This window comes from Aeromonas sp. R2-3, from assembly GCF_040908375.1.
GTDB classification, from domain to species: domain Bacteria; phylum Pseudomonadota; class Gammaproteobacteria; order Enterobacterales; family Aeromonadaceae; genus Aeromonas; species Aeromonas veronii.
This window is the reverse complement of the sequence record NZ_JBFODP010000004.1, coordinates 115,100-164,329: the sequence shown is the minus strand read 5'-3', so window position 1 is coordinate 164,329 and position 49,230 is coordinate 115,100. Positions and strand designations below refer to the sequence as shown.

Below are 49,230 nucleotides of genomic sequence, written 5' to 3'. Positions count from 1 at the left end.
GCAGTTGAGGCAGTTGAGGCAGTTGAGGCAGTTGAGGCAGTTGAGGCAGTTGAGGCAGTTGAGGCAGTTGAGGCAGTTGAGGCAGTTGAGGCAGTATCAGAATGGATTAAAAGAAAAGCCGGGACAAGCCCGGCTTTTTCTTTATCACTCAGCAGCTGCTTCAGCAGCGGCCGGGCGGTCTACCAGCTCAATATAAGCCATAGGGGCGTTGTCACCTGCACGGAAACCGCATTTCAGAATGCGAGTATAACCGCCGGCGCGCTCCAGGTAGCGCGGGCCCAGTTCATTGAACAGCTTAGCCACGATCGCGTTATCGCGAGTACGGGCAAATGCCAGGCGACGATTAGCAACGCTATCAGTCTTGGCAAGGGTGATCAGCGGTTCAACTACACGACGCAGCTCTTTTGCCTTAGGCAGAGTCGTCTTGATGATCTCATGACGAACCAGGGAGCTGGCCATGTTGCGGAACATTGCCTGACGATGGCTGCTGTTCCGGTTCAGTTGACGACCACTCAAACGATGGCGCATGACCTTATCCTTCTAACTAAATCTGTGAAACCCGTAATCTGGATTACTCGTCAGCGATGCTGGCGGGCGGCCAGTTCTCAAGGCGCATGCCAAGAGACAGACCACGGGAGGCCAACACGTCCTTGATCTCAGTCAGGGACTTCTTACCGAGGTTAGGAGTCTTAAGCAACTCAACTTCGGTACGCTGTACCAGATCACCAATATAGTGGATAGCTTCTGCCTTCAGACAGTTCGCAGAACGAACTGTCAGCTCCAAATCATCGACAGGACGTAGCAGAATCGGATCAAACTCGGGTTTCTCTTCTTTCTTCTCGGGCACGCTGACATCGCGCAGATCCACGAAGGCTTCCAGTTGCTCGGCCAGAATAGTGGCAGAACGACGGATGGCTTCTTCAGGATCCAGGGTACCATTGGTCTCCATGTCGATGACCAGCTTGTCCAAGTCGGTACGCTGTTCCACACGTGCTGCCTCAACATTGTAGGCAATACGAACGATGGGGCTGAACGCAGAGTCCAGCAGCAGGCGACCAATCGGGCGCTCTTCGTCATCGTTGTGAACACGAGCAGAAGCAGGCACATAACCACGACCGCGCTGAACTTTCAGGCGCATGCTGATTTCAGCATTGGCACCAGTCAGGTGGCAGATTACGTGCTCCGGGTTTACGATCTCGACTTCATCACCGTGAGTGATATCACCAGCGGTAACGGGGCCTGTTCCAGACTTGGTCAGGGACAGAGTTACCTCGTCCTTGCCTTCCAGCTTCACAGCGATACCTTTCAGGTTGAGCAGGATTTCAAGAATGTCTTCCTGTACACCTTCTTTGCTGCTGTACTCATGCAGTACCCCGTCAATTTCGACTTCAGTAACTGCACAACCGGGCATAGATGACAGCAAAATACGACGCAGGGCGTTGCCCAGCGTGTGACCAAAGCCACGCTCGAGTGGCTCAAGAGTCACTTTCGCATGAGTCGGGCTAACTTGCTCGATGTCAACTAGCCGCGGTTTAAGAAAATCTGTTACAGAACCCAGCATTGTGTCCTCTCTTTAGAAGCTAGCTTTACTTGGAGTAAAGCTCGACGATCAGCTGTTCGTTAATGTCGGCAGACAGGTCGGAACGCTCTGGCAGACGCTTGAAAGCACCTTCCATTTTAGCGGCGTCAACCTCTACCCAAGTCGGCTTCTCACGCTGACCAGCAACTTCCAGGGAAGCTTTGATACGCGCTTGCTTCTTAGCCTTCTCACGAACGCAGATCACGTCCTCAGGGGAAACCTGGAAAGAAGGAATGTTCACAACGCGACCGTTTACCATGATGGCCTTGTGGCTCACCAGCTGACGAGATTCAGCACGGGTAGCGCCGAAGCCCATACGGTAAACAACGTTGTCCAAACGACCTTCCAGCAGCTGCAACAGGTTTTCACCGGTGTTACCCTTTTGACGGGCAGCGTCGCGGTAGTAGTTGCGGAACTGTTTTTCCAATACGCCGTAGATACGACGAACTTTTTGTTTCTCGCGCAGCTGAACACCGTAGTCGGACAGACGCGCTTTACGCGCACCGTGCTGACCAGGGGCGGTGTCAATCTTGCACTTAGAATCAATCGCACGAACACCTGACTTCAGGAAGAGGTCGGTGCCCTCACGACGGCTAAGCTTAAGCTTAGGACCGATATATCTTGCCATCTTCTTTCTCCAACAATCCTAGACCAAGTAGCTACAGCGTTATACGCGGCGCTTCTTGGGAGGACGACAACCGTTGTGCGGGATCGGAGTCACATCAGTAATGTTAGTGATGCGGAAACCAGCCGCGTTCAGGGCGCGGATGGAAGACTCACGACCGGGACCCGGACCTTTGACCATGACTTCCAGGTTCTTGACGCCATATTCTTTGGCCATCTCACCAGCGCGCTCGGCAGCTACCTGAGCAGCGAACGGGGTGGACTTACGAGAACCACGGAAACCGGAACCACCAGAAGTAGCCCAAGACAGAGCATTGCCCTGACGGTCAGTAATGGTCACGATTGTGTTGTTGAAAGATGCATGAACGTGCGCAATACCGTCGCTCACTTGCTTTTTAACGCGCTTGCGAGCACGAGTCGGAGTTTTAGCCATTTTCTACCTTCCCGTTACTTCTTGATAGCCTTGCGCGGACCCTTACGGGTACGAGCGTTGGTCTTGGTACGTTGACCACGAACAGGCAGGCTACGACGGTGACGCAAACCACGGTAGCAACCCAGATCCATCAATCGCTTGATGTTCATGGAAATCTGACGACGCAGGTCACCTTCAACGGTGAATTTACCTACTTGTTCACGCAGACTCTCGATCTGAGCTTCGTCCAGGTCTTTAATTTTCACATTCTCAGCGATACCGGCTGCGGCACAGATGGCCTTGGAGCGGGTACGACCGACGCCATAAATCGCAGTCAAAGCGATGACTGCATGCTTATGGTCAGGAATGTTAATGCCAGCGATACGGGCCACTATTCACTCCTACATATAGTAGATTACGACCACCACAAAGCCCGTGAGCGGATACGTGGCGGTCAACCAATACACAACAAAAGTTGGCTGGCTATATTAGCCAGCACAACTATTTGTTGCAAGTACTAACCGTAAAAAATTAGCCTTGGCGCTGTTTATGCTTTGGCTCGCTGCAAATCACACGCACCACACCGTGACGCTTGATGATTTTGCAGTTACGGCAGATTGCCTTAACGGAAGCACGAACTTTCATTGCTTAACTCCGTAACTACGCCGACCTTTAGCGGCCGTAGCCCTTCAGGTTGGCCTTCCTCAGGACGTCACCATATTGATGAGACATCATATGGGTTTGTACCTGAGCCATGAAGTCCATGATAACTACCACGATAATCAGCAGCGAAGTGCCACCGAAGTAGAACTGTACGTTCCAAGCAGTCATCAAGAACTGGGGTACCAGACAGATAAAGGTTATATAGAGCGCACCTGCCAATGTCAGGCGAGTCATAACCTTATCGATGTAACGTGCTGTCTGCTCGCCCGGGCGAATCCCCGGGATAAAGGCTCCACTCTTCTTCAGATTATCTGCTGTCTCGCGGGGGTTGAACACCAGCGCGGTATAGAAGAAGCAGAAGAAGATAATGGCTGCTGCATACAGCATCTCGTAAAGCGGTTGACCCGGCTGCAGGACCATAGAGACCTGTTGCAGGATATCAGCTACTTTACCCTCACCCTGACCAAACCAGGAGGTAATGGTCCCCGGGAAGAGGATGATACTGGATGCGAAAATCGCAGGAATCACACCAGCCATATTCACTTTCAACGGCAGATGTGTGCTTTGCGCGGCAAATACCTGGCGGCCTTGTTGACGCTTGGCATAGTTAACGACGATACGACGCTGACCACGCTCCACGAACACCACAAAGTAAGTCACTGCGAAAACAATCAAGCCCAGCAACAACAACAGCAGGATGTGCAATTCCCCTTGACGTGCCTGTTCGGCCGTAGCGCCAATGGCATGCGGCAGACCAGCAACGATACCTGTGAAAATAATCAACGAGATACCATTACCAATCCCACGCTCGGTAATCTGCTCACCCAACCACATCAAAAACATGGTACCGGTGACCAGACTCACAACCGCTGTGAAATAGAAGCCTAGACCCGGATTAGTCACGAGTCCATGCATCATATTCGGCAGACCGGTTGCAATACCAATGGCCTGGAAAGTTCCCAAAACCAGCGTGCCCCAACGGGTATATTGGCTAATCTTGCGACGGCCGGATTCACCTTCTTTCTTGAGTTCAGCAAGAGCGGGGTGAACCACTGTCAGCAGCTGGATAATGATCGACGCCGAAATGTACGGCATGATCCCCAACGCAAGAATAGAAGCACGCGAGAGTGCACCACCACTGAACATGTTGAACATCTCAATGATGGTGCCCTTCTGTTGCTGGAACAACTCGGCCAGTACGGCGGCGTCAATACCAGGAATCGGCACATAAGAGCCTGCACGGAAAACGATAATCGCCCCGAGAACGAAGAGCAGACGGCTCTTCAGTTCACTCAGACCACCCTGTGCTTTAACATCCAATCCTGGTTTCTTAGCCATTGTACTGATTATTCCTCGATTTTACCGCCAGCGGCCTCGATGGCTGCGCGTGCACCTTTGGTGACGGACAGACCACGAACGGTCACAGCACGGTCAATGTTGCCTGACAGAACAACTTTAGCGAACACGATGTTCTTAGTAACAACACCGGCTTGCTTCAGAGTGCTCAGGTCGACCACATCACCTTCTACCAGGGCGATTTCGTTCAGACGCACTTCGGCAGAAACCAAAGATTTGCGAGAGAAGAAACCGAACTTCGGCAGACGGATTTTCAAAGGCATCTGGCCGCCTTCGAAACCGTTGCGGACTTTACCGCCACCGGAACGAGATGTCTGGCCTTTAACACCACGACCACCAGTCTTGCCCAGGCCGGAGCCGATACCACGACCACGACGTTGTTTTTCAGGCTTGGAACCAGCGGCCGGAGACAGAGTGTTCAGACGCATGCTTAGCCCTCCACCTTAACCATGTAATAAACCTGGTTGATCATGCCGCGTACGCAAGGAGTATCTTCCAGCTCAACGGTGTGACCAATGCGACGCAGACCCAGACCACGCAGAGTCGCCTTGTGCTTTGGCAGACGGCCGATAGAGCTGCGAGTTTGAGTTACTTTTACAGTGTTAGCCATGTCGCATTACCCCAGAATTTCTTCAACGCGCAGACCACGCTTGGCAGCGATCTGTTCCGGTGATTGACCGTGAACCAGAGCGTCTACAGTAGCGCGAACAACGTTGATTGGGTTGGTGGAACCGTAGGTCTTGGCCAGCACGTTGTGGATACCGGCAACTTCCAGAACAGCACGCATAGCGCCGCCTGCAATGATACCAGTACCTTGGGAGGCCGGCTTCATGAACACGGTGGAGCCAGAGTGAACACCACGCACCGGGTGGTGCAGAGTGCCGTTGTTCAGCTCAACCTTGTTCAGGTTACGCTTAGCCTGTTCCATTGCTTTTTGAATAGCAGCCGGAACTTCACGGGCTTTACCGTAACCGTAACCTACACGGCCGTTACCATCACCCACCACGGTCAACGCGGTGAAGGACATGATACGACCACCTTTAACAGTTTTCGAAACACGGTTTACTGCAATGAGCTTTTCTTGCAGTTCGCCGGCTTGAGATTCGACTTTAGCCATCTTCGACTCCTAGCTTAGAACTGAAGACCAGCGTCACGTGCGGCAGCTGCCAGGGCAGCGATGCGACCGTGATACTTGAAACCGGAACGATCGAAAGATACGTTCTGAACGCCTTTGGCAATAGCACGCTCAGCGATAGCCTTACCTACAGCGGTAGCAGCATCTGCGTTACCGGTGTATTTCAGAGCTTCACTGATGGCTTTCTCTACTGTGGAAGCAGAGGCCAGAACTTCGGAACCGTTGGCTGCAATAACCTGCGCATAGATATGACGCGGGGTACGGTGAACAACCAGACGGGTAGCTCCCAGTTCCTGCATCTTTTTCCGAGCACGAGTAGCACGACGGAGACGAGCTGCTTTCTTGTCCATAGTGTTACCTTACTTCTTCTTAGCTTCTTTAGTACGCACTTGCTCGTTGGCATAGCGTACACCCTTGCCCTTGTAGGGCTCCGGAGCGCGGTAAGCACGGATATCGGCGGCGACTTGGCCAACCAGCTGCTTGTCGACGCCACGCAGAACGATTTCTGTAGCAGTCGGGCACTCAGCGGTCACACCAGCCGGCAGTGCATGCTCTACCGGGTGAGAGAAGCCCAGAGCCAGCGCAACAGCATTGCCCTTGATGGAGGCTTTATAACCTACACCAACCAGCTGCAGCTTGCGCTCGAAGCCTTGGGTAACACCGATTACCATGTTGTTGACCAATGCACGGGCAGTACCGGCCTGAGCGTCAGCACCAGCGATGCTGCCGCGCGGGGCGAACTTCAGTACATTGTCTTCTTTGGTCACTTCTACACCGGCGTGAATAGAGCGAACCAGAGAACCTTTACCACCTTTGATGGTCAGTTCCTGGCCGTTCAGAGTCACCTCTACGCCAGCAGGAATAGTGACGGGTGCCTTAGCAACACGAGACATTTCCTACCTCCTATTAAGCGACGTAGCAGATGATCTCACCGCCCATGCTTGCTTTGCGAGCAGCACGGTCAGTCATCACACCTTTAGACGTGGACACGATAGCAACACCGAGACCGCCCATAACTTTCGGCAGATCAGTAGTGCGCTTGTAAATACGCAGGCCTGGACGGCTTACGCGTTGGATCAGTTCTACAACTGGCTTGCCCTGGAAATATTTCAGTTCAATTTCCAGTTCCGGCTTCACGTCACCAGCTACGGAGTAGCCAGCGATGTAACCTTCTTCTTTCAGCACTTTGGCGATAGCCACTTTCAGCTTGGAAGAAGGCATGGAAACCGCAACTTTGCTCGCCGCCTGACCGTTACGGATGCGGGTCAGCATATCCGCGATCGGATCTTGCATGCTCATAAGTCTAACTCCCGAGATTCGTTACCAAGAAGCCTTCTTCAGGCCCGGAATTTCGCCCTTCATGGCATGCTCACGCACCTTGATGCGAGACAGGCCAAACTTGCGCAGGAAACCGTGCGGACGACCAGTAATATTGCAACGGTTACGCTGGCGGGACGGACTGGAATCACGGGGCAGCTGTTGCAGTTGCAGTACAGCATCCCAACGCGCTTCTTCAGAAGCGTTCATGTCAACGATGATAGCTTTCAGCTCGGCACGCTTGGTCGCGTACTTGGCTACCAGCTTGGCACGCTTTGCTTCGCGCGCTTTCATGGATGTTTTAGCCATAACCCTAACCTTACTTGCGGAATGGGAAGTTAAAGGCAGCCAGCAGAGCACGGCCTTCTTCATCGGTATTCGCGGAAGTGGTGATGGTGATATCCAGACCACGGACGCGATCGACTTTGTCATAGTCGATTTCCGGGAAGATGATCTGCTCACGCACGCCCATGGAGTAGTTACCACGACCGTCGAACGCTTTAGCGTTCAGGCCACGGAAGTCACGGATACGCGGTACGGAGATGCAGATCAGCCGTTCCAGGAACTCCCACATACGCTCGCCACGCAGGGTTACTTTACAACCTATCGGGTAGCCTTCACGAATCTTGAAGCCCGCAACAGATTTGCGAGCTTTGGTGATCAGCGGCTTCTGACCGGAAATGGCAGCCATATCGGCAGCAGCATTTTCCAGCAATTTCTTGTCAGAGATCGCTTCACCAACACCCATGTTCAGGGTGATTTTCTCGATCCGAGGGACTTGCATGATAGTCTTGTAACCGAACTGCTTGGACAGTTCATTTACTACATCGGATTTGTAGTAATCATGCAGTTTCGCCATCGTTAAACTCCAATTACTTCACAAGTTCGCCGGTGGATTTGAAGAAACGGACTTTTTTGCCGTCTTCAATCCGGAAACCAACGCGGTCAGCTTTGCCAGTGGCAGAGTTGAACAGCGCTACGTTTGATACATCGATGGGGGCTTCTTTGGTGACGATACCGCCAGCCTGACCCAGTGCGGGTACCGGCTTCTGGTGTTTCTTCACCTGGTTGATGCCTTCCACGATTACCTTACCTTTTGCAATCAGGACTTGAGTGACTTTGCCACGCTTGCCCTTGTCTTTGCCGGTAAGAACAATCACTTCGTCTTCGCGACGGATTTTAGCTGCCATCGTTCGACTCCTTACAGTACTTCGGGTGCCAGGGACACAATCTTCATGAACTTCTCATTACGCAGTTCACGGGTCACCGGGCCAAAAATACGAGTACCGATTGGCTGTTGGTTGTTGTTAAGCAACACAGCCGCATTGTTGTCGAAACGGATGACAGAGCCGTCCGGACGACGAACGCCTTTACGGGTGCGTACGACCACCGCGTTATACACATCACCTTTCTTCACTTTACCGCGAGGAATGGCTTCCTTGATGGAAACCTTGATGATGTCGCCGATGCCGGCGTAACGGCGGTGCGAGCCACCCAGAACCTTAATACACATTACACTGCGAGCGCCGGAGTTGTCGGCAACACCCAGCATACTTTGCATCTGGATCATCTTAGTGCTCCGCTTTGTTTACTTCTTATCCCTAATGGGATCTGGCTGCCTTCAAAAGGCGCGAAACTATAACACAGGATTTTCAGAAAAGGTAGCCTAAAAAACAAACGGCCCCTGAAAGGGGCCGCTTGGACTACAAAGTACCGATTAGGCCTTTTCTACAACGGCAACCAGGGTCCAGGACTTGGTCTTGGACAGCGGGCGGCATTCGCGGATTTCCACGAGGTCACCAGCTTTGCACTCGTTGTTTTCGTCATGCACGTGCAGCTTGGTAGTGCGCTTGATGATCTTACCGTAGATCGGGTGCTTTACCTTGCGCTCGATAGCAACAGTGATGGACTTGTCCATCTTGTCGCTGATTACACGACCTTGCAGAGTACGGATCTTGTCAGTCATTACGCACCTGCCTTCTCAGTCAGTACAGTCTTGATACGTGCGACGTCACGACGCACTTGTTTCAGAGTGTGAGTCTGAGCCAGCTGGCCGGTGGACGCTTGCATGCGCATGTTGAATTGCTCACGCAGCAGGCCCAGCAGCTCCTGGTTCAGTTCTTCGACGCTCTTTTGACGCAGATCTTGGGCTTTCATCACATCACCGTCTTAATTACGAAAGTGGTCTGAACAGACAGCTTAGCTGCGGCCAGGGCAAACGCTTCACGCGCCAGAGCCTCAGGTACACCGTCCATCTCGTACAGAACCTTGCCAGGCTGGATCGGGCAAACCCAGTATTCCACGTTACCCTTACCTTTACCCATACGAACTTCGAGGGGCTTTTCGGTGATGGGCTTGTCCGGGAACACACGGATCCAGATCTTACCTTGACGCTTAACGTGACGGGTCATGGCACGACGGGCTGCTTCGATTTGACGAGCAGTCAGCTGACCACGGGATGTCGCCTTCAGGCCAAAGGTACCGAAGGATACTTCGTTACCAGAGGTGGCCAGACCGCGGTTACGACCCTTGTGGGTCTTGCGGAATTTAGTACGCTTAGGTTGCAACATTTACCGAATCTCCTTACTTAGCAGCGCGGCGCTTGTTGTCACGCTTGGGCTTTGCAGGAGCTTGCTCTTGAGCAGCGGCAGCGTTAACAGCAGCCAGACCGCCCAGAACTTCGCCCTTGAAGATCCAAACTTTAACGCCGATCACACCGTAAGTGGTGTGGGCTTCAGAAGTTGCGTAGTCGATGTCGGCACGCAGGGTGTGCAACGGCACACGACCTTCACGGTACCATTCGGTACGCGCGATTTCAGCGCCGCCCAGACGACCGGAAACTTCCACTTTGATGCCCTTGGCACCCAGGCGCATTGCGTTCTGTACGGCGCGCTTCATAGCACGACGGAACATTACACGACGCTCCAGCTGGGAAGTGATGCTGTCGGCAACGAGTTTGCCATCCAGCTCCGGCTTGCGGACTTCGGAAATGTTGATCTGAGCAGGCACGCCAGCAATAGTGGCTACAGCTTTGCGCAGCTTCTCAACGTCTTCGCCTTTCTTACCGATTACAACACCCGGACGAGCGGTGTGAATGGTCACACGGATGCTCTTGGCCGGACGCTCAATGGTGATCTTGGACAAGGACGCGTTTTTCAGTTCCTTGGTCAGGAACTGGCGTACTTGAAAATCGCTGTACAGGTTGTCAGCGAAGTCTTTGGTGTTCGCGAACCAGGTAGAATTCCAAGGCTTGGTAATACCCAGGCGAATGCCATTAGGATGTACTTTCTGACCCATTGCTTATCTCCCAGCCTTAGCGTCGGATACCACTACAGTGATGTGAGCGGTACGCTTGAGGATACGATCCGCACGACCTTTGGCACGCGGACGGATGCGCTTCATGGAGGGACCTTCGTCGACCATGATAGTAGCAACACGCAGCGCGTCGATATCGGCGCCTTCGTTGTGCTCAGCGTTTGCAATGGCAGATTCCAGCACTTTCTTAACCAGCACTGCAGCCTTTTTCGGGCTGAAGGTCAGGATATTCAGAGCCTTGTCTACGGACAGACCACGTACTTGATCGGCTACCAGACGAGCTTTCTGGGCAGAAGTACGGGCATAACGGTGTTTAGCGATAGCTTCCATCATTTATCCCTTAGCGCTTCTTAGCCTTCTTATCAGCAGCATGGCCGCGATAAGTACGAGTCGGTGCGAATTCACCCAGTTTGTGACCGATCATTTCTTCGGTAACGAAAACCGGAACGTGCTGACGACCATTATGGACAGCGATGGTCAAACCGATCATGTTCGGGATGATCATTGAACGACGGGACCAGGTTTTAACCGGCTTTTTATCCCCGCTTTCCACCGCTTTCTCTACCTTCTTCAGCAAGTGCAGGTCAATAAATGGACCCTTCTTGAGAGAACGTGGCATGGTGATTCCTCTATGTTAACAATTACTTGTTACGACGACGTACGATGTACTTGTCGGTACGCTTGTTCTTACGGGTCTTGAAGCCTTTAGCCTTCTGGCCCCATGGGGACACAGGCTGCATGCCCTTGTTACGACCCTCACCACCACCGTGCGGGTGGTCAACCGGGTTCATCGCCATACCGCGAACGGTCGGACGAATACCACGCCAGCGGTTTGCACCGGCTTTACCCAGTTGACGCAACATGTGCTCGGAGTTACCGACTTCACCGATGGTAGCGCGGCACTCGGCCAGAACTTTACGTACTTCGCCGGAACGCAGACGCAGAGTTACATAGTTACCTTCACGAGCCAGGATCTGGATGAAAGTACCAGCGGAACGAGCCAGCTGGGCACCTTTACCAGGCTTCATCTCTACAGCGTGAACGGTAGAACCAACCGGGATGTTGCGCATCGGCAGGGCGTTACCTACCTTGATGGCTGCATCAGCACCAGAAGCGATCGCGTCACCAGCTTTCAGGCCTTTCGGAGCCAGGATGTAACGACGCTCACCGTCTGCATACAACACCAGAGCGATGTTAGCGGTACGGTTCGGATCGTATTCCAGGCGCTCTACTTTAGCCGGGATACCGTCTTTGTCGCGCTTGAAGTCGACGATACGGTAGTGCTGCTTGTGACCACCACCGATATGACGGGTAGTGATACGGCCGTTGTTGTTACGACCACCGGACTTGCTTTTGCTGTCCAGCAGAGCGGCGAAGGGCTTGCCCTTGTACAGCTCTTGATTGACGATCTTGACGACGTGGCGGCGGCCCGGAGAAGTAGGCTTGCACTTAACGATTGCCATTTTTGAGAACTCCTCTTACTCGGCTGCGCCCATGAAGTCGATGTCCTGACCAGCTTTCAGGGTCACATAAGCCTTTTTCCAATCGGAACGACGGCCTACGCGTGCACCTGCGCGCTTGGTCTTACCCTTCATGTTCAGGGTACGGACGGTCTCAACTTCGACCTCGAACAGTTTCGCAACTGCAGCTTTGACTTCCGCCTTGGTAGCATCAACAGCAACTTTGAACACGATAGTGTTCTGCTTTTCTGCAACCATGGTGCTCTTTTCAGAGATGTGCGGAGCCTTCAGAACTTTCAGCAGACGCTCTTCACGGATCATGCCAGCATCTCCTCGATTTGCTTAACTGCGTCAGCAGTCATCAGAACCTTGTCGAAAGCGATCAGGCTGACCGGGTCGATACCGGCAACGTCACGCACGTCAACTTTGTACAGGTTGCGAGCAGCCAGGAACAGGTTCTCATCGACTTCAGCAGTCACGATCAGAACGTCAGTCAGTTCCATTTCTTTCAGCTTGGCGATCAGTTCTTTGGTCTTCGGAGCTTCGATGCCGAACTTCTCAACAACGATCAGGCGCTCTTGACGTACCAGCTCGGACAGAATGCTACGGATAGCGCCGCGGTACATCTTCTTGTTTACTTTCTGGCTGTGATCTTGCGGCTTAGCAGCAAAAGTCACACCACCGGAACGCCAGATGGGCGAACGGATGGAGCCAGCACGGGCACGACCAGTACCCTTCTGACGCCACGGCTTTTTGCCGCCACCAGACACTTCAGAGCGAGTCAGCTGCGCACGAGTACCCTGACGGGCACCAGCGGCATATGCAACGACGACCTGGTGAACCAGAGCTTCGTTGAATTCGCGCCCGAAGGTAGTCTCGGAAACTTCAAGAGCGCTCTTGGCGTCTTTCATTACCAATTCCATTACTATCTCCTCAGACGTTACGCTTTGACGGCAGGTTTGACGATCACGTTGCCGTTGGTTGCACCCGGTACTGCACCTTTGATGAGCAGCAGGTTGCGTTCAGCGTCAACACGAACCAGTTCCAGGTTCTGAGTCGTTACACGCTCAGCACCCATGTGACCAGCCATCTTTTTGCCCTTGAATACACGACCCGGAGTCTGGTTCTGACCGATAGAACCCGGAACGCGGTGAGACAAGGAGTTACCGTGGGTCATATCCTGGGTGCGGAAGTTGTGGCGCTTAACAGTACCAGCAAAGCCCTTACCTTTGGATGTGCCGGTAACGTCTACCAGCTTAACGTCAGCGAGAAGATCTACTTTCAGCTCGCTACCAACAGTGAAAGTTTCACCGTTGTTCAGGCGGAATTCCCACAGACCGCGACCGGCTTCTACACCAGCTTTGGCGAAGTGGCCAGCTTCCGGCTTGGTCACACGGCTGGCTTTCTTGACGCCAGTGGTAACCTGAATAGCGTTGTAGCCGTCGGTTTCTACAGATTTGACCTGAGTTACACGGTTAGCTTCAACTTCGATAACAGTCACCGGGATAGAAACGCCATCTTCAGTGAAGATGCGAGTCATACCCACTTTGCGACCTACAAGACCGATTGTCATTGTTATCAACCTCTTTCCGTAATTAACCCAGGCTGATCTGGACGTCTACACCAGCTGCCAGATCCAGACGCATCAGGGCGTCTACGGTCTTGTCAGTCGGCTCAACGATGTCTACCAGACGCTTGTGAGTGCGGATCTCGTACTGATCACGCGCATCTTTGTTGACGTGCGGGGAGATCAGGACGGTGAAGCGCTCTTTGCGAGTCGGCAGCGGAATAGGACCGCGAACCTGCGCGCCAGTGCGCTTAGCAGTTTCAACGATTTCCGCAGTGGATTGATCAATCAGGCGATGATCAAAAGCCTTCAGGCGGATACGGATTCTTTGGTTCTGCATTGACAGAGCTCCAATAGATAAAAGAACATAAATCAACACCGCCCGACCGAGATTTCTCCCGCCAGAGGTGTGATTTTTCACGTTTCCCCCCATATCGGGAGGACTGTATGGCTGGCTCCTGTAAACAGGAAACTCAGCAGCAGACATATCGTCTGGCTTACCTCATAGGTAAGCGGAGGGAATTATACGGATTTTTCAAATTTGCGCAAGGGAGAGCGAACAGATTATGCGCAGTTTTATGTGACAGATGGATCTCGCCTGCGGCAACACACTCTGCTGCCAACACCCAAGTAACGACAATGTTACAAGCAGACTGGTAGACTGTGCGCTTGCCTCTGTCAGTGGAACGACATCCCATGCTCAAAGATCAAAAGAAAGCCTATCAGTATGGCCTTTGCGCCGTTGCCCTCTGGTCGACGGTCGCCACAGCCTTCAAGATCTCCCTCGCCTATTTCGAACCTGTGCAACTGTTGCTTGTGGCAGCCTTCACCTCGACTCTCACGCTGACAGCCGTCGTCGCCAAACAGGGCAAACTGCCGCTGCTGGGGAGCTACATCAAGGCCCGCCCTTTCTACTATCTGACTCTGGGCGTGCTGAATCCCTTTCTCTATTACCTGTTGCTGTTCAAAGCCTATGATCTGCTGCCTGCCCAGCAGGCACAGACCCTCAACTACACTTGGGCCATTACCCTCAGTCTGCTGGCCGTCCCCTTCCTCGGCCAGAAGCTGCGTCGGCGTGATGGCGTCGCTATCGTGCTGGGGTATTTTGGCGCGCTGGTGATCGCCACCAGAGGGGATGTATTCGGCCTCCAGTTCGACAGCCCCCTCGGCGTGACGCTGGCGCTGGTCTCGACCCTCATCTGGGCCAGCTACTGGATCCTCAACACCCGCAATCAGGGCGATCCCATTGTCAGCCTGTTGCTCGGCTTTATGATCAGCCTGCCTTTTATCGTCGTGGCGACCTGGTTGCTCTCCGATTTTGCCATGACCGCCTGGCAGGGATGGGCTGGTGCCATCTATGTGGGACTGTTCGAAATGGGCTTCGGTTTCGTGCTCTGGCTGATGGCGCTGCGCCATGCCACCAACACGGCCCCCATCAGCAACCTCATCTTTATCTCGCCGTTTGCCTCACTGGTGCTGCTCAACCTGTTGATCGGCGAAGCCATCCATCCAGCCACTCCCATCGGGTTAGCGCTCATCGTTGCCGCCCTGCTGATCCAGCAGCTCAAGTACGGCAAACGCTATCGAGCATCAGTCGAAACAAAGAACTGACCATGCAGAAGGGCGTATCCACGGATACGCCCTTCTCTCAATCCATCCACTCCTGTGGCTGATGTTTCGGCAGCCGCATCTCGACTAGCAGGCCGCCGAGATCCGAGCTTCCCAACCGGATAGTGCCGTGGTGCTGGGCGACTATCTTGGCCACGATGGCCAACCCCAGCCCACTGCCGCCGACGGTCCGCGCCACATTCCCCTGAGTAAACGGCTTGAGCACCCGGGAATAGTCCTGCTCCGGAATGCCGGGGCCATCATCGGAGAGGCGCAAGCGCACCCAGTGCCCATCGTCCTTCAGCTCGGCATGCAAACGGCTCGCCCCATAACGCTGCGAGTTGCTTGAGAGGTTGTTCAACACCCGCCGGATACTGACCGGATTGCAGGCCACCCGCACCGCCTCTTGCGGCAGCGCCAGATCAACTTCCAATCCCTGCTCCGAGTAGATCAGCAAGGTATCGTGCACCAGCTGGGTCAGGTCGATCGGCTCCAGATCCTGGCCTTCATCCGGACGGATGTAATCGATGAACTGATCGATGATGGCATTGGACTCATCGATATCGGCGTTGATGCTCTCCTTGAGGTACTCGTCACCAGAGGACATCATCTCGGTCGCCAGCCGGATGCGGGTCAGCGGAGTGCGCAGATCGTGGGAAACCCCCGCCATCATCAGGTTACGCTCTTCGATCAGGCTCTTGATGGAGTGCGACATGTGGTTGAAGGTGCGGGTCAGTCGCCTTACTTCCCGTGATCCCAGCTCCCCCAGCGCCTCGGGGAAATGGCCTCTGGCCACCGCAACTGCACCAGCCTCGAGATCCTCGAGCGGGCGCACCAGCTGCCGGGCAAAGCGCCAGGCCGCAAACAGGGTGATCACCAGCAGCACGCTCAGATAGATGATGAGGGGTTCGATATCGTCATCTTCAATCTCGGTCAGCGGGATCCGCACCCAGATTTTGCTGGCCTGGGGCGGCTGGATCCAGATGATGTAGTGATCCTGGATCTCGACCCGTACCTTGGCCGGGCCACCCAGCTCGCGACTGATGTTCTCCTCCAGATAGGGGTACGGCTTGGCATCGTTGAAGCCATGCTGCACCGCCTCGCTCTGGGTATAGATGTCGGTACCGGTCGTCACATAGACCAGCGCCTCGGCATCTTCACTCAGCGCCAGTTGTTCAGTGTTGACCGGAAAGATCAGCTTGACCTGATTGGCCAGCAAGTGACTGATCTGCTTGACGGTTGGCGCCAGCAGATAGTTATAGAAGGTGACGTAGGAGACTGCTTGATAGACCACCAGAACGGCGGCCAGAAACCAGAGCATGCGTGAAAACATGCTGCCGACCTTTTTCATGCACCGTCACCATCTGGCACGAACACATACCCCAGACCCCAGACGGTCTGCAGGTAGCGAGGCTGGGCCGGATCCTGTTCCAGCAGGCGGCGCAGGCGAGAGACCTGCACGTCGATGCTGCGCTCGGTGGCGGTGTATTCACGGCCACGGGCCAGATTCATCAGCTTGTCGCGGGAGAGCGGCTCGCGCGGATGGCTGACCAGCACCTTGAGCACCGCAAATTCACCGCTGGTGAGCGCCATCGGCTCGCCATCCCGACTCAGCTCGCGGGTCGCGAGATTGAGTTGAAAAGCTCCGAAGTTGACCACCTTTTCTGCAGCAGAGGGAGCCCCCGGCAGCTCGACGGTATGGCGGCGCAGCACGGCACGGATCCGCGCCAGCAGTTCGCGGGGGTTAAACGGCTTGGGCAGATAGTCATCAGCCCCCATCTCGAGCCCGACGATGCGATCCACTTCATCTCCCTTGGCGGTGAGCATCAGCACCGGGATCTGGTTGCCAGCTTCCCGCAGGCGGCGGCAGATGGAGAGCCCATCCTCCCCCGGCAACATCAGATCGAGCACCATCAGGCTGAAGTTTTCACGAGTCAGCAAGCGATCGGCTTGCTCGCCATTGGCCACGCCGCGCACCACGAATCCCTGCTCGGTGAGATAGCGTTCCAACAGGGAACGTAATTTCAGGTCATCGTCCACGACCAGGACCTTGTATTGCTGCTGACTCATTGCTTTGCCTCTTCATTCTTTAGCTGCCCCCAATACTAGGGGGGGATATAGCGGGAGCAAAGCACAAATATGTTACCGGTTATTACCCATCCCGAGAGCGTGACGGCCATCAAGTCACCGCGCTGGCCATCCACTCCCTGAATGGCGCCAGCCGAGCCATCACGATTTCCCTCGACAGCAAGAGGACAAAAGCTAATATTCCCGAGCAGTTAGCGATGAATACCCCTCTTTGACCAGGTCCGCATCACCATGAAGACAAAGCTGATCACCCGCGAAGGCTACAACAAGCTGAAAGAAGAGCTCGATTTCCTCTGGCGTCAGGAGCGCCCCGAGGTCACCAGGAAGGTGGCATGGGCCGCCAGCCTGGGGGATCGCAGCGAAAATGCCGACTACCAGTACAACAAGAAGCGGCTGCGGGAGATCGATCGGCGGGTGCGTTACCTGCGCAAATGTCTCGAAGAGCTGGGGATCGTCGACTATGCCCCCGCGCAGGAGGGCAAGGTCTTCTTCGGCGCCTGGGTCGAGGTGGAAAACGAAGAGGGCGAGACCAAGCGCTTTCGCATCGTCGGCTATGACGAGATCTTCGAGCGCAAGGATTACATCTCCATCGACTCCCCCATGGCCCGCGCCCTGCTCAAGAAAGAGGTCGGCGATGAAGCCATCGTCCGTACGCCAGTTGGTGACGTCTGCTGGTATATCAACGAGATCAGCTACCCCAAATAGCCGGACTGCTTGCCACAGGCACATCCTGAGTCACAGTGCAATGGCAAGATAAACGCCCTCCCCTGCGACTTTATCAGTCTGACTAGTGCAGACCCCGGCGCAGGGTGGCATCCCGCAACACGACCCCATATAGTGCTCACACTTGGCGCCTGATGGCGCGGACTCGACCACAGAGGCCCTCAACAACATCATGATGCAAACCATAGAGAGACAGATTGCCGGTGAGCTCAATGCTCGCCCCGAGCAGGTGCAGGCCGCAGTGCGCCTGCTGGATGAAGGCTCGACCGTGCCCTTTATCGCCCGTTACCGTAAAGAGGTGACCGGCGGTCTGGACGACAGCCAGCTACGTACTCTGGAGAGCCGCCTCGGCTATCTGCGTGAACTGGAAGATCGCCGTCAGGTGATCATTCGCTCCATCGAAGAGCAGGGCAAACTGACCCCCGAGCTGGCCCGCGAATTGAATGGCGCCGACAGCAAGACCCGGCTGGAAGATCTCTACCTCCCCTACAAGCCCAAGCGCCGCACCAAGGGGCAGATGGCGATCGAAGCCGGGTTGGAGCCGCTGGCCAACCTGCTACTCAGCGACCCGATGCAGGATCCCGAGCAAGCGGCGGCCGCCTTCCTCAATCCCGAACAGGGCATTGCCGACAACAAGGCCGCCCTCGACGGCGCCCGCTATATCCTGATGGAACGCTTTGCCGAGCAGGCCGACTTGCTGGAGAAGCTGCGTGACTACCTGTGGCAAAATGCCACCCTGCGCGCCCGCGTGGTGGCAGGCAAGGAGCAGGAAGGGGCCAAGTTCAAGGATTACTTCGAACACGACGAACCACTGCACAAGGCCCCCTCCCACCGGGTGCTGGCCATGCTGCGCGGCCGCAATGAAGGGATCCTCAATCTGGCGCTGGTCACCGGTGACGATGAGAGTGCCAGCCCCTGCGAAGGGATCATTGCCCACCACCTCAAGCTCAATCTGCAGAACCGCCCGGCCGATAAATGGCTGCAAGGGGTGGTGAGCTGGACCTGGAAGATCAAGCTGTCGCTCCAGATGGAGACCGAACTGATCGGTCGCATCCGCGAGTCGGCAGAGGACGAGGCGATCAAGGTATTTGCCATGAACCTCAAGGATCTGCTGATGGCGGCTCCGGCCGGCATGCGTTGCACCATGGGGCTGGATCCCGGCATCCGTACCGGCGTCAAGGTGGCCGTGGTCGATGCTACCGGCAAGCTGGTCGACACCGCGACCATCTATCCGTTCGAACCCAAACGCCAGATCGACCAGAGCCTCAAGACCCTGAGCGAGCTGTGCCAGAAGCACAAGGTCGAACTCATCAGCATTGGCAACGGCACCGCCTCGCGGGAGACCGACCGCCTGGTGAGCGATCTGTTCGAACGCTATCCGGCCGCCAAGGCGCAGAAAATTGTGGTAAGCGAAGCGGGAGCCTCTGTCTACTCCGCCTCCGAGCTTGCCTCTCAGGAGTTCCCGGATCTCGATGTCTCGATCCGTGGCGCCGTCTCCATCGCCCGCCGCCTGCAAGACCCGCTGGCCGAGTTGGTCAAGATCGACCCCAAGAGTATCGGGGTGGGCCAGTATCAGCACGACGTCGGCCAGAGCCAGCTGGCCCGCCGGCTGGATGCCGTGGTCGAGGATTGCGTGAACGCAGTCGGTGTGGATGTGAATACTGCCTCGGTCGCCCTGCTCAACCGGGTTTCCGGCCTCTCCCAGACGTTGGCCCAGAACATCGTCGCCTATCGGGATGAGCACGGCGCATTCAAGAGCCGTCAGCAGTTGCTGAAAGTAAGCCGACTCGGCCCCAAAGCCTTCGAACAGTGCGCCGGCTTCCTGCGCATTCGCGGCGGCAGCAATCCCCTCGACAGCTCGGCGGTACACCCGGAGTCCTATCCGGTGGTGGAGCGGATACTCGCCAAGCTGGAGCAGACCGTGGAGAGCCTGCTCGGCAACAGCAGCCTGCTGCGCAGCCTGAAACCGGCCGATTACACCGATGAGCAATTTGGCGTACCTACCGTCACCGACATCATCGGCGAGCTGGACAAGCCGGGCCGCGACCCGCGCCCCGAGTTCAAAACCGCGACCTTCAAGGAAGGGGTGGAGCAGATCAGCGACCTAGTGCCAGAGATGGTACTGGAAGGGGTGGTCACCAACGTCACCAACTTCGGCGCCTTCGTCGATATCGGTGTTCATCAGGACGGGCTGGTGCACATATCCTCCCTGACCGACCGTTTCGTCAAGGATCCCCGCGAGGTGGTCAAGGCGGGCGACATTGTGCGGGTCAAGGTGCTGGAAGTGGACGCCCCGCGCAAGCGGATCAGCCTCACCATGCGCCTCGACGAGAAAGCGGGGCAAGCTTCCCGCAAGCCGGCTGAAGCGCGCAATAGCAGTGCCGGCAACACCAAGCCAAGAAATGAGCCGCGGCAAAGCCCCCCTATGGGTGGTGCCATGGGCAACGCCTTTGCGGCAGCGCTCTCCAAAGCGAAAAAGTAACGACACCGTCCGGAACGCCTCTGAATGCAAAAAGCCCCGCAAGGGGCTTTTTTACACGCGAAGCTCAGGATTACTGCGCCAGGGCAGCAAGAATGCTCTCGGGCTCTCCATGCTGGGCCAGCACCTCCCGCAGTCGGTTGAATGCCTTGCAGGCCTCTTGCGGATACTTGCCGTAAGAGACGACGCCGGTGTGGCTCCAGCCTGCCGCCAGCATCACTTTCTTCTTGAAACTGGTTCCTTCAGTTCCCCCTCCTCCGAGCTGCATCAGAAACTGCTCCATCTGCAGGTGGGGGGGCGGTACACGGGAGAAGGTGGTGAAATCTTCCGCTTTGACTTCATCGAAATGCATGACAGCTCCTGTGAAATTGGAATGGGCCTGATCTTCAGGTTAGTTGCAAAACAGGCAAAGCAGCTGAAAGTTTGGTGAGGGGGATTCAGATATGCAGACTGAGGGACTGGGTCGAGGCCGGGCTGACAGCCTGTCGATAGTGGCCCGCGATAACGCTGTTGCGCTTGTCCATATAGGCACTCAACACACCGCCCGATTTCGCGCTCTGCTCGGCCATCAGCTCTTTGCGTGCCTTGGCCTCACTCGCGGCGGCGCTGCGCGCGACGGCCAGATCCTGCGCGGAAGGCTCGGCAGGCGCCAGCGCTGCAGAGCGGATCTGCTGCATCTTGGCGATGGTAGCGGCAGGGTCACCGGGTACGACACTGGTATCGATCTGGACTTCGCCACCCGTCGCATAACGCTTGCCATCCGGCCCTTGCGTAAACTGATAGGTGGGCGAGCTGGCGTACTCTCCACCCGCAGACTGGTGCGCCTGCTCGTGAGTGCGCACCTCCTTGTCACGCTCGACAAGATCCTGAACCTGCTGCTCTTGCCGCTGTTGCTGCTCCTGCTGTTTGGGATCTTGCTGCTTGCGCTGCCCATCCTCACCGGTGGCCTCGACAAAGCGATTATCTGGCAGTGTCGTCGGGGCTAATTGCCCGGTTTCACGGCTGTTCTGGGAGCTCTGATTGCTGGAGGCCTGACCGGCTTTGGATTTCTCTTTCTGGGAGCCGACTTCAGATTCGGCAACGGAGGCTTGGCCCGCACGGGCCTGCGGGATCAGTTCTGCCCGGCGATTATCCGTCCTCGCCGCTTCCACCTGGGGTTGCAGCTGTGTCGGGATAAGGGGGGGCAGACTGACATTGATGTTCATCTCACACCCGGATGTCGATCAGGGTTCCCATCATATCGCTGGCAGTCTGCACTACCTTGGCGGAAGCGCCAGCCTGCTGCTCGGCCACCTTAAGGTTGACAAGCTCATCGGTCACTTGCACCTGATCCCCGCTGGGGGTGTTGAGGCGGGCGATCTGATTGGATGCCTTGTCGGCAATCTGCTCGGCTCGCTGAAATCCCTGTACCCCGCTGTTGAAAGCAGAATCAATACGCATGGTGTTACTCCTCTGGTCACAGCTTAATTATCCGCCAGACCAGAGGATTAATGAAGCTTTCAGGCTGTTTTTTAGCCAACAAAATCTCGAACGATTTCAATGAATTCGTCAGGATGGGAGATAAAAGGTGCGTGTGAGGCCTTATTGAGGGTCACGCTGCGGCTGGCAGGGTAGAGATCGTCCAGCAGGGGAATGGCCGCCTTGGGTACCAATGAATCCAGTCGCCCATAGATCCGCAACCAGGGCAGATCCAGCTCCCGCAGCGGTTCGCGCAGGTCAATGTCGGCCAACAGCGTCAGCCCGGCCTCGAGTGCGGCAAACTGGGGTGTCGGGCGCTCGGCCAGCCAGTGGCGCAACTGACGGATATCGTCCCGGGCATGTTCACTGCCCATTGCCTGGATCGCCAGAAAGCGCTCTATGGTCTGGCGAAAATCCCCTGCCAGCATCTGGTTGAAACCGGTCAGTACTTTGGGGGCGATCCCCGGCCACTCATCGCGGGCCATGAAACAGGGAGAGCTGGCCACGGTGATCAGGGAGTGCAACCGATCGGGATGAGTCAGCGCCAACTGGCTTGCCACCAGACCGCCGAGCGACCAGCCAAGCAGATGACACTTCTGCGGCAAGATGGCGGCCACCTGCTCGGCAAGCCAGGGCAGGCTGTAATCCACCTCGTCTGCCAGCGGGCTGTTGCCAAAACCGGGCAAATCCACCAGATGAACTCGATAGTGAGACGCCAGCTGTTGGGCAATACCATGCCAGACCGCACCATTCATCCCCCAACCGTGCAACAGCACCAGATCGGGCCCCTGGCCAAACTGCTCTACCGATATGCTCATCTAGACTCAAGATCCCTATTCATGCTCTTGGGGTCAGCATGTTAAAGCGACTGCTCGCTAAAGCAAGCCCGCTGCTCGGCAACCACCGCGACTGGCAAGGGAGTTGCCTGCTCTGCCATCAGCCTTGCGACAACGAGCCCCTGCTCTGCAGCTGGTGTCGGCAGGCGCTGCACCAGTCACAGCCGAGATGCCACCTCTGCGCCGCACCGCTGGCTGACTATATAGAAGAGAACATACCGGTCTGTGGTCGCTGCCAGCGCAGACCCCCCCCCTGGGAGCGGTTGCAGGTAATTGGCGACTACCAAACCCCCTACCCCATGCTGATCCCCCGGCTTAAATATTCCGGCCAGATCCTGCTGGCGCCGCTACTGGCACGCCTCTTGGCCGATCATCTGGATAGCCGCGAGCCGCCGGAGGCGATCATTCCGGTTCCCCTGCACTGGTGGCGGCAGTGGCGGCGTGGGTTCAATCAGGCGGAGGAGATCGCACAAGCCCTTGGCGAGTTCACCGACATTCCCTGCGACAACACTCTGTTGCAACGCATCAAGGCGACCCCGCAACAAACAGCCTTGAGCGCCGGGCAGCGGCGGCGCAATCTGCGCGGGGCATTCCGGATCCGCCCCCACCACTATCGCCATGTCGCCCTGCTCGATGACGTCGTGACCACAGGCGCCACCGCTGGTCAGCTCAGCCGTTTGCTCCATGAGAGCGGCATCACAAAGGTGGAGGTGTGGGCGATCTGTCGTACCCTGCGGCACAGCAAGTAGCCATCGGCATGCTACCCAAGCATTAATAACCGCGTTATCATGAATACCCTAGTCGTACACTCAGGTTTATGAGGATAGTGATGATCAGCATTTCCGACGCCGCCCAGGCCCATTTCCGTAAACTGCTGGAAAAACAGCCTGATGGCACCAATATCCGGGTGTTTGTGGTCAATCCGGGAACCCAGAATGCCGAGTGTGGCGTATCGTATTGCCCACCCGATGCCGTGGACCCGGAAGATCAACACCTGCCCTTCAGCGGCTTCGACTGCATGGTCGATCCCCTGAGCGCCCCCTTCCTGGTGGATGCCACCATCGACTTCGTGACCGATCAGATGGGCTCCCAGCTCACCCTGAAAGCACCGAACGCCAAGATGCGTAAAGTGGCCGATGACGCGCCGCTGATCGAGCGCATCGAGTACGTGTTGATGTCCGAAGTGAACCCCATGCTGGCCGGTCACGGTGGCAAAGTCACCCTGGTCGAGCTGACTGAAGACAAACTGGCCATCCTGCAGTTTGGCGGTGGTTGCAACGGTTGCTCCATGGTCGATTACACCCTGAAAGAGGGGATCGAGAAGCAGCTGCTAGAGAAGTTCCCGGGTGAGCTCAACGGTGTGAAAGACGCCACCGAGCACCAGCGCGGCGACCACTCCTACTACTGATTTGTTGCCATTGCGGCGCAAAGAAAAGGCCCCGCCATCCGGCGGGGCCTTTTGCATGGGCAATCGGCAGATTACTCGTCCTTCTTGTCTCGCGACAGCAGGGCGATGGCCGCCTCTTTCGGGTTCTTACCCTCGTAGAGCACCTTGAAGATCTGCTCGCAGATGGGCATCTCGACGCCGCAGCGGGCCGCCAGCAGATGCACCTCTTTGGTGTTGCGATACCCCTCCACCACCTGACCGATCTCGGTCATGGCGGTGTTCACATCCTTGCCAGCCCCGAGGGCCAGCCCGAAGCGACGGTTGCGCGACTGGTTGTCGGTACATGTGAGCACCAGATCCCCGAGCCCCGCCATCCCCATAAAGGTTTTGGCATCGGCACCCAGCGCCGCCCCCAGACGCTGCATCTCCACCAGACCCCGAGTGATGAGCGCGGTTCTGGCATTGGCGCCAAACCCGAGCCCGTCGGAGAGACCGGCACCGATGGCGATGACGTTCTTCACCGCCCCACCCAGCTGCAGACCGACGAAGTCCGGATTGGTATAGACCCGGAACGAGCGGCCACAGTGCAGCAGGTGGGAGAGATCGTCAGCGAACTCGTCGTGGGTCGAAGCGACCGAGATGGCGGTCGGCAGACCGGCAGCCAGCTCCTTGGCGAAGGTGGGACCGGAGATCACCGCCAGCGGTATCTCGTCACCCAGCACTTCACGGGCCACATCCTGCAACAGACGGCCACTGTCCGGCTCCAGACCCTTGGTGGCCCAGGCGATACGGGTATCGGGGCGCAGGAAGGGTTTGATCCGGGTCAGCACATCGCCAAATACATGGCTCGGCACGACCAGCAGCAGCACGGGGGCAGCTTGTACCGCACGTTGCAGATCCGCAGTCAGCTGCAGATCGGCGGGAAAAGGGACATCAGGCAAAAATGCCTTGTTGCAGCGGTCTTGTTCCAGCTCGGCGACATGAGCGGGGTCGTGACCCCACAGCAGGGTCGGATGACCATTGCGCGCCAGAGAAATGGCAAGGGCGGAGCCATAAGACCCCGCCCCCAAGACCGAGATAGCGATCTGGTCAGCCATTATCAGGCTTCCGCAGTCGCCTGCTGGGCCTGTGCTTGCGCCATGTGCTGGGCAAACAGGGCATCGAAGTTGACCGGTGCCAGGTTCAGCTGCGGGAAGGAACCCTTGCTCACCATGTTGGCCACGGCTTCGCGGGCATACGGGAACAGGATGTTCGGGCAGAAGGCAGCCAGGCAGTGAGCCAGTTGCGGCTCCGGCAGGTTACCGATGGTGAAGATACCGGCTTGCTGTACTTCGCACAGGAAGGCAGTTTCGGTTTCCAGTTTGCAGGTTACGGTCAGGGTCAGGACAACCTCATACACGTTCTCAGCCAGGATGTTGGTCTTGGTATCCATATCCAGCTTGACGTCCGGCTGCCACTCTTTCTGGAAGATGTGCGGGGTGTTCGGCGCTTCGAAAGAGACATCCTTGGTGTAAACACGCTGGATGTGAAATTCCGGTTGTACTTCCTGGTTGTTGATCTCGTCAGCCATTTCGTTTGATTCCTTGTTATATGGATAAGTGGGCTCAGGCCCTGCTTAAATCAGCGTTTCTTGGTTACCGGCAGATTTTCTGCACGCCATTGGGCCATGCCACCGCCGAGCACATAAACCTGCTTGAAGCCAGCTTTGCTCAGCTGACGGCCCGCGCCGCCCGCAGTCATTCCCGACTCGCACACCACTATGATGGGGGCATCTTTATGCTTTTCAACCGGGCCCAGATTATTGCTCTGGATCTGGGTCAGCGGCAGGTGCTGGGCACCGGCCAGATGACCCTTGGCGTACTCTTCCTGACTGCGAATATCCACCACGGTGGCATTCTCGCGGTTGATCAGCAGGGTCGCAGTGTGATTGTTGACGGTTTTTACCGGAGACAAACGGGCACGCACAGTGGTGTAAACCAGGGTGCCAGCCAGACCCAACCAGGCTGCGGTCAGCAGCGGGTTACGGGCCGCAAAATCCAAATACTCTTGCATCTTCTACTATCCAGGGACCAAGACAAGGGCCCGAGTATACATGGGGGTATTGATAAGATCAGCCATCTTGGCGGCAAAGCGCGAGCAGGCTCCCATCATCATTGGGCTGCGAGCATGGCAGGAAGAGCGTAGCTTGCGGGGCCACGGGAGCGCCCCTTGGCTATCAGGTGACTATTTCGGCAGATGTAGTAATATTACGCTAGTTTCATTTCCCGCATTTTTTCCAATCCGAGAGGACATAGTCTTATGTCAACAGCTAAGAAACCTTTGGTTCTGGTCATCATGGACGGTTGGGGCTACAGCACCAAGCAAGAGCACAACGCCGTCGCTGCCGCCAAGACTCCCAACCTCGACCGTCTGGCCCGTGACTACACCAGCACCCTGATCTCCGGCTCCGGTCTGGACGTCGGTCTGCCGGATGGCCAGATGGGCAACTCCGAAGTGGGCCACGTCAACATCGGTGCCGGTCGCATCGTCTATCAGGAGCTGACCCGCATCTCCAAAGACATCCAGGACGGCGAATTCTTCCAGAACGTCGAGCTGGCCAAGGCTGTTGACGCTGCCGTGACCAACGGCAAAGCCGTTCACATCATGGGCCTGATGTCTCCGGGTGGCGTACACAGCCACGAAGAGCACATCATGGGCATGATCGAAATGGCTGCCAAGCGTGGCGCAGAGAAGATCTATCTGCACGCCTTCCTAGATGGCCGTGACGTTCCGCCGCGCTCCGCTCAGTCCTCCATCGAGCTGTTCGATGCCCTGTTCGCCAAGCTCGGCAAGGGTCGTTTCGCCTCCATGATCGGTCGTTACTTCGCCATGGACCGTGACAACCGCTGGGATCGCGTGCAGCAAGCCTATGACCTGATGACCCAGGGCAAGGGCGAGTTCACCGCCGAGAGCGCCACCGAAGCACTGGCTGCCGCCTATGCCCGCGACGAGAACGACGAGTTCGTCAAAGCCACCCGCATCGGCGAAGCTGCACCGATGGAAGATGGTGATGCACTGATTTTCATGAACTTCCGTGCCGACCGTGCCCGTGAAATCACCCGCGCCTTCGTTGACACCGACTTCACCGGCTTCGCCCGTGCCGTTGAGCCGAAGCTGAACTTCGTGATGCTGACCGAATACGCGGCCGACATCAAAACTGCCTGTGCCTACCCGCCGACCGCTCTGGTCAACACCCTGGGTGAGTGGCTGGCCAAGCAGGGCAAGACCCAGCTGCGCATCTCCGAAACCGAGAAGTATGCTCACGTCACCTTCTTCTTCAACGGTGGCGAAGAGTCCTGCTTCACTGGCGAAGATCGCGAGATCGTGGCCAGCCCGAAAGTGGCTACCTATGACCTGCAGCCGGAAATGAGCTCCGAAGAGCTGACCGACAAGCTGGTTGCGGCCATCAAGAGCGGCAAGTACGACGTCATCATCTGTAACTACCCGAATGGCGACATGGTTGGTCACACCGGTGTATTCGATGCCGCCGTCAAAGCCTGTGAAGCCGTTGACCACTGCATCGGTCGCGTCACCGACGCCCTGGCCGAAGTGGGTGGCGAGTGCCTGATCACTGCCGACCACGGCAACGCCGAGAAGATGCTGGACGAAGAGACTGGTCAGGCCCACACCGCCCACACCAATCTGCCGGTTCCGCTCATCTATTTCGGTCGCAAAGCCGAGGTAGTTGAGGGTGGCAAACTGTCCGATCTGGCCCCCACCATGCTGACCCTGATGGGTCTGCCGGTGCCGCCGGAAATGACTGGCAAGCCCCTGATGATTCTGAAATAATCCTTCCCCATGCGGGGATGCGAAGTTATTTCACAGAAAACCAGTCGCGTCGGCCTGTTGGCCGGCGCGCTGTTTTTTTGCCTGTCGTTTGGCGCCAGCAAACCGGCTTTGGCCGCCAATCAGCAGCTGGGGACCATGCAGTCCCAGATCAAGGAACAACAGCAGACCATCAAGCTCAGCAAGCAGGAGCTTGCCAAGCTCAATACCCAGCTCAAGGCTGACGAGCAGGCCATCTCGGCCGCCGCCGCCAAACTCAACCAGACCAGGCAGCAGTTGAAGCAGAACCAGCAGACGCTGGCGACCCTGCAAAAAGACAAGCAGGGGCTGGAAGTTCAAGCCAAACATCAAAAACAGTTGCTGGCCAAACAGGCGGAGAGCGCCTTTCAAGCGGGCAACCACGACTACCTCAAACTGCTGCTCAATCAGCAGGATCCGGCCAAACTGAGCCGCTCACTCGACTACTACGACTACCTCAACAAGGCCCGCATCGAGGCCATCGACGCCCTGCGCGCCACCCGCGACAAGCTGGCGAAAAACCAGCAGGCAACCAAAGAGACCGAAACCAGACTGCAGACCCTGCTTGCCGAACAGCAGGAGCATCACCAGACCCTGCAGGCCAGCCAGCAGAGCCGGGCCAAGGTGCGCAACCAGTTGCAGCAGTCGGTACAGGATGACGAGCAGAAGCTCACCAAGCTGGTCAAGGCGGAGAAAGCGCTGAAAGCCCGGCTGGAAGAGCTGCGTCGCAAGCGGGAAGAGCAGGAGCGCCGTGAACGGGCCGAGCGGGAACGGCTGGCCAAGCTGAAAGCGGAGCAGGAGCGTCAGCGCAAGCTGGCCGAACAGCGCCGCGCCGAGCAGCAACGACTCGCCGCCCAGCAGAATAAAACCGTCAAACCGGCAGAACCTGCCGAAGAGGTGGCCAGCAGCAAACCGGAGCGCGGCTCGGGCATCAGCAGTGCTGGCCACTATAGCGGCCTCAAGACCAATGGCAGCCTGCGCTGGCCGGTGCAGGGACCGATCCTCATCTCCTATGGCTCGCCCCGTACCGCCCAGCTCAAGTGGAAAGGCACCCTGATCGGCGCCAGCGAAGGAACCCAGGTCAAGGCGGTCGCACCGGGACAAGTGGTTTACGCCGACTGGCTCGACGGCTTCGGTATGCTGCTGGTGATCGACCACGGTAAAGGCTATATGAGCCTCTACGGTCACAATCAGTCACTGCTGCGTCAGGTTGGCCAGAATGTGGAACAGGGTGAACCGGTGGCACTGGTCGGTGACAGTGGCGGTCAGGACAGACCGGGCCTCTACTTCGAAATTCGCTATCAGGGCGAGGCGATCAACCCGACCAAATGGCTGGCCAAGGGTTGAGTCAACCCGACCGACAAACGCGTCACACGCTCACTAGCAAAAGCCTGCCTCACGCAGGCTTTTGTTGTTTCAGGAGCGCCCTCCCCACTGTCGGCCCCATTTGATGAAAAATTACCTAATTTTTCGCTCGGCTCAGGGAAAGACAACCAGACCGATCTGCTCCAGCAATACCTGCTGCTGATCCTCGTTAATTTGCACCCCTTGCAGATCGACCCGCCGCAGATCCAGCCCCGGCAGGTCGCACTGGCGCAGATCGCAGCCCTGCAGCTTGAAGCTGGTCCAGTCAATCTGGCCAAACTCGGAGCCGCTGAGATCGGAACCCGCCAGCGAGGCACCAAACAGGTTGGCCCCCTGCCAGCGGTTGCCGGTCAGCTCGCACTTCTCCAGCAGGCAGCCCTCGAAGCTGGCGTAGCTGAAGTTGTTGCCGGTCAGATGGGCCTCGCAGAAGTAGCTTTTGGCGGTGATCTGGTTGGCGAAGCTGGCATGGCTGAAGTTGATACCGACCGCCTGACAGTTGCGCATCTCCAGCCCCAGACACTGGCTGCGGCTACAATCGGCCATGGTGAGATCGCAGCGCAGGAAGCTGGCCTCGCGCAGCTCGCAACCCTGCAACAGGCAGCCCCGTTCACTCTCCCGATCGTAGAAGCTGCAGTCAATGAAGCGGCTATCGCTCAAATCCAGCCAGGAGAAGTTGCAGCCGATAAAGCGGCACTCCGAGAACTGCTCCCCCTCCACATCCTGTTGCTCGAACCGGACATCCACGAACTGCTTGCCTCTGATCATCGGAAAACTCCTGCAAAAACGGCTTCATATGCTGACTTTATCCGCCAAAAACGGTAATGTTACATGTAACATCCACGCTGGACACCCCTATGAGCCCCACCCGCAAGCGCCGCCCCACCCTGCAAGATATCGCCGACCAGACCGGCGTGACCAAGATGACTGTCAGCCGCTATCTGCGCGACCCGCAGACCGTGGCGGAGGGGACCCGCGAGCGGATCGCGGCTGTGGTGGAAGAGCTGGGTTATATCCCCAACCGGGCGCCGGACATTCTCTCCAACGCGACCAGCAAGGCGATCGGCATCCTGATCCCCTCCCTCTCCAACCAGGTCTTCTCGGCGGTGATCCACGGCATCGAGTCGGTGACCCGACCGGCCGGTTACCAGACCCTGCTGGCCCACTACGGCTACAGCCCGGAGCGGGAGGAGGAGCAGGTCGCGTCCCTGCTCTCCTATCACGTGGATGGGCTGATCCTCTCCGACAGCCAGCACACCGAGCGCACCCGCAAGATGATCGCCACCGCCGGCATTCCGGTGGTGGAGACCATGGATCTGCCGCAAACCCCCATCGACATGGTGGTCGGCATGGACCATAGAGCCGCCGCCCGGGCCATGGTAACAGAGATGCTGCACCGGGGCCGGCGCAAGGTGGTCTATCTGGGGGCGCGGCTCGACGTGCGTACCCAGCTGCGGATGGAGGGTTACTATCAGGCGATGACCGACTTCGGCCTCACCGGCCAGCATCTGCTGACCGAACAATCTTCCAGCTTCACTCTGGGGGGCGAGCTGCTGGATCAGGCGCTGGTGCGCTATCCCGACCTCGACGGCCTGTTCTGCACCAACGATGACCTGGCGGTGGGCGCCCTGCTGCAGTGTCAGGCCAAGTGGATCCCGGTTCCCCAGCAGATCGCCATCGCCGGTTGCAACGCCCTCGACATCGGCCACGCCATGACCCCCAAACTGGCCAGTATCGCCACCCCGCGGGAAGCGATCGGTCGGGAGGCGGCCACCATGCTGCTGGCGCGTCTCAACGGCCAATCCCAACCCGATACCCGCAAAGATATCGGCTTCTCCCTCTATGTCGGGGAGAGTCTGGGGTAATCCCTTCCCTCACCCACTTAAGTCACGCTGATAGCAAACAGGCCACCCGAGGGTGGCCTGTTTGGTTTTCTGCACAACTGACGCTTAGCGTTTTACCAGCTCAACCGCTTCGCGGGAGAGGCGGGTCACCTCTTCCCAGTTACCGCTCTTGACCGCATCGGCCGGCAGCATCCAGGAGCCGCCGACGGTGGCCACGCACTTGAGCGCCAGATAGTCGGCCACGTTTTTCGGGCCGATACCACCGGTGGGGCAGAACTTCACCTGGGGCAGTGGGGCGGCAATGGCGGAGAGCGCCTTGGTGCCGCCGTTCGCTTCGGCCGGGAAGAACTTCAGGTGATCATAGCCCGCTTCCAGCGCCTGCATCACTTCAGACGGAGTAGCCACACCCGGGATCAGCGGTGCAGTGCTGTTGGCCGCGTGGGCCAGCAGGGCCGGGGTCATCCCCGGGGAGATGACGAAACGGGCACCGGCAGCAACGGCTGCGTCAAACTGCTCGCAGTTGAGCACGGTACCGGCACCGACCATGGCATCCGGCATCGCCTTGGCAATGAGGGCGATGGCATCGAGCGCCACCGGGGTGCGTAGGGTGATTTCGAAAACGGAGATGCCGCCGTCGAGCAGCGCCTTGGCCATCGGCAGGGCCTGATCCAGCTCGTTGATAACCATCACGGGTACCAGCGGGGAGGCGGCAAACACCTCGGCCGGGGTCACTTTCCAGTTCTGCATAGCTCTTCCTTAGTCAAAGATGGTGGCGCCACACTCGGCGCTCGATACCGCGCGACGCATCACGCTGAACAGTTCACGACCCCACCCCTCTTGTTCCAGAGTGAGGTCAATCTCGGCCTGGGTACGGCCACTCAAATCGGTCAGGCAATCGAGGCTGCCGCTTACCGCGTCAACCCGCAGCAGGTCGCCGTCAGCCAGCAGGCCAATGGCCCCGCCGTGCAGCGCTTCCGGAGTGACGTGGATGGCGGCCGGGATCTTGCCGGAGGCGCCGGAGAGACGACCATCAGTGACCAGCGCCACCTTGTAACCCGCCTTCTGCAGGTTGCCGAGCACCGGCATCAGCTTGTGCAGCTCCGGCATACCGTTGGCGGCCGGGCCATTGTGGCGCACCACGATCACGGCATCCTGATTGAGATCGCCCGCCTTGTAGGCCGCTTCCACCGCATGCTGGGAGGAGAAGACCCGCGCCGGTGCTTCAATCACCCGATACTCGGGAGCCACGGCGGAGACCTTGACCACGGCGCGGCCCAGATTGCCCGCCAGCAGCTTGGTGCCGCCGGTGGCCTGGAATACGCTGCCGGAAAGCGACAGCACGCTCGCGTCGCCGCTCTCGCCCACCGGCTGCCATACCAGCTGGCCATCGACCAGTGCCGGACGGCTGAGGTAATCCTGCATCTCGCCAAAGACCGGAGTGGCATCCATGTGGATCAGCCCCTCTTGCGCCAGACGGCGCATCAGGCCGGGCACGCCGCCCGCCTGTTCGAAGGCGTTGACGTCAGCCGGGCCGTTCGGGTACATGCGAACCAGCAGCGGCACCACGTCGGATAGATCGCTGATGTCATCCCAGGTCAGCACCAGACCGGCGGCGCGGGCCAGCGCCACCATGTGGATACTGTGGTTGGTGCTGCCGCCGGAGGCGAGCAGGGCCACCAGACCGTTGACCAGCGAGCGCTCATCCAGCACCTCGCTCAGGGGGCGATAGGCCGGAGATCCCGGGATCATGGCGCTGATACGGCGAGCCGCCTCGGCGGTCAGGGCGCGGCGCAGCTCGCTGTGCGGATGCACAAAGGCGGAGCCCGGCAGCATCAGGCCCATGGCCTCGAACACCAGCTGGTTGGTGTTGGCGGTGCCGTAGAAGGTACAGGTGCCCGCCGCGTGGTAGGCGCCGCACTCCATCTCCAGCAGGGCATCGCGACCCACTTCACCGGCAGCGTACTTCTGACGCACCTTCACCTTCTCGTCATTGCTGATGCCGCTCGCCATGGGGCCAGCAGGAACAAATGCAGTCGGCAGGTGAGCGTGGGAGAGGGCCCCCATGATCTGACCCGGAGCGATCTTGTCGCAGATACCGAGCAGCAGGGTGGCATCAAAGGTGTTGTGAGAGAGCGACAGCGCGGTCGCCTGGGCGATTAGGTCGCGGGAGAAGAGGGACATGTCCATTCCCGGCTGACCCTGGGTCACGCCATCGCACATGGCGGGCACGCCGCCGGCGACCTGGGCGCTGTGGCCCAGCTCGGCCAGTACCGCCTTGATCTGATCCGGATAGCCCTGATAGGGCTGATGGGCGCTCAGCATATCGTTGTAGGCGGTGACAATGCCGACGTTGGCACGGGTCATATCGAGAATGCGACCCTTCTCGTCACTGCTGCAGGCGGCCACGGCGTGGGCCAGGTTGCCGCAGGCCAGCGCGGCGCGGGTCTTGCCCTGCTCTGCCTGACGCTGGATGCGGGCCAAAAATGCCTGACGACGGGCGACACTGCGCTCGCGGATGCGGGCGGTGACGTTGGAAATTACCTGATGAATCATTGGGCTTGCTCCAATGCTGTGACGGCGCGGTCAACCACCTGTTCGAAGGTGCCGTCTATATCAATGTGGAATACACCGGCTTCGCCATCCGGGCGCTCCAGAGTATCGAACTGACTTTGTACCATGCTTTCGCGCATGAAGTGGCCCTTGCGGGCACGCATCCGCTCGAGGATCAGCGGCTGGCTGCCATCGAGGAAGATGAAGCTGACCGACTCGTTGCCTTCGCGGATCTGGTCGCGGTACTTCTTTTTGAGGGCGGAACAGACAATGATGCCGGTCTCGTTCTTCTGCTCGAGACTGTAGGCGGCGTCGCGGATCCGCTCCAGCCAGGGGGCACGATCCTCATCGTTGAGGGGGTTGCCGCCAGCCATCTTCTGGATGTTGGCCTTAGGGTGCAGGTCATCACCATCGATGAACTTGGCGCCCAGCGCTTCGGCCACTTTCAGACCCACGCTGGATTTGCCGCTACCACACACACCCATCACGATAATGCACTTACCCGCCATAATTTGACCTCTGTCCCACTTTTCAAAAAACCAGCTGTTGATGGGTTCTAATCTAACACGTTACCGGTAACATGTTACCGGTAACGATTGAAAATGTGAAGTCTGCCACAGACTGAGCAAACCCATAGTCACCTGGGCATATGATGTTGAGCCCTTGCCATAAATCTAAATAAATCATAAAGATATGGTTTGCCGACGGATCGGCAAGGTGTCACGACTGAACTTGGAAAAAGGAACGCATAACAATGTCTGACCTCTCCCTGATCATGACAGCCGCCGGCTCGATTGTGCTGCTGCTCTTCCTGGTGATGAAGGCCCGGCTCCACGCCGTGGTAGCCCTGATCCTGGTCTCCATGGTGGCGGGTCTCGCCGCTGGCATGAACCCGGCCGACATCGCCAACACCATCCAGAAAGGGATGGGCGGCACCCTCGGTTTCGTCGCGGTAGTGGTGGCGCTGGGCGCCATGTTCGGCAAGGTGATGGAAGTGACCGGTGCCCTCGACCGGGTAGCACACACCCTGCTCGGCAAGTTCGGCGTCAAGCGCGCCAACTGGGCCATGGCCCTGACCGGCTTTGTCTGCGCCCTGCCGCTCTTCTTTGATGTGGCCGTGGTGCTGCTGATCGGCGTCGCCTTCGCCATCGTCCGTCGTGGCGGCGGCAGTGTGGTGAAGATCGGTATTGCCCTGCTGGCCGGTATCGCCACCTGCCAGGCCTTCCTTATTCCGGCGCCGGGCCCGATCCTGGTGGCATCCCAGCTGGGTGCCGACTTCGGCTACATGATCCTGTTCGGCTTGATCGCCGCCGTGCCGGCGCTGATCCTGGCGGGCCCGCTGTTCGGTGACTTCATCAGCAAGATCGTCGATGTGCCGCTGCCTGCCGATGCCCAGAACAGTGTTCACGATGACAGCAAATCCCTGCCCTCTTTCGGGCTGGCCATGGGCCTCATCGGTCTGCCGCTGCTGCTGATCGGCCTCAAGACCATCGTCGGTCGCTTCGTCGAGGCGGGCTCCACCCTGCACAACTGGCTGGAGTTCATCGGCCACCCCTTCACCGCCATCATGGTCGCCTGTCTGGCCGCCTTCTATCTGCTGGGTATTCGCCGTGGCATGTCCCGCGACGAGGTGATGAGCGTCTGCAACAGCGCCATCCAGCCCGCCGGTGTCATCATCCTGGTGACCGGTGCCGGTGGCGTCTTCAAGCAGGTGCTGGTTGATTCCGGCGTAGGCGCCGCGCTGGGCAACATGCTGGCCGACTCCGGTCTGCCTATCGTCGCGCTGGCCTTCATTCTGGCCGCCGCGGTACGGGTGATTCAGGGTTCTGCCACCGTCGCCATGCTGACCGCCTGCGGTCTGGTGCTGCCGATGCTGGAACCCCTCGGCCTGAACGGCGCCCAGCTGGCGGCCGTCACCATCGCCATCGGCGGCGGTGCCATCGTGCTCTCCCACGTCAACGACTCCGGTTTCTGGCTGGCGAACCGCTACCTCGGCCTGACCGAGAAGCAGACTCTGCAGACCTGGACTGTGATGGAGACCATCATCGGCACCACCGGCGGCGTGATGGCGATGATCATCTACAGCTTCCTCTGACAAGGGCGAAATGCTGACAAAAAGGCCTCACTCGTGAGGCCTTTTTCATCTTTCTGATGATTCTTTCTTTGGCTGAGAGGGCGAGATTGCTAGAATCGCCTATTCATCGCTCCGAGTGGAACGCTTAACCCCGTGATTTCAGGTTTATCTATGCATTCATCGGCCCATTATCGACAACTGCTGGCGCGCCTGCCCCAGATCGCCGTCGCAGCGGATCAGTTTGAAGTGCTCTACAGCGCCCAGGATTTCAAACGCCGCATTCTTGCGCTTATCGCCAGTGCCACCCGGCGCATCTATCTGGTCGCGCTCTATCTGCAAGATGACGAAGCAGGCCGGGAGATCCTCGCCGCCCTCTACGCCGCCAAGCAGCGCAATCCGGCCCTCGACATCAAGCTGTTCGTCGACTTCCACCGTGCCCAGCGCGGCCTGATCGGCAAAGGCAAGCAGGGCGGCAACCACCTGATGTATCAGGCCATGGCTGCCGAACACGAGCACCAGATCGAAATCTACGGCGTACCGGTCAAGGGGCGCGAGCTGCTCGGCGTGCTCCACCTCAAGGGCTTCATCTTTGATGATGTGGTGCTCTACTCCGGTGCCAGTCTCAACGACATCTACCTGCACCAGCAGGATCGCTACCGCTTCGATCGCTATCACCAGATCACCAGCCCGGAGCTGGCCCGCAGCATGGTCAACTATGTGGATGACCTGTTCGTGAAGAGCGATGCGGTGCAGCGACTGGATCACAGCGATATCCCCAGCGCCAAACAGCTGAAGGGGCCGATCCGCCGCTTCAAGCAGAACCTGCGCCAGAGCCAGTACCGCTTCAGCACCATGCCGGTCAACACCCAGGAGGTGGCCGTCACCCCCATGGTGGGTCTGGGCAAGCGCAACAACCAGCTCAACCTGATGATCCGCAATCTGGTGCGCGCCACCGAGCGGGAGATCTTCATCTGCACCCCTTACTTCAACCCGCCCAAGGAGTTGAGCAAGGATATCGAGGATCTGCTGCAGCGCGGTTGCAAAGTCACCATCGTAGTGGGCGACAAGACCGCCAACGACTTCTTCATTCCGCCGGAAGAGAAGTTCTCCACTATCGGTGGCCTGCCCTATCTCTACGAGACCAACCTGCGCAAGTTTGCCGAGCGCAACCAGCGCCACATCGACGACGGCCGCCTCAACCTGATGCTCTGGTGTTGCGAGCGCAACTCCTACCATCTCAAGGGGATCTTCGTGGATGACGAGTGGGCCCTGCTCACCGGCAACAACCTCAACCCCCGCGCCTGGGCGCTGGATCTGGAGAATGGCCTGCTGGTACACGATCGTCGCCACCTGCTGCGTCCCCAGTTCAACGCGGAGCGGGAGAACATCCTGACCAACACCAAGCGGATCAGCCACTTCGATCAGGTAGAGCAGATTCAGGACTACCCGGAACAGGTGCGCAAGCTGCTGGGACGGATCCACCGGGTCAAGGCTCACCTGCTGCTCAAACGCATCATCTGACCTTGGGCGCCATGCGCCTGCACCTTGCCTGTTGGCAGCCGCACAAAGGCCTCCCGTTTTCGGCAGGCCTTTGTTATATCCGCCGTATCCCCCGTCTTGGCGGCCCAGCCAGCAGCAACTCGGCTTGCATAGGCACCTCAACAACCCCTATCATCTGGACATATTTACAGTGTTTTCGGGCATCTAATTGATGAAATTGGATAAAATTACTCTCGATAGCCTCAAGGGTGTCGGCAGCAAGATGCTGGAGAAGCTCGAGCGGCTGGGGCTGGCCACGGTACAGGATCTGCTGTTCCACCTCCCCCTGCGCTACGAGGACCGCACCCAGGTGTGGCCCATTGGCGATCTGCCGCCCGGGCTGCACGGCGCCGTCGAGGGCGAAATCCAGGACACTCAGCTGGTGATGGGGCGCCGCCGCATGATGGTCTGTCGCATCAGCGATGGCACCGGCACCCTCACCCTGCGCTTCTTCAACTTCACCGCCGCCCAGAAAAACAGTCTGGCGGCGGGCCGCCTGATCCGCTGTTTTGGCGAGGTTCGCCCCGGTAAATACGGGCTGGAGATGGCCCATCCCGAGTACAAGCTGCTCGGCGAGGAGCAGGCCGGTCAGACCGAAGAGGCGCTCACCCCCGTCTACCCGACTACCGAAGGACTGCGCCAGCTCACCCTGCGCAACCTCACCGATCAGGCGCTGACCCAGCTCGACCTCTACGGCGTGGAGGAGCTGCTGCCCGCCGGACTCTATCCCCATCAGATTGAACTGGCCGCCGCCCTGAAGCTGCTGCATCGCCCGCCTCCCTCGGTGGCGCTGCCGCTGCTGGAAAGCGGCCAGCATCCGGCCCAGCAGCGACTGGTACTGGAGGAGCTGCTGGCGCACAACCTCTCGGTCCTCAAGGTGCGTGCTCAGGCACAAACCCAGCTGGCTCGCGCCCTCAAACCGGCGCCCGAGCTGGTCGAACAGCTGCTCGGCGCCCTACCGTTCAAGCCCACCGGTGCCCAGAGCCGGGTGGTGGCCGAGATAAGTAAGGATCTGCAACAGAGCCACCCCATGATGCGGCTGGTGCAGGGGGATGTGGGCTCCGGCAAGACGCTGGTCGCGGCACTCGCTGCCCTGCAGGCCATCGGCAACGGCTGTCAGGTGGGCTTGATGGCGCCGACCGAGCTGCTGGCGGAACAGCACGCCATCAACTTCGCCAAATGGCTGGAGCCGCTCGGCATCAGAGTCGGCTGGCTGGCTGGCAAACAGAAAGGCAAGGCACGGGAAGAGTCGCTGGCCGCCATCGCCGATGGCAGCGTCAAGATGGTGGTGGGCACCCACGCCATCTTTCAGGAGCAGGTGGTGTTCCAGCGTCTGGCGCTGGTCATCATCGATGAACAGCACAGATTCGGGGTGCATCAGCGCCTCGCCCTGCGCGAGAAAGGGGAGCGGGAAGGGGTACATCCCCATCAGCTCATCATGACCGCCACCCCCATCCCCCGCACCCTGGCGATGACCGCCTATGCCGATCTCGACACCTCGGTCATCGACGAGCTGCCGCCGGGCCGAACCCCCATCACCACAGTCGCGCTGCCCGACAGCCGTCGCGGCGATGTGATCGAGCGGGTCAAGCTCGCCTGCACCGAGGGCAAGCAGGCCTACTGGGTCTGCACCCTGATCGAGGAGTCGGAGGTACTGGAGTGCCAGGCCGCCGAGGATACCGCCGCCGAGCTGCAGAACCTGTTGCCCGGTCTGCATATCGGGCTGGTACACGGCCGGATGCGGCCGGTGGAGAAACAGCGGGTGATGGAGGAGTTCAAGGCAGGCATACTGCAGCTGCTGGTCGCCACCACCGTCATCGAGGTGGGGGTGGATGTGCCCAACGCCAGCCTGATGATCATCGAGAACCCGGAACGGCTCGGGCTGGCGCAGTTGCACCAGCTGCGCGGTCGGGTTGGCCGGGGGGCGGTGGCCTCTCACTGCGTGCTGCTCTATCATGCCCCCTTGTCCAAGACGGCCCAGAGCCGACTCGGGGTGCTGCGGGAGACCAACGACGGCTTCCTCATCGCCCAGCGCGATCTGGAACTGCGCGGCCCGGGGGAACTGCTCGGCACTCGCCAGACCGGTCTGGCCGATCTCAAGATCGCCGATCTGGTGCGGGATCAGCCGCTTATTCCGCAGGTGCAAAAAATGGCGCGCTTCCTCATGGATAGGCACCCAAGCCATGTCGAACCCTTGATTCGCCGTTGGCTCGGCTTACGGGATCACTATTCCAATGCCTGATCGAGGTAGATGCAGAAGATGGGCACATGTCCTTATGGATAGGCATCCGAGTCATGTCGAACCCTTGATACGGCGCTGGCTCGGTCTGCGAGACCACTACTCAAACGCCTGACAACACATCCCAAAACAGGAGGAAAGCAACCATGAATTCCTGGCTACGCGGCCTGCTCTACACCTTCGCCTTCCTGCTGCTGTTTGTCTGGGTTGCCCTCGGCCTGTTCGACGCCGAGCGCGCCAAAGGCCCCATCGCCAGCTGGATCAGCCAGCAGACCGGCGTACCGGTCACCATAGGGCGACTGGTGTTCAACCCGCTCCACCCCTACACCCTGCTGGCAGAGCAGGTACGCTACGGCGATGCGGTCTCCCTCGACAAGATCTATCTGGAGATCGAGAGCATCGACTGGCTGAGCCGCGACGTGCGCATCGCCCATCTCGATCTCATTCGCCCCGCCATCAAGCTGCCGCTGCCCAACCAGCTGCCGAACCTGCCGGTGCACTCCCTCACCATCAGCGACAGCACCATAGACCGGCTCAGTCTGGAGAGCCCCGAGCTGACCCTGCGCGGTCTCAACGCCACCCTGAGCGACTGGGAGCTGATCGATCCGAAACGGCAGCCACAGGCCAACCTGAGCCTCAATATCGGCCAGCTGGAGACTCCGCAGTTCACCTTCGCCCGTCTCAACCTGCAAGGACGGCTGGAAGGAGAAGTGCTGCGCACCGACAAGCTGGTGACCAACCTGTTCGACGGTCTGCTGGAGACCGGCATGGTGCTGGACTGGCCCGCCCGCACCCTGCAACTGCATGACCTCAAGGCGCGCGGCATGCGGGTGGAGCTGGGGGATCTGACACAACAAGGCTTCCCGCAGCGCTTCCCGTTGCAAAGCGTGTCGCTGGATCGCGGCCAGCTGGACGGCGTCAGCCTCAACGACATCAATCAGGAGCTCTCCTTCAACAACTTCAGCGGCCAGCTCACCGCCTTCAACTGGCAGGCGGGCAACCAGCCCACCGGCTATCTGAGCGGCACCCTGGGCGACATGGGCCGTGGCCTGTTCCAGCTGGAGGAGATCAAGGGCAAGCTCGCCTTCTCGCCCCAGCAGATCGACGGCGAACTGCAGGGCAAGGCCTATGAAGGGGAGTTCAATGTCGAGCTCTCCCTCGATAGCCAGCAGCAGAAGCTGACCCTGAAAGACGTGGCGCTGAGCGGCATGGATATCAGCCTGCCACAGGGTTGGTGGCAGGATTGGCAGAGCTGGCGCCCGCAGCAGGTCGATATCCGCAAGCTGGCGTTCGACAAGCTCAAGGTGCTCTCCTTCGACGATACCCTGCCCCTGTCGCTGACCGGCTGGCAGCTCTATCTGAGCGATCTCGCCCTGCGCGATAACCAACCCGGCCCGCTGCTCGGCCGCGCCCGTATCGAGAGCAAGTGGTTCGAGCTGGTGTGGGATGGCCTCAGCGCCCGCAACGGCGAGCTGGATGGGGAACTGACCCCCAGCTCCTGGCAACTGGGAAAACTCACCAGCTCGCTGCCGGATGAGGGCACCTTCAACCTGAGTGGCCAGTGGGGCCGCGAGCCGGGCCAGAGCAGTCGCCTCCAACTGCAGGCGACCAAGCTGGATCTGCAGCAGTGGGGCAAGATATTTCACTCCCCTGTCTCGTTCGCCGGCAAGGCGGACGTGAGTGCCGACCTGCAAGCCGAACACGGCAAAACGGCGGGCGAGTGGCGCCAGACCCTGCAAGGCAGCTTTGCCCTCGATGCCGACGAGCCGTTCTGGGACAAGGTGAAGATAGATCCGCTGCTGGATGAGTGGTTCAAGGGAGCGACCCCGCCCACCCTGACGCCGGAACAGCTGTGGCAGGCGATGCAGGAGGGTGACACCCCCTTCTACCGCATCAAGCTGCAGGGCAAGATCGACAAGGGGCAACTACAAGTCGAGCAGGCTGGCGCCTCCACCATCACCCATCTGCTGGCGCTGCAAGGTGGGATCGATCTGGTCAACGAGCAGTGGCAGCTGGATCTGGGGATCCTCAACGGCAACCGCTGCGCCGAGCTGCTCGGCCAGTGGCGCGGGCCGTTGACGGAACCCACGCTGGCCTGGAGCTTCCCGCAGAAGCAGGACGCCTGCGGCTGGGAAGTGGGAGTACGCTATCCGCCGCAAGGCAACAGCGCCCCGCTCTGGCGACCGGCTCCCGCACCGAAAGCCCAAAACCAGGCCCAAGTGCAGACCCAAGCCGGGCAGACAAGCGAAAGCCAGCAAGGGTAAAAACAGACAAGGCCTCATGATGAGGCCTTGTTGTTTGATGGGGAAACGACGCGGTTACTGGCCCGGACGGCGGGGCGGCTGCACCATGTAGTGGCCGCAGAACTCAGCCGCCAGCTTGCTGCCGCTGAACAGCTGGATCTTGAGGCTGAAGGTGGCAGGCTCCCCCCGTTTGAGCGGCTGCAGCACGGCGGGCATCCCCTCGCGGGCCACTCGCGCCTCGGGCTCCTCATCGACCGGGCCATGATATTTGATGGAGCTCTCGGCCAGCACCGGCTCGCCCACCAGCCCCTCCTCTTTAAGCTGCAACCAGATCAGCCCCCAGCCTGCCAGCACGCACTGGCTGTAGACACTGCCGGCGAACATGCTGCCATGCACGTTGAAATTGGCCGCCAGATTGGCCTTGAGATGGAAGGTCTGGCCGTCGTAGTGGCTGATGTGCATCCCCATCTTCTCGCTGATGGGCACCCCACGTGACCAGCGGGTGGTGAGATCCTGACACCACTCCGGCCGGTACTGGATAGTCTGCAACGGGCTCAGGGATTTGATCATCTGGCGATGGGGAATCCGACCAAATGAGACAGGGCCGCCCCCCACTTCGAGAAAACCGCACTTGCGATAGAACTCCACCGCCTCCTGACGGGCGTTCATCACCAGCCGTTTCACCTTCTCGCTGCGAGCCAGCTGCTCGAGATCCTCCACCATTTTGGCGCCCAGCCCCTGGCCGCGATATTCGGGACGCAGCGCCATGAAGCGGATCTGCGCCTCGTCACCGCCGATAAAGAGGCGCCCCACCGCGATGGGGGTGCCATCGGGTGCCAGCATCAGCCGGTGAATGGCGACCGTGTCGTATTCGTCCCGCTCGGAACCAACCGGCAGATTGAAGGGCTTACGCAGAAGCTCCCAGCGCAACTGGTAGTAGGCATCCAGCTCGGCGACTGTCTGAGGGGTGACTACCCGGTACATAGTTTCATCCTTGAGTTACACTGGTCGGAAACCATCTTGCCGTGCAAATTCATGGACTTCAATCTGCAAGCGTACCAAGCCGATCACTTGTTGCACCTCAGCGTCAAACCCCAGCGCCGCCTCACGGTACAGGAAAATAGCCACCACCGCTGGCTGGAGATAGACGGCGTGGTGCAATCCGCCATGTCGCTCGCCGACCCCGCGACCCTTTGTCTGCCCCATCAACGGGTCATCGCCTGCCTGCTGCCGGAACAGGCCGGGCAGATACTAGAACTCGGGCTGGGTGGCGGCGATCTCACTCGCCATCTCTGCCAACGCTGGCCCGATGCCCGCCACGAGTGCGTCGACCTCGACGAAGAGGTGCTGACCGTTTATCAGCAGTTTTTCCAGCATCAGGAGAGCGATGAACGCGCTGCTCCGGCACTCCATCAGGCCGATGCCCTCGCCTTTTTGGAGCAGAGCGAGCAGCAGTACGACCTCATCCTGCTCGATCTCTTCAGTCAGGATGGCAACCCGCTGCTGCTGTTTCAGGAGCGGCTCTACCGGGCGCTGGCCCCCCGGCTGAACGGCACTCTGGTCATCAACCTGCTGCCACGCACCGCGCTTGAGCTAACCCACGCCCTGACACTGATCGAGCAGTGGATTGGCCCGGCTACCCCCTACCCGGTCGCGGGGCTTATCAACGTGATCGTCCACGTCACACCGCGGGACGAAACATCCTCAGACCTGTAGCCAGAAGGTCGTTGGCCCCTCGTTGACCAGCGCCACCTTCATGTCGGCGGCAAAACGGCCGGTTTCGGTCGGGATGCCGCTGGCTGAAGCCTTGGCCACGAAGTAGTCATAGAGCCGCTCGGCCTCGCTCGGGTGAGCACCGCAGGAGAAGCTGGGACGCATCCCTCGCTTGGTATCCGCCGCCAGCGTGAATTGGGAGACAACCAACAGACTGCCGCCGATCTGGCTGACATTCAGGTTCATCTTGCCCTCTTGATCCGGAAAGATGCGATAACCACTGACCCGATGCAGCAACTTGTCGGCCTTGGCCTCATCATCCCCCAGCTCTACCCCGAGCAGCACCAGCAATCCCTGACCGATGGCGCCGGTCACCTCCCCCTCGACAGTCACGCTGGCCTCGCTGACCCGCTGAATCAATGCAATCACATCCCTCTCCTTTGAAAACAGAACGACCGCCCCCTCGCAGGGGCGGTCGTCGATGCTACCAATAAACCGGTGGGCAAGGCGATGGCTTAGCCCAGCTCCTCACTCGCCGGTTTCTCGTATTCACCGAGGCAGGCCGTGGTTTCAGCCCCCAACAGCACCACCAGCCAGCTGAGATAGACCCAAACAAACAGGATCGGGATGGTGGCCAGCGCGCCGTAGATGGCCTGATAGGAGGGGAAGTTGGTGATGTAGATGGCAAAGCCGCGCTTGGCCAGCTCGAACAGGGTCGCCGCTACCAGCGCACCGATAAAGGCGTGGATCAGCCGCACCTTGCAGTTGGGCACCACGGTATAGACCAGCAGGAAGGTGAGCACCGAGAAGAGGAACGGCAAACCCCGCAACAGCAGATAACCGATACCGAACAGGCTCTCGGCGCCAAACAGCCGCAGCGAGAAGATGTAAGAAGAGATGGCGATACTGGCCCCGATAAGCACGGGCCCCAGGGTGAGGATCATCCAGTACATGGCAAACGCCTGCGCCAGCGGGCGGCCCTGGGTCGAACGCCAGATGTAGTTGAGGTTCTTGTCGATAGCGGAGATCAGCATCAGCGCCACCACCACCAGCGCCCCAATCCCCACTGCCGTGGTGTTGGTGGCATTGGCGACGAAGCCGTCGATGTACTCCTTGAGCATGTCGCCCGCGGTCGGCACGAAGTTGTGGTAGACGAACTGCTCCATCGCCTGCTTGAGGCTCTGGAACACCGGGAAGGCGGACATCATGCCAAAGACCACGGCGATCATCGGCACCAGCGAAAGCAGGGTGACATAGGCCAGATAACCGGCGGTAACCGTCAATCTGTCCTGCTGGAAACGGCCCCAGACAAACTGGGCAAAGTGGCGACCATCATGGCGCAAGAAGGAGAGGGCGTGGGCCAAACGGCCGCTGACAGGCTGCTGCATCTTGATTCTCGTTAGCGTCATAGTGGCAATATTGTGTCAGAGGAGAGCGCTGTTTGACCACCTTTGAACCCGATTTGCCTCCATATGCCCCAACCTGTCGCCCGGCTGGCGTATCTGGCTGTCGCCAGAAGCAGAAATAAAAACGGCCCCGCTATGGGGCCGTTTGCAATGCCGGATTACAGCATGTAGTCCGCGGGCAGCTCGATGCGGGCGACGCCGGAGGCGACCGCCGCCAGCGCCACGGCGCGGGCTACGCGCGGCAGCAGGCGGGCATCCATCGGCTTGGGAATGACGTAATCCTTGCCGAAGGCGAGCTCGCTGACCCCGGCTGCGGTCAGCACCTCGGCCGGCACCGGCTCCTTGGCCAGCGCGCGGATCGCTTCGACCGCAGCAATCTTCATGGCATCGTTGATGCGGCTGGCACGGGCGTCTAGGGCACCGCGGAAGATGAAGGGGAAACAGAGCACGTTGTTGATCTGGTTCGGGTAGTCGGAGCGGCCGGTCCCCATGATGAGGTCGCTGCGCACCGCGTGGGCCAGCGCCGGCTTGATCTCCGGGTCCGGGTTGGAGCAGGCGAAGATCACCGGATTGGGCGCCATCAGGGCGACCGCTTCGGCGGGCAACACGTCGGGGCCTGAAACACCGACAAACACATCCGCCCCTTCGATGACATCCATCAGGGTGCGCAGCGGGGTCTCGTTGGCGAAACGCTGCTTGTACTTGTTGAGATCGCTGCGGCCGGTGTGAATCACCCCCTGACGATCCAGCATAAAGATGTTGTGCGCCCTGGCGCCACACTTGATCAGCAGATCCATGCAGGCGGTGGCGGCAGCCCCCGCCCCCATGCAGACGATGCGGCTGTCACTGATCTGCTTGCCCTGCACTTCCAGCGCGTTGAGCAGACCGGCGGCGGTGACGATAGCGGTACCGTGCTGGTCATCATGGAACACCGGAATGTCGCAGCGCTCGATCAGCGCCTCTTCAATCTCGAAACACTCAGGTGCCTTGATATCTTCCAGATTGATGCCACCGAAGGTATCGGCGATGGCCGCCACCGTGTCGATGAACTGCTGGCTGGTCTCGTGCTTCACCTCGATGTCGATGGCGTCGATGCCGGCGAAGCGCTTGAACAGCAGAGCCTTGCCTTCCATCACCGGCTTGGAGGCGAGCGGCCCCAGATTGCCCAGACCCAGAATGGCGGTGCCGTTGGAGATGACGGCCACCAGATTGCCCTTGCCGGTATAGCGATAGGCATCGGCCGGGTTGGCGGCGATCTCGCGCACCGGCTCGGCAACACCTGGGCTGTAAGCCAGCGCCAGATCACGGGCGGTTTCGGCGGGTTTGGTCAGGGCGATGGCAATTTTGCCCGGTACGGGCTGGGCGTGGTAATCGAGTGCTTCTTGACGCAGATCGGACATGGGGGACCCCGATGTGGTTGGTGCAAATGAGGTGCCGACAGGGGGCACGCAGAAGGGCGGGGATCATAAAAGAAAGCGGTGGGCATGCCCAGCAGATCATGCTGCCACCAGCCAGATCAGACCAGTTATTTCAGTACCTTACCCCGCCCACACCTACCACTTTAGTTATAGATGCTGCTATGCTGGGCAAAAATGGGACAAAAAAGGGCGGCAAGTTAGCCTTGCCGCCCTTTCTGTCAGTTCTGTAGGCCTGACTCAGTTGCCCAGATAGACCGGCAGCAGATTTGCCATCGACAGGAAGTGGAACAGCGCGGTTGCCAATCCGAACAGGATCAGCAGCCAGGCCATCAGCTTGCCGCCTGGGGTAACGAAGTGGGGTGTCACCTCGCCCCGCTCGGCCCGCGCCCGGGTGCGCAGCACCAGCAATGCCGGGATGATGCAGGTCCAGATGGTGGCGGCGGCACCGGCATAGCCGATGGCCAGCAGGAAGCCGAACGGGAAGAGCAGGGAGAGCACTAGCGGCGGCAGGAAGGTGACCGCCCAGGTCTTGCAGCGACCGGCGCGGCTGTTGTCGAACTTGAACAGATCAGCCAGATAGTCGAACACACCGAGCCCTACCCCGATAAAGGAGGAGAGGATGGCCGCCATGGAGAAACCGTTGATGGCGCTGGCCACCTTCTCCGATTCGATCACCCCGGAGAGCGCGGAGAGCAGCACGCTCACGTCACCCCCTTGGGCAATCACGGGGGCAAAATCCTGACGGGGCAGGTTGCCGAAGATCCCCAGCAGCCAGAGCACGTATAGCGCCAGCGCGATCAGGGCTCCCCCCAGAATGGCCCATCTGGCCTGCTGCTCGTTCTGGTAATAGGCACGCAGGGAGGCAACAGAGTGGTGATAGCCGAACGAGGTGAGCGCCACCGGCAGCATCGCCATGGCATAGGGGGCGTAGCGACTCTCGCTGCCCGCCAGATCGAGCAGGGTCGGCAGCTTGATACTGCCGAGCAGACCGGCCACACCGAGAGCGAAGCTGAGGATCATAAAGGCGATCAGCACCACCGAAATACGGTCAACGGCGCGAGTCGAGTGCCACACCACCGCAGAGAAGAGCGCCACGAACAACACGGATGCGAGCTTGCTGTCGATCCCCAGAATGCCCTGCAGGATGGCACCAGAGGAGGTGATATAGGCGTAGAGCAGAATGCCGCCAACAAAGTAGACCGAGAGGTTGTTGAGGAGATTGAGCTTCTCCCCCAGCAGCTCGCGAGTCACGGTATTGAAGGAGACCCGCATGTCGTGGTGCTGGAAGGATTCCAGCAGCATCCAGCCGGAGAGAGTCATCATCACCATGGTGACGGTCAGCGCCAGCACCGACCAGAGGGTCCAGGCCCCCGCCCCCGAACTCGGCAGACCGAGCATGCCGGCTCCCACGCAGACGCTGGCAATGATGCAGGCGCCCCCCAAAATTGACGGTTTTTTCTTCATAATCCCTTCTTTTTCTGACTGATTATCTATCCGCGGTAAACAAGACCGCGGCATGATGCCAGCCTTTGCCATGAGACGCCTACCACTATCTGCCATAACCGGGCATGGCCGCCGCATAAAAAGTGCCCCGAACGGGGCACTCTATCAGCGGGAATGATGTGAAGAGGGTTAATCCATCACCGGGATACCTGCCCTCGCCTCGGCCTGACGGGCGATGGCCTCGGTCATCCCCTGAAAGATAAAGAGGTGGAACGGCAGCATGGCAAGCCAGTAGGCCAGCCCCCAGGCGCCCTGCGGGTGCCAGTGAGCGGTGACCCGGATGCGGGTCAACCCGGACTCCTCCGGTAGGATGTTGAACTCCAGCCGCCCGACGCCCGGGGCCTTCATGTTGAACAAGAGATCGAGCCTGCGCCCCTCATCCACCCCGAGGATCTGCCAGGAGTCGAGCATATCTCCTTTCACGAAGCGATCGGGATTGGTGCGGCCACGGGTACGGGCCGGGCCGCCTATCAGGTGATCCATCCATTCGCGCACCACCCACAGCTCGTTCATGTAGAAGTAGCGCTGCTCACCCCCCAGCTGCTGCAACACCTGCCACACCACCTCGGGCGAGGCGAGACAGATGGCATCGCCGCTGGCGGTGCGGTCGTAGAAGCCATATTCGGGATGGCGCCAGCGCAGGCCAAGCGGCGTCTCCTGCCCCTGCTGCTCAGCCCCCAGCTTCTGCTCCAGCGCCAGACTCTCCGCCAGCGCCTCGTCGAAGCTGAGCAGAGTCTGCGGCAGCAAGGTGCGCAGCGGGCCATCATCGGCCGGGATATCGTGCTTGAGACCGCCCACCAGCGCCTTGGCCACCGGCTGCGGCACCGAGGTGACAAACTGCAGCCACCAGGCGGAGAGGCGCGGACTCAGAAACGGGATGGGAATGATGGGGCAGCGCTTGCCGATATGGGCGGCGAACTTCTGCAACTGCTGCTGATAGCTGAGCAGCTCGGGGCCGACCGCATTGAAGATGCGGCCATCCACTTCGTCGGCCTCTACCAGCCCGCCCAGATAGTGAAGCAGGTTGGACAGCGCAATCGGCGGCGTGCGCGAGCGCACCCATTTGGGCGTCACCATCATCGGCAGGTTGAACACCAGATCCCGCATCACCTCGAACGCCGCCGAACCGGGCCCGATGATGATGCCGGCGCGCAGTTCCACCGTCGGCACGCCGGAGTCACGAAACAGCTCGCCACAGTGGCGGCGGGAGTTGAGATGGCGGCTGTTGCACTGTTCAGGCTGGATCGCCCCCAGATAGATGATGCGGCGCACCCCGGCGGCGCGGGCAGCGGCGGCAAAATTCTTTACCCCCTGCTGCTCCAGCCGGTGAAAATCGGCCCCCGCCCCCATGGCATGCACCAGATAGAAGACAGTATCGATGCCCGCCAGCGCTGGCAGCAAGGTGATCGGCTTGAGGCTATCGGCGAGGCGAAACTCGACTCCCTCAGGCAAGCGGCAGGGACGGCGCGCCCCGGCAATCACCTTGTAG

The 49,230-nt window shown here is 59.0% G+C and carries 60 protein-coding genes (1 of these 60 running past the window's edge); 13 read left to right on the top strand and 47 right to left on the bottom strand.

The window, feature by feature from the left end:
- Positions 1–144: 144 nt before the first annotated feature.
- From rplQ to rpsJ, 28 genes are all read right to left on the bottom strand, one after another.
- On the bottom strand, positions 145–528 hold the full coding sequence (rplQ, locus tag AB5Z02_RS01900; protein ID WP_005307999.1) for a 50S ribosomal protein L17: 384 nt from the start codon (positions 526–528) through the stop codon (positions 145–147).
- A 43-nt stretch (positions 529–571) separates the two neighbouring features.
- Positions 572–1,561 (bottom strand): DNA-directed RNA polymerase subunit alpha, encoded by a 990-nt coding sequence (gene rpoA / locus AB5Z02_RS01895; protein WP_005307997.1) that lies wholly within the window; start codon positions 1,559–1,561, stop codon positions 572–574.
- Between the two features lie 25 nt (positions 1,562–1,586).
- Positions 1,587–2,207, bottom strand: coding sequence for a 30S ribosomal protein S4 (gene rpsD / locus AB5Z02_RS01890; RefSeq protein WP_005340600.1), 621 nt, complete (start codon positions 2,205–2,207; stop codon positions 1,587–1,589).
- A gap of 39 nt (positions 2,208–2,246) precedes the next feature.
- The gene (gene rpsK / locus AB5Z02_RS01885; protein WP_005307993.1) at positions 2,247–2,636 is read right to left on the bottom strand and encodes a 30S ribosomal protein S11; all 390 of its coding nucleotides are present in this window, start codon (positions 2,634–2,636) and stop codon (positions 2,247–2,249) included.
- A gap of 14 nt (positions 2,637–2,650) precedes the next feature.
- The gene (rpsM, locus tag AB5Z02_RS01880; RefSeq protein WP_005307991.1) at positions 2,651–3,007 is read right to left on the bottom strand and encodes a 30S ribosomal protein S13; all 357 of its coding nucleotides are present in this window, start codon (positions 3,005–3,007) and stop codon (positions 2,651–2,653) included.
- A gap of 139 nt (positions 3,008–3,146) precedes the next feature.
- Entirely contained in the window at positions 3,147–3,260 is a 114-nt protein-coding gene (rpmJ, locus tag AB5Z02_RS01875) for a 50S ribosomal protein L36 (RefSeq protein WP_005319705.1), read from the bottom strand.
- 27 nt (positions 3,261–3,287) lie between these two features.
- Positions 3,288–4,616 (bottom strand): preprotein translocase subunit SecY, encoded by a 1,329-nt coding sequence (gene secY / locus AB5Z02_RS01870; RefSeq protein ID WP_005340602.1) that lies wholly within the window; start codon positions 4,614–4,616, stop codon positions 3,288–3,290.
- Positions 4,617–4,624: 8 nt separating this feature from the next.
- Positions 4,625–5,062: a 50S ribosomal protein L15 gene (gene rplO, locus AB5Z02_RS01865; protein WP_005340604.1), complete on the bottom strand. Its 438-nt coding sequence runs from the start codon at positions 5,060–5,062 to the stop codon at positions 4,625–4,627.
- Positions 5,063–5,064: 2 nt separating this feature from the next.
- The gene (rpmD, locus tag AB5Z02_RS01860) at positions 5,065–5,244 is read right to left on the bottom strand and encodes a 50S ribosomal protein L30 (protein ID WP_005307985.1); all 180 of its coding nucleotides are present in this window, start codon (positions 5,242–5,244) and stop codon (positions 5,065–5,067) included.
- A 6-nt stretch (positions 5,245–5,250) separates the two neighbouring features.
- On the bottom strand, positions 5,251–5,751 hold the full coding sequence (gene rpsE, locus AB5Z02_RS01855) for a 30S ribosomal protein S5 (RefSeq protein WP_005340605.1): 501 nt from the start codon (positions 5,749–5,751) through the stop codon (positions 5,251–5,253).
- A 14-nt stretch (positions 5,752–5,765) separates the two neighbouring features.
- Positions 5,766–6,119, bottom strand: a complete 354-nt coding sequence (gene rplR / locus AB5Z02_RS01850) for a 50S ribosomal protein L18 (protein ID WP_005340606.1) — start codon at positions 6,117–6,119, stop codon at positions 5,766–5,768.
- Between the two features lie 9 nt (positions 6,120–6,128).
- Positions 6,129–6,662 (bottom strand): 50S ribosomal protein L6, encoded by a 534-nt coding sequence (rplF, locus tag AB5Z02_RS01845; RefSeq protein ID WP_005340607.1) that lies wholly within the window; start codon positions 6,660–6,662, stop codon positions 6,129–6,131.
- 13 nt (positions 6,663–6,675) lie between these two features.
- Complete coding sequence (gene rpsH, locus AB5Z02_RS01840; protein ID WP_005307980.1) at positions 6,676–7,068, bottom strand: 30S ribosomal protein S8; 393 nt, start codon at positions 7,066–7,068, stop codon at positions 6,676–6,678.
- A 21-nt stretch (positions 7,069–7,089) separates the two neighbouring features.
- Positions 7,090–7,395 (bottom strand): 30S ribosomal protein S14, encoded by a 306-nt coding sequence (gene rpsN, locus AB5Z02_RS01835; RefSeq protein ID WP_005340609.1) that lies wholly within the window; start codon positions 7,393–7,395, stop codon positions 7,090–7,092.
- A 10-nt stretch (positions 7,396–7,405) separates the two neighbouring features.
- The gene (gene rplE, locus AB5Z02_RS01830) at positions 7,406–7,945 is read right to left on the bottom strand and encodes a 50S ribosomal protein L5 (RefSeq protein ID WP_005331162.1); all 540 of its coding nucleotides are present in this window, start codon (positions 7,943–7,945) and stop codon (positions 7,406–7,408) included.
- A gap of 13 nt (positions 7,946–7,958) precedes the next feature.
- Entirely contained in the window at positions 7,959–8,276 is a 318-nt protein-coding gene (rplX, locus tag AB5Z02_RS01825) for a 50S ribosomal protein L24 (protein WP_005307977.1), read from the bottom strand.
- A gap of 11 nt (positions 8,277–8,287) precedes the next feature.
- Complete coding sequence (gene rplN, locus AB5Z02_RS01820; protein WP_005307975.1) at positions 8,288–8,656, bottom strand: 50S ribosomal protein L14; 369 nt, start codon at positions 8,654–8,656, stop codon at positions 8,288–8,290.
- A 147-nt stretch (positions 8,657–8,803) separates the two neighbouring features.
- Positions 8,804–9,052, bottom strand: a complete 249-nt coding sequence (gene rpsQ / locus AB5Z02_RS01815; RefSeq protein ID WP_005307966.1) for a 30S ribosomal protein S17 — start codon at positions 9,050–9,052, stop codon at positions 8,804–8,806.
- Positions 9,052–9,243 (bottom strand): 50S ribosomal protein L29, encoded by a 192-nt coding sequence (gene rpmC, locus AB5Z02_RS01810; protein WP_005307965.1) that lies wholly within the window; start codon positions 9,241–9,243, stop codon positions 9,052–9,054. The genes rpsQ and rpmC overlap by 1 nt, the downstream gene beginning before the upstream one ends.
- Positions 9,243–9,656, bottom strand: a complete 414-nt coding sequence (gene rplP / locus AB5Z02_RS01805; protein WP_005340612.1) for a 50S ribosomal protein L16 — start codon at positions 9,654–9,656, stop codon at positions 9,243–9,245. The genes rpmC and rplP overlap by 1 nt, the downstream gene beginning before the upstream one ends.
- Before the next feature lie 13 nt (positions 9,657–9,669).
- Complete coding sequence (gene rpsC / locus AB5Z02_RS01800) at positions 9,670–10,383, bottom strand: 30S ribosomal protein S3 (RefSeq protein ID WP_005307962.1); 714 nt, start codon at positions 10,381–10,383, stop codon at positions 9,670–9,672.
- Positions 10,384–10,386: 3 nt separating this feature from the next.
- Complete coding sequence (rplV, locus tag AB5Z02_RS01795) at positions 10,387–10,731, bottom strand: 50S ribosomal protein L22 (protein ID WP_005319741.1); 345 nt, start codon at positions 10,729–10,731, stop codon at positions 10,387–10,389.
- 10 nt (positions 10,732–10,741) lie between these two features.
- A complete protein-coding gene (gene rpsS, locus AB5Z02_RS01790; RefSeq protein WP_005307960.1) occupies positions 10,742–11,020 on the bottom strand; it encodes a 30S ribosomal protein S19 in 279 nt (92 codons plus the stop codon).
- 22 nt (positions 11,021–11,042) lie between these two features.
- Positions 11,043–11,864 carry a 50S ribosomal protein L2 gene (rplB, locus tag AB5Z02_RS01785; protein ID WP_005340614.1) on the bottom strand — a complete coding sequence of 274 codons (822 nt, stop codon included), beginning with the start codon at positions 11,862–11,864 and terminating at the stop codon, positions 11,043–11,045.
- 15 nt (positions 11,865–11,879) lie between these two features.
- The gene (rplW, locus tag AB5Z02_RS01780; RefSeq protein WP_342690021.1) at positions 11,880–12,179 is read right to left on the bottom strand and encodes a 50S ribosomal protein L23; all 300 of its coding nucleotides are present in this window, start codon (positions 12,177–12,179) and stop codon (positions 11,880–11,882) included.
- On the bottom strand, positions 12,179–12,784 hold the full coding sequence (gene rplD / locus AB5Z02_RS01775) for a 50S ribosomal protein L4 (RefSeq protein WP_005340616.1): 606 nt from the start codon (positions 12,782–12,784) through the stop codon (positions 12,179–12,181). The genes rplW and rplD overlap by 1 nt, the downstream gene beginning before the upstream one ends.
- A 17-nt stretch (positions 12,785–12,801) precedes the next feature.
- Entirely contained in the window at positions 12,802–13,434 is a 633-nt protein-coding gene (gene rplC / locus AB5Z02_RS01770) for a 50S ribosomal protein L3 (RefSeq protein ID WP_368215092.1), read from the bottom strand.
- A 22-nt stretch (positions 13,435–13,456) separates the two neighbouring features.
- Complete coding sequence (gene rpsJ, locus AB5Z02_RS01765; protein ID WP_005307944.1) at positions 13,457–13,768, bottom strand: 30S ribosomal protein S10; 312 nt, start codon at positions 13,766–13,768, stop codon at positions 13,457–13,459.
- A 356-nt stretch (positions 13,769–14,124) separates the two neighbouring features.
- Between rpsJ and AB5Z02_RS01760 the strand changes: the two genes are divergently transcribed.
- Positions 14,125–15,039, top strand: a complete 915-nt coding sequence (locus AB5Z02_RS01760) for a DMT family transporter (protein WP_368195745.1) — start codon at positions 14,125–14,127, stop codon at positions 15,037–15,039.
- A 37-nt stretch (positions 15,040–15,076) separates the two neighbouring features.
- On the opposite strand, the gene envZ is transcribed toward AB5Z02_RS01760, so the two are convergent.
- Positions 15,077–16,387: a two-component system sensor histidine kinase EnvZ gene (envZ, locus tag AB5Z02_RS01755; RefSeq protein WP_005340624.1), complete on the bottom strand. Its 1,311-nt coding sequence runs from the start codon at positions 16,385–16,387 to the stop codon at positions 15,077–15,079.
- Positions 16,384–17,106, bottom strand: a complete 723-nt coding sequence (ompR, locus tag AB5Z02_RS01750; RefSeq protein ID WP_005340625.1) for a two-component system response regulator OmpR — start codon at positions 17,104–17,106, stop codon at positions 16,384–16,386. Before ompR ends, envZ begins: the two co-directional genes overlap by 4 nt.
- 249 nt (positions 17,107–17,355) lie before the next feature.
- Here ompR and greB point away from each other — a divergent pair, with 249 nt between their 5' ends.
- Both greB and AB5Z02_RS01740 read left to right on the top strand, forming a co-directional pair.
- Entirely contained in the window at positions 17,356–17,829 is a 474-nt protein-coding gene (gene greB / locus AB5Z02_RS01745; protein WP_005355349.1) for a transcription elongation factor GreB, read from the top strand.
- Positions 17,830–18,019: 190 nt separating this feature from the next.
- Positions 18,020–20,329, top strand: a complete 2,310-nt coding sequence (locus tag AB5Z02_RS01740) for a Tex family protein (RefSeq protein WP_368215090.1) — start codon at positions 18,020–18,022, stop codon at positions 20,327–20,329.
- Positions 20,330–20,399: 70 nt separating this feature from the next.
- On the opposite strand, the gene AB5Z02_RS01735 is transcribed toward AB5Z02_RS01740, so the two are convergent.
- From AB5Z02_RS01735 to bioH, 4 genes are all read right to left on the bottom strand, one after another.
- Positions 20,400–20,678, bottom strand: coding sequence for a hypothetical protein (locus tag AB5Z02_RS01735; RefSeq protein ID WP_005340630.1), 279 nt, complete (start codon positions 20,676–20,678; stop codon positions 20,400–20,402).
- Between the two features lie 85 nt (positions 20,679–20,763).
- Positions 20,764–21,531, bottom strand: a complete 768-nt coding sequence (locus AB5Z02_RS01730) for a putative metalloprotease CJM1_0395 family protein (protein WP_123172164.1) — start codon at positions 21,529–21,531, stop codon at positions 20,764–20,766.
- A gap of 1 nt (position 21,532) precedes the next feature.
- The gene (locus tag AB5Z02_RS01725) at positions 21,533–21,766 is read right to left on the bottom strand and encodes a flagellar basal body rod C-terminal domain-containing protein (protein WP_005340632.1); all 234 of its coding nucleotides are present in this window, start codon (positions 21,764–21,766) and stop codon (positions 21,533–21,535) included.
- 71 nt (positions 21,767–21,837) lie between these two features.
- Positions 21,838–22,602, bottom strand: coding sequence for a pimeloyl-ACP methyl ester esterase BioH (bioH, locus tag AB5Z02_RS01720; RefSeq protein ID WP_368215088.1), 765 nt, complete (start codon positions 22,600–22,602; stop codon positions 21,838–21,840).
- Between the two features lie 38 nt (positions 22,603–22,640).
- Between bioH and AB5Z02_RS01715 the strand changes: the two genes are divergently transcribed.
- Together AB5Z02_RS01715 and nfuA are read left to right on the top strand one after the other, a co-directional pair.
- Positions 22,641–23,369, top strand: a complete 729-nt coding sequence (locus AB5Z02_RS01715) for a ComF family protein (RefSeq protein ID WP_368215086.1) — start codon at positions 22,641–22,643, stop codon at positions 23,367–23,369.
- An 80-nt stretch (positions 23,370–23,449) separates the two neighbouring features.
- Positions 23,450–24,028, top strand: a complete 579-nt coding sequence (gene nfuA, locus AB5Z02_RS01710) for a Fe-S biogenesis protein NfuA (RefSeq protein ID WP_005340636.1) — start codon at positions 23,450–23,452, stop codon at positions 24,026–24,028.
- Positions 24,029–24,099: 71 nt separating this feature from the next.
- Here nfuA and gpsA read toward each other — a convergent pair whose 3' ends face one another.
- The 3 genes from gpsA to AB5Z02_RS01695 are packed head-to-tail and all read right to left on the bottom strand — an operon-like array spanning position 24,100 to position 26,059.
- Positions 24,100–25,104, bottom strand: coding sequence for an NAD(P)H-dependent glycerol-3-phosphate dehydrogenase (gene gpsA, locus AB5Z02_RS01705; RefSeq protein ID WP_005356865.1), 1,005 nt, complete (start codon positions 25,102–25,104; stop codon positions 24,100–24,102).
- 2 nt (positions 25,105–25,106) lie between these two features.
- Positions 25,107–25,577: a protein-export chaperone SecB gene (gene secB / locus AB5Z02_RS01700; protein ID WP_005340639.1), complete on the bottom strand. Its 471-nt coding sequence runs from the start codon at positions 25,575–25,577 to the stop codon at positions 25,107–25,109.
- A gap of 50 nt (positions 25,578–25,627) precedes the next feature.
- Positions 25,628–26,059, bottom strand: a complete 432-nt coding sequence (locus AB5Z02_RS01695; RefSeq protein ID WP_005340640.1) for a rhodanese-like domain-containing protein — start codon at positions 26,057–26,059, stop codon at positions 25,628–25,630.
- 246 nt (positions 26,060–26,305) lie between these two features.
- Here AB5Z02_RS01695 and gpmM point away from each other — a divergent pair, with 246 nt between their 5' ends.
- Both gpmM and envC read left to right on the top strand, forming a co-directional pair.
- Positions 26,306–27,835 carry a 2,3-bisphosphoglycerate-independent phosphoglycerate mutase gene (gene gpmM, locus AB5Z02_RS01690; protein ID WP_005356867.1) on the top strand — a complete coding sequence of 510 codons (1,530 nt, stop codon included), beginning with the start codon at positions 26,306–26,308 and terminating at the stop codon, positions 27,833–27,835.
- A gap of 9 nt (positions 27,836–27,844) precedes the next feature.
- On the top strand, positions 27,845–29,197 hold the full coding sequence (gene envC, locus AB5Z02_RS01685; RefSeq protein WP_368215084.1) for a murein hydrolase activator EnvC: 1,353 nt from the start codon (positions 27,845–27,847) through the stop codon (positions 29,195–29,197).
- A 132-nt stretch (positions 29,198–29,329) separates the two neighbouring features.
- Here the strand turns inward: envC and AB5Z02_RS01680 are convergent, their stop codons facing one another.
- Complete coding sequence (locus AB5Z02_RS01680; RefSeq protein WP_368215083.1) at positions 29,330–29,980, bottom strand: Qnr family pentapeptide repeat protein; 651 nt, start codon at positions 29,978–29,980, stop codon at positions 29,330–29,332.
- Positions 29,981–30,069: 89 nt separating this feature from the next.
- On the opposite strand from AB5Z02_RS01680, the gene AB5Z02_RS01675 reads away from it, so the two are divergent.
- Positions 30,070–31,077, top strand: coding sequence for a substrate-binding domain-containing protein (locus AB5Z02_RS01675; protein ID WP_005355407.1), 1,008 nt, complete (start codon positions 30,070–30,072; stop codon positions 31,075–31,077).
- A gap of 84 nt (positions 31,078–31,161) precedes the next feature.
- On the opposite strand, the gene AB5Z02_RS01670 is transcribed toward AB5Z02_RS01675, so the two are convergent.
- Genes AB5Z02_RS01670 through AB5Z02_RS01660 form a run of 3 tightly spaced genes read right to left on the bottom strand, consistent with a single transcriptional unit; the run spans position 31,162 to position 34,115 of the window.
- On the bottom strand, positions 31,162–31,803 hold the full coding sequence (locus tag AB5Z02_RS01670) for a bifunctional 4-hydroxy-2-oxoglutarate aldolase/2-dehydro-3-deoxy-phosphogluconate aldolase (RefSeq protein ID WP_182969982.1): 642 nt from the start codon (positions 31,801–31,803) through the stop codon (positions 31,162–31,164).
- 9 nt (positions 31,804–31,812) lie between these two features.
- Positions 31,813–33,609, bottom strand: a complete 1,797-nt coding sequence (gene edd / locus AB5Z02_RS01665; RefSeq protein WP_368215081.1) for a phosphogluconate dehydratase — start codon at positions 33,607–33,609, stop codon at positions 31,813–31,815.
- Positions 33,606–34,115: a gluconokinase gene (locus tag AB5Z02_RS01660; protein ID WP_005340649.1), complete on the bottom strand. Its 510-nt coding sequence runs from the start codon at positions 34,113–34,115 to the stop codon at positions 33,606–33,608. The genes edd and AB5Z02_RS01660 overlap by 4 nt, the downstream gene beginning before the upstream one ends.
- 245 nt (positions 34,116–34,360) lie before the next feature.
- On the opposite strand from AB5Z02_RS01660, the gene gntU reads away from it, so the two are divergent.
- The 4 genes from gntU (at position 34,361) to AB5Z02_RS01640 (ending at position 41,722) form a co-directional block, all read left to right on the top strand.
- The gene (gene gntU / locus AB5Z02_RS01655; RefSeq protein ID WP_005355418.1) at positions 34,361–35,701 is read left to right on the top strand and encodes a gluconate transporter; all 1,341 of its coding nucleotides are present in this window, start codon (positions 34,361–34,363) and stop codon (positions 35,699–35,701) included.
- Positions 35,702–35,851: 150 nt separating this feature from the next.
- Complete coding sequence (gene pssA / locus AB5Z02_RS01650; RefSeq protein ID WP_162518267.1) at positions 35,852–37,201, top strand: CDP-diacylglycerol--serine O-phosphatidyltransferase; 1,350 nt, start codon at positions 35,852–35,854, stop codon at positions 37,199–37,201.
- A gap of 190 nt (positions 37,202–37,391) precedes the next feature.
- Positions 37,392–39,461: an ATP-dependent DNA helicase RecG gene (recG, locus tag AB5Z02_RS01645; RefSeq protein ID WP_368215079.1), complete on the top strand. Its 2,070-nt coding sequence runs from the start codon at positions 37,392–37,394 to the stop codon at positions 39,459–39,461.
- A 143-nt stretch (positions 39,462–39,604) separates the two neighbouring features.
- The gene (locus AB5Z02_RS01640; RefSeq protein WP_216949977.1) at positions 39,605–41,722 is read left to right on the top strand and encodes an AsmA family protein; all 2,118 of its coding nucleotides are present in this window, start codon (positions 39,605–39,607) and stop codon (positions 41,720–41,722) included.
- Positions 41,723–41,776: 54 nt separating this feature from the next.
- Here AB5Z02_RS01640 and AB5Z02_RS01635 read toward each other — a convergent pair whose 3' ends face one another.
- Positions 41,777–42,685 (bottom strand): bifunctional GNAT family N-acetyltransferase/hotdog fold thioesterase, encoded by a 909-nt coding sequence (locus tag AB5Z02_RS01635; protein ID WP_231720926.1) that lies wholly within the window; start codon positions 42,683–42,685, stop codon positions 41,777–41,779.
- 51 nt (positions 42,686–42,736) lie between these two features.
- Between AB5Z02_RS01635 and AB5Z02_RS01630 the strand changes: the two genes are divergently transcribed.
- Positions 42,737–43,417, top strand: a complete 681-nt coding sequence (locus tag AB5Z02_RS01630; RefSeq protein WP_231720963.1) for a spermidine synthase — start codon at positions 42,737–42,739, stop codon at positions 43,415–43,417.
- Here the strand turns inward: AB5Z02_RS01630 and dtd are convergent.
- The 5 genes from dtd to AB5Z02_RS01605 all read right to left on the bottom strand — a co-directional run.
- Entirely contained in the window at positions 43,406–43,843 is a 438-nt protein-coding gene (dtd, locus tag AB5Z02_RS01625) for a D-aminoacyl-tRNA deacylase (protein ID WP_231720927.1), read from the bottom strand. The genes AB5Z02_RS01630 and dtd overlap by 12 nt on opposite strands.
- An 86-nt stretch (positions 43,844–43,929) precedes the next feature.
- Positions 43,930–44,802, bottom strand: coding sequence for a virulence factor BrkB family protein (locus AB5Z02_RS01620; RefSeq protein ID WP_005340664.1), 873 nt, complete (start codon positions 44,800–44,802; stop codon positions 43,930–43,932).
- Positions 44,803–44,978: 176 nt separating this feature from the next.
- Positions 44,979–46,220 (bottom strand): malic enzyme-like NAD(P)-binding protein, encoded by a 1,242-nt coding sequence (locus tag AB5Z02_RS01615; RefSeq protein WP_231720928.1) that lies wholly within the window; start codon positions 46,218–46,220, stop codon positions 44,979–44,981.
- A 255-nt stretch (positions 46,221–46,475) separates the two neighbouring features.
- Complete coding sequence (locus tag AB5Z02_RS01610) at positions 46,476–47,702, bottom strand: aromatic amino acid transporter (protein ID WP_231720929.1); 1,227 nt, start codon at positions 47,700–47,702, stop codon at positions 46,476–46,478.
- Between the two features lie 168 nt (positions 47,703–47,870).
- On the bottom strand, positions 47,871–49,230 hold the 3' portion of the coding sequence (locus AB5Z02_RS01605) for a DUF2867 domain-containing protein (protein WP_231720930.1). It continues 74 nt past the right edge of the window; 1,360 of the gene's 1,434 nt are visible here — the last part of the coding sequence; the start codon falls outside the window, past its right edge; its stop codon occupies positions 47,871–47,873.

Bases quoted from the DNA above. Each gene is read 5' to 3' on its own strand.
- rplP (WP_005340612.1), bottom strand. From the start codon at position 9,656: ATGTTGCAACCTAAGCGTACTAAATTCCGCAAGACCCACAAGGGTCGT.
- rpsD (WP_005340600.1), bottom strand. From the start codon at position 2,207: ATGGCAAGATATATCGGTCCTAAGCTTAAGCTTAGCCGTCGTGAGGGC.
- rpmD (WP_005307985.1), bottom strand. From the start codon at position 5,244: ATGGCTAACACTGTAAAAGTAACTCAAACTCGCAGCTCTATCGGCCGT.
- rpmC (WP_005307965.1), bottom strand. From the start codon at position 9,243: ATGAAAGCCCAAGATCTGCGTCAAAAGAGCGTCGAAGAACTGAACCAG.
- rplD (WP_005340616.1), bottom strand. From the start codon at position 12,784: ATGGAATTGGTAATGAAAGACGCCAAGAGCGCTCTTGAAGTTTCCGAG.
- AB5Z02_RS01675 (WP_005355407.1), top strand. From the start codon at position 30,070: ATGAGCCCCACCCGCAAGCGCCGCCCCACCCTGCAAGATATCGCCGAC.
- gpmM (WP_005356867.1), top strand. From the start codon at position 26,306: ATGTCAACAGCTAAGAAACCTTTGGTTCTGGTCATCATGGACGGTTGG.
- rplC (WP_368215092.1), bottom strand. From the start codon at position 13,434: ATGACAATCGGTCTTGTAGGTCGCAAAGTGGGTATGACTCGCATCTTC.
- AB5Z02_RS01670 (WP_182969982.1), bottom strand. From the start codon at position 31,803: ATGCAGAACTGGAAAGTGACCCCGGCCGAGGTGTTTGCCGCCTCCCCG.
- rpoA (WP_005307997.1), bottom strand. From the start codon at position 1,561: ATGCTGGGTTCTGTAACAGATTTTCTTAAACCGCGGCTAGTTGACATC.
- AB5Z02_RS01740 (WP_368215090.1), top strand. From the start codon at position 18,020: ATGATGCAAACCATAGAGAGACAGATTGCCGGTGAGCTCAATGCTCGC.
- rpsH (WP_005307980.1), bottom strand. From the start codon at position 7,068: ATGAGCATGCAAGATCCGATCGCGGATATGCTGACCCGCATCCGTAAC.
- rpsE (WP_005340605.1), bottom strand. From the start codon at position 5,751: ATGGCTAAAGTCGAATCTCAAGCCGGCGAACTGCAAGAAAAGCTCATT.
- AB5Z02_RS01640 (WP_216949977.1), top strand. From the start codon at position 39,605: ATGAATTCCTGGCTACGCGGCCTGCTCTACACCTTCGCCTTCCTGCTG.
- rplQ (WP_005307999.1), bottom strand. From the start codon at position 528: ATGCGCCATCGTTTGAGTGGTCGTCAACTGAACCGGAACAGCAGCCAT.
- rpsK (WP_005307993.1), bottom strand. From the start codon at position 2,636: ATGGCTAAAACTCCGACTCGTGCTCGCAAGCGCGTTAAAAAGCAAGTG.
- rpsC (WP_005307962.1), bottom strand. From the start codon at position 10,383: ATGGGTCAGAAAGTACATCCTAATGGCATTCGCCTGGGTATTACCAAG.
- AB5Z02_RS01610 (WP_231720929.1), bottom strand. From the start codon at position 47,702: ATGAAGAAAAAACCGTCAATTTTGGGGGGCGCCTGCATCATTGCCAGC.
- AB5Z02_RS01735 (WP_005340630.1), bottom strand. From the start codon at position 20,678: ATGCATTTCGATGAAGTCAAAGCGGAAGATTTCACCACCTTCTCCCGT.
- AB5Z02_RS01660 (WP_005340649.1), bottom strand. From the start codon at position 34,115: ATGGCGGGTAAGTGCATTATCGTGATGGGTGTGTGTGGTAGCGGCAAA.
- gntU (WP_005355418.1), top strand. From the start codon at position 34,361: ATGTCTGACCTCTCCCTGATCATGACAGCCGCCGGCTCGATTGTGCTG.
- nfuA (WP_005340636.1), top strand. From the start codon at position 23,450: ATGATCAGCATTTCCGACGCCGCCCAGGCCCATTTCCGTAAACTGCTG.
- rplR (WP_005340606.1), bottom strand. From the start codon at position 6,119: ATGGACAAGAAAGCAGCTCGTCTCCGTCGTGCTACTCGTGCTCGGAAA.
- rpsJ (WP_005307944.1), bottom strand. From the start codon at position 13,768: ATGCAGAACCAAAGAATCCGTATCCGCCTGAAGGCTTTTGATCATCGC.
- AB5Z02_RS01730 (WP_123172164.1), bottom strand. From the start codon at position 21,531: ATGAACATCAATGTCAGTCTGCCCCCCCTTATCCCGACACAGCTGCAA.
- AB5Z02_RS01680 (WP_368215083.1), bottom strand. From the start codon at position 29,980: ATGATCAGAGGCAAGCAGTTCGTGGATGTCCGGTTCGAGCAACAGGAT.
- rplX (WP_005307977.1), bottom strand. From the start codon at position 8,276: ATGGCAGCTAAAATCCGTCGCGAAGACGAAGTGATTGTTCTTACCGGC.
- AB5Z02_RS01635 (WP_231720926.1), bottom strand. From the start codon at position 42,685: ATGTACCGGGTAGTCACCCCTCAGACAGTCGCCGAGCTGGATGCCTAC.
- rplF (WP_005340607.1), bottom strand. From the start codon at position 6,662: ATGTCTCGTGTTGCTAAGGCACCCGTCACTATTCCTGCTGGCGTAGAG.
- recG (WP_368215079.1), top strand. From the start codon at position 37,392: ATGAAATTGGATAAAATTACTCTCGATAGCCTCAAGGGTGTCGGCAGC.
- gpsA (WP_005356865.1), bottom strand. From the start codon at position 25,104: ATGGCTGACCAGATCGCTATCTCGGTCTTGGGGGCGGGGTCTTATGGC.
- ompR (WP_005340625.1), bottom strand. From the start codon at position 17,106: ATGAGTCAGCAGCAATACAAGGTCCTGGTCGTGGACGATGACCTGAAA.
- rplV (WP_005319741.1), bottom strand. From the start codon at position 10,731: ATGGAAGCTATCGCTAAACACCGTTATGCCCGTACTTCTGCCCAGAAA.
- greB (WP_005355349.1), top strand. From the start codon at position 17,356: ATGAAGACAAAGCTGATCACCCGCGAAGGCTACAACAAGCTGAAAGAA.
- envC (WP_368215084.1), top strand. From the start codon at position 27,845: ATGCGGGGATGCGAAGTTATTTCACAGAAAACCAGTCGCGTCGGCCTG.
- secB (WP_005340639.1), bottom strand. From the start codon at position 25,577: ATGGCTGACGAGATCAACAACCAGGAAGTACAACCGGAATTTCACATC.
- rpsQ (WP_005307966.1), bottom strand. From the start codon at position 9,052: ATGACTGACAAGATCCGTACTCTGCAAGGTCGTGTAATCAGCGACAAG.
- AB5Z02_RS01620 (WP_005340664.1), bottom strand. From the start codon at position 44,802: ATGCAGCAGCCTGTCAGCGGCCGTTTGGCCCACGCCCTCTCCTTCTTG.
- AB5Z02_RS01760 (WP_368195745.1), top strand. From the start codon at position 14,125: ATGCTCAAAGATCAAAAGAAAGCCTATCAGTATGGCCTTTGCGCCGTT.
- envZ (WP_005340624.1), bottom strand. From the start codon at position 16,387: ATGAAAAAGGTCGGCAGCATGTTTTCACGCATGCTCTGGTTTCTGGCC.
- rpsS (WP_005307960.1), bottom strand. From the start codon at position 11,020: ATGCCACGTTCTCTCAAGAAGGGTCCATTTATTGACCTGCACTTGCTG.
- secY (WP_005340602.1), bottom strand. From the start codon at position 4,616: ATGGCTAAGAAACCAGGATTGGATGTTAAAGCACAGGGTGGTCTGAGT.
- AB5Z02_RS01630 (WP_231720963.1), top strand. From the start codon at position 42,737: ATGGACTTCAATCTGCAAGCGTACCAAGCCGATCACTTGTTGCACCTC.
- rpsN (WP_005340609.1), bottom strand. From the start codon at position 7,395: ATGGCTAAAACATCCATGAAAGCGCGCGAAGCAAAGCGTGCCAAGCTG.
- pssA (WP_162518267.1), top strand. From the start codon at position 35,852: ATGCATTCATCGGCCCATTATCGACAACTGCTGGCGCGCCTGCCCCAG.
- bioH (WP_368215088.1), bottom strand. From the start codon at position 22,602: ATGAGCATATCGGTAGAGCAGTTTGGCCAGGGGCCCGATCTGGTGCTG.
- AB5Z02_RS01725 (WP_005340632.1), bottom strand. From the start codon at position 21,766: ATGCGTATTGATTCTGCTTTCAACAGCGGGGTACAGGGATTTCAGCGA.
- rplO (WP_005340604.1), bottom strand. From the start codon at position 5,062: ATGCGTCTGAACACTCTGTCTCCGGCCGCTGGTTCCAAGCCTGAAAAA.
- rplE (WP_005331162.1), bottom strand. From the start codon at position 7,945: ATGGCGAAACTGCATGATTACTACAAATCCGATGTAGTAAATGAACTG.
- rplB (WP_005340614.1), bottom strand. From the start codon at position 11,864: ATGGCAATCGTTAAGTGCAAGCCTACTTCTCCGGGCCGCCGCCACGTC.
- AB5Z02_RS01695 (WP_005340640.1), bottom strand. From the start codon at position 26,059: ATGCAAGAGTATTTGGATTTTGCGGCCCGTAACCCGCTGCTGACCGCA.
- rplN (WP_005307975.1), bottom strand. From the start codon at position 8,656: ATGATCCAGATGCAAAGTATGCTGGGTGTTGCCGACAACTCCGGCGCT.
- AB5Z02_RS01715 (WP_368215086.1), top strand. From the start codon at position 22,641: ATGTTAAAGCGACTGCTCGCTAAAGCAAGCCCGCTGCTCGGCAACCAC.
- rpmJ (WP_005319705.1), bottom strand. From the start codon at position 3,260: ATGAAAGTTCGTGCTTCCGTTAAGGCAATCTGCCGTAACTGCAAAATC.
- AB5Z02_RS01615 (WP_231720928.1), bottom strand. From the start codon at position 46,220: ATGTCCGATCTGCGTCAAGAAGCACTCGATTACCACGCCCAGCCCGTA.
- edd (WP_368215081.1), bottom strand. From the start codon at position 33,609: ATGATTCATCAGGTAATTTCCAACGTCACCGCCCGCATCCGCGAGCGC.